Genomic DNA, 55,885 nt, shown 5'->3' on the forward strand with positions numbered 1-55,885 from the left:
TCACCCTGCCGGAAACATTGCCCGCAGCGCCGGCGGCGAGTACGAGGCTGAAGCCGCCGTCGCCGTCCGCACCTTCGCCTGCGACCAGCCGGCGAAGTCCTCGTCACTCCACGGCCCGTCCAGCCGGTCCCGTACCCATGTCGCCGTCGTGCCACCGGGATTGCCCGCCCGCGCCACCCGCGCGGTCCGGGGCGGAATCCGCGCACCAGAGTGGGGATGGAGGGGCACCGGCTCACCTCAGGGGCGACGGTCGTCCCTCGAAACCGGCATGAGTATGCCCAGCGATCATGCAGTTCCGTCCGGGAATCTCAAGGTCCCCGACAGGATCCGTCTCTGACGGCTCATCAGTTTCTTCTATTGCCTGCAACCCTCTTTCACTGCCATGTGAACTGTGAAATTGTACGGTCACACTTTTCGCGAGCATGACAGCTCCGGGAGTGCTCAACTTCCGTTGCCATCACGGTCCGCACCCCCCACCGCCGTGCCCCACGCACGGCTGCCGACCGGCCTGGAGGCCATCGCTATGCGCAGACCCCCCACCCTCACGAAACTCGCCCAACTGCTGATACCTACCGTGGCCGCCGCCGGCCTGGGGCTCACCATGCTCGCCCCCAATGGCGCGGCGGCCCCGGCCGGCTCCGGGGCACCCAAGCCCGCACCGAGGTCGGCCCCCGCCCCACAGCCCGCCTCCGCCACCGTGCTTGCCGCCGATCTCGCACCCGGACACGCCGCCGACCCCGCGCGATCGGCCACGAAGACCTCGAACCCCGCGCAACGCCCTCCGCTCCCCGCGGCCCAGAACGCCGCAGAGCGCAAGCAGGCCCGCTCTGCGGCGAAGGCCGCGGCGGACTGCAACGTCAGCGACTTCACCTCGAAGACCGGCGCTGCCCTGGTCGAGCAGATCAAGCAGTCCGAAACCACCTGCATCAACACGCTGTTCAGCGTGACCGGTGAGGACTCCAAGGCCCTCTTCCGCGAGGAACAGATGGTCACGGTGGCGAACGCACTCAAGGATGTCGCGACCAACTACCCGGGGGACAACAGCACTTTCGCCACCCAGGTGGTGCTGTACCTGCGCGCCGGCTACTACATCCAGTACAACCAGCCGGAGAACGTCGGCGAATACGGCCCGACGCTGAAGAGCGCCATTCAGGGCGCCCTGGATGCCTTCTTCGGCTCGTCCCACGCCTTCGACGTCACCGAGGCCAACGGAGAAACCCTGGCCGAGACGGTCACCCTGATCGACAGCTCCGGAGAGAACGCCCGCCACCTCGACGTGGTCAAGCGTCTGCAGAAGGACTACAACTCGTCGTACGACCAGTTCTACGGGATGCTCGCGGCGGTCAACAACACCTACACCGTGCTCTTCCGCGGCCACCAGCTGCCGGAGTTCGTGGAAGCCGTGAAGGCGGACCCGAGCGTCCTCACCGGACTGCGTGACTTCGCCGTCGCCCACGACGATCTGCTCGGCACCGACAAGTCCTACCTGGCCAGCAACGCCGGACGCGAACTCGGCCGCTTCCTGCGGCACGCCGACCTCAAGGACACCGTCAAGCCGTTGGTCAAGGAGCTGCTCGGCCGCAGCGAGATCACTGGACGCACCGCCCCGCTCTGGGTCGGCCTTGCCGAGATGACGGACGAGTACGACAAGGAGAACTGCGCCGAGTACGACACCTGTGACCTGCAGAACCGGGTGCGCGACGCCGTGCTGACGGTCAAGCACGCATGCGGTCCGAGCGTGAAGATCCTCGCACAGGAGCTGACGGCGTCCGAACTGTCGGCCACGTGCGACAGCGTCCTCAAGCAGGACCCGGTCTTCCACAACATCGTCAAGGACAACGGTCCGGTCAAGGACGACAACAACACCAGCATCGAGATCGTCGCCTTCAACTCCAGTACCGACTACAAGACCTACGCCGGTGTCGTCTTCGGCATCGACACCAACAACGGCGGCATGTACCTGGAGGGCGACCCGGCCGCTGAGGGCAACCAGCCGCGCTTCATCGCCTACGAGCAGCCGGCCCAGGACGACGCCTTCCAGATCTGGAACCTCAACCACGAGTACACCCACTACCTCGACGGCCGCTACGACATGTACGGCGACTTCGCAGCCGGGCAGACCACCCCGACCGTGATGTGGATCGAGGGTTTCGCCGAGTACGTCTCCTACTCGTACCGCGGCATCACCTACGACAGGGCGATCGAGGAGGCGGGCAAGAACACCTACAAGCTCAGCCGGCTCTTCGGGACCACCTACGACAACGCCGACACCACCCGTATCTACCAGTGGGGCTATCTGGGCGTCCGTTACATGCTCCAGTCGCACCCCGAGGACGTGGCCACCCTGCTCGGCCACTACCGCGCAGGCGAGTACGACGCGGCCCACAGCCTGCTCCGCGACACCATCGGCACCAAGTACGACGCCGACTTCGCCGACTGGCTGAGCAAGTGCGCCGGCGGCGACTGCGGCCAACTGCCGGCCCGGAGCGGCCGGTGACCGGGGCCTCGGTCACCGGCAAGAACTGAGCCGGGAGAGCCTGGTGTCCCGCGCATCGTTCGTGCGCGGGACACCAGGCTTCTCAACTGTCCCGGTTCATCTGTCAATCCCCTGAAAACGTGGAGGCTCCTCCGGGACCTGGGCCAGGGCCACCTCCTTCTGGGAAGCCGGCGGCTGGGCCGTGGGGAGCAGGGCGCAGACCGGCTCGGTGACGAGCGGGGCGAGGACCACGCCGCCCTGCGGCTGGAGCTCCTGATCGGGGTTGTCGCCGAGGACGGCGGCTTCCAAGCGGCCCGCCGCCCGGTCGTCCGGCGGCGGCTCCCTGTGTCCGGTTCTGCGCGTCAGGGGGTCGATGCCGGGCCGACGGGTCGCGACTGGAGGCGGGCGGCTCGATCGCGGATCTGGGGGAGGAGCGTGTAGAGCGCGGCGCCGGGGCACCGCGTCCAATACCCGTCGCGGTGCCCGGAGATCGTATGGAACACGACCCGGCTTCCCTTCGGATACTTGCTGGCGTCGTTGGTGGAGACCAGGACCGTGCTGCCGCGTGGATCGACCCCGTACAGGCCGAGCTTCCACGCGGAGAGTCGGGCGATAGCCTCCAGCATGGGCGTCGGCACGGTCGAGCCTTCGCCGAAACTGCCTATCGCCGCAATGCCTACGGTGCCGACGTTGAAGCCCATGGTGTGCGCGCCGACGACAGGGTTGGCGATGCCCCCGGCACGTCCCTCGTAGATGGTGCCGGTCTGGTCGACGAAGAAGTTGTAGCCCACATCGTCCCAGTCCCGGTTCTCGGTGTGATCGCCGGAGAGATAGCGGATCAGATCGGGGACCTCTCGTTGGGTGTAGTCGTTACCGCTATTGGTGTGATGGATGAAGACCGCCTTGACCGCGCTCGCGGTGAGATCCGGCTTCCTGCGACGCATCGGGGCGGCCTGCCAGACCGTGCGCGGTACGACGGCCGGCCGAGCCGCGGCCCACGGGGCGGCGGGCTCGGCCCGCAGGTGGGTGGGGCGGGCCTGGCGGGCCGTGGTGGCCCGCCTGCCCGCGTCACCCGCGGCCAGCGCGGCACCGATCAGGCCTGCCGTGGCCGCCCTGCCCATGCCGCTCAGCAGCATGCGCCGGTCGATGGTCATGACCATGAGCGTAAGGCGGCACCCCTGGGTGCGCCTGCGCTGCTCGCGGACGGTCGCGCGTTCTACCAGCGGGACTTTCCGGGTGCGCCGCTCCTGAGCGGCGGCACCGAGCGCTCGATATGGCCGAGTTCCGCGGTGAGGCCGCTCAGCCACTGTTCGAGGTCGATCAGCATGGGCAGCGGTGGGCTGCCCGGTACCTCGGCGGGCGTGTGGGGCGCCGGTGGGGGAGCAGGTTTTGGCGGCGGTCTGTTGCCCGCGCAGAGGGCGGCGAGCCGAGCCGTGGTCAGAGCGAGCCGGTCCGCGGTCGTACGGGCCCAGGCGGCGGCGTCAGGGGTGACGGCGGCCGGGGGCAGATCGAACCGGGGGAGCCAGCGGGAGCCGACCAGGATGTGGTTCGCGGTGATGAGCACGGCATGCCAGTCGGCATGCGCGGCCGAGTGCTCGCCCGGTTCGCTCCGGTACTGCGCGTACGCGGTCTCCGCGAGGCGCAGTCTGTGCAGGGTGGGGTACGTGGACGGCAGGGGCGCGGCTCCCGGCGGGTTGGCCAGCAGCGCGCCGACGGTGCCGGTGATCAGAGGCCCGTAGGAGTCCAGCAGGCCGGCCACAGTTCTTCGCACCTCCCGCCGGGCACCGGCCGGCCAGGCGAGCAGCCCGCACAGCAGACCGATCGCGCTGCCCGTGACCACATCCACGATTCTGGCCTCGGCGAGCTGCCAGGAGGTGGGGGCGAGTTGGGCGAACGCGGCGGACACCACCAGGGTGAACAGCCCCTGCGCCCAGGCGATCCCGAGAAGCGGCCCGAGCGCGAAAGCCGCCAGCATGCCGGGGGCGAGCAAGGCCGCGTAGGCGTCGGTGTGCTGCCCCAGCACGAGCAGCAGCGTGCCCGCCGCCACCGCGCCCGCGAGCGTGCCGACCAGCGCCGAACGCACTGCCGCCCAGGTTTCCCCCGCGGTGGTGCGGCCCAGCGTCAGTACGGCGAGGAGAACCCAGAAGCCGTGGGACAGGTCCAGGGAACCGGCCACCAGCCGGGCAGCGCCCAGGCCCAGCGCGGTCCGGGCGGCGTTTTGGAACTGGACCGAGTGCAGCGTCATATTGCCGACGAGGCGCCGCCACCACAGGCGGGCGGTGCCGGTGTCGGCGTACCAGAAGAGCTCCCGCGGAGGGAGCGGCCGGGTGCGCCGGCCGTCGAGCCCGACGCCTACGGCGGTCTCCAGCATCCTGGCCGACTCGGCCATGCCCAGGACCGAGGCCTGGCGGCGTAGCTCCGCAACAGGCGGCACGGCTTCCGGTGGGCCGGTCGCCTGCCGGATGCGCAGTGCCTGGAAGTCCCGTATCGCCTGTTCCATGGACCCAGGCAGAGCGTTTGGCCGTCCCGTGCGCAGGGCTGCCGCAGTGGCGGCGCAGAGCGCCGCGATACGGCTGAGGAGATCGGCCGAAGCGGCGGCCGCGTCCGCGCGTCGGCGGGGCGTGGCGGTCGGCGGGTTGTCACTCAGCCGTGCCAACTGGTCCAGAAGTGTGCGGGCCGCGACTCCGGCCTGCGCCATGGCACGGTCCATGCGCCCGGCCCCGGCGGGCCGCTCGGCGGGCGGCAGACGGGAGAAGCGCAGCTGGTGCCCGATGGCGCGCAGCCGGTCGGCCGAGCTGTCGACCGGGCTGCCCGGCGAGCTGTCTCGAGGGCCGGCGTCCGGCGCCGCGGTGCCCGCTGAAGACGCCGCGGCCCAGGTGGCGGCCCGGCCCGCGGCCTCGATGGCATCCGCCAGGCTCTCCCTGTAGGAGACGGTCGGTGGGGCAGGCAGCAGGAACACTTCGCAGGCCGCGAGCAGCAGCACGCCCAGGGTGAGGCCTGCCAGCCGCGCCCCCAGGGTGTCCGGGGCGTAGGGCGGGAAGCAGGCCAGGATGTAGAAGAGTTGCAGGCCGGGTGCCGCCCCGGCCGGGCGGGGACCTGCCACCGCCGCAAAGGCGAGCGCGAATCCGACGACCAGCATCCCGAGAACCGCCGCCCAGGTCCGTACGGCCAGCGCCGTCCCCAGAGCGACCAGCACCAGGCCGACCGGCAGCGCCCGCAGCATGACGGCGGCCCGCTGCCGCCCGGACCCGGGAATCGGCGACAGCATTCCGAGCGCCACCGGTCCGAACAGGGCGTAGAGCGCCATATGGGGCTGGTGCAGTCCGTACACGAGCGGATAGAACCCGGCGGACGCGGCGACGGTGACCCGGACCGCCCGGTGCACGATCTCCGTACGCCCCGGCTTTCGCGTGTCGGGCAAGGGCACATTCCTCTCAGCCGTTGCCCGCCGTGGCGGAGCTGTCGGGCGTGCGTCCTCGTCCATTGTCGGCGCGCGACCGACGGCCCGCAGCCCGGACCGTGGCCCTCCGCGCCGGGCGGTCCGGATCGCGGGGTACGGCGGGCCGGGGCCACCAAGGCAGGGGAGTGCAACGGCCCGGCCCCGGCGGCACAGGGTGCCGGACCTGTGCGGACGTGGGAGGTCGCATGTCTTCCGAGCGCGCTGCCCCGGTCATCTGGGACACGATGGAGCGGTACTTCGCTCTGCTGCAGGCTCATGTGTCCGCGGAGCGGATGCGGGACGAAATCCTCACCGACGACTTCCGCACGGGCTTCGTGGACGGTCTGATCTGGCAGGGCGAGCAGGGGCTACGGGACTTCCTCGGCGCCCGCGCCGATTTCTTCGACGAAACCCACACCGTGGAGCAGATGTCCACGCCGGTACGGCTGCCCGACGGCCGCTGGCTCGCCCACACCCGGCTGGAGTTCTTCCTGCGCCATCGCCTCGACAGATCGCCGATGAGTGACACCTTCACCGGCAAGGCGTTCCATGTCTGGGAGTTCGCTCCGGCACCCCGGCCGGGCGACGCGTCGGGTGACGGGCGACCAGGTGATGGGCGATCAGGTGATGAGCCGGAGGGCCACTGGAGGGTGGCGGCCCAACTGGTCGAGGGATTCGCCGCCCTCGACGAGAACGCCCGGCGGTTGTTCTCCCGGCCCGCGTCCGGCCTGAATCCCGGCGACCGCTGAGCTCTGGAGGCCGTCCACGGTGCGTACCCTGCTGCCGGTCCTCTTCGCGCTCTGCGCGGCGCTCAGCAACAGCATCGCCACCGTGCTGCAACGCAAGGCCGCCATGAGCGTGCCGCGTTCCGACGGCCTGCGCGCGGGCCTGATGCTCGATCTGCTGCGGCGCCCCGTCTGGCTTGCCGGAATCCTCGCCGTCATCGCCGCGGCCGTCTGCCAGGCGCTGGCTCTGGCGACCGGACCACTGACGGTCGTACAGCCCCTGTTCGTCCTCGAACTGCCCCTCACGCTGATCGTCGCTTCACTCCTGCTGCGCCGACGGCTCCCGCGCGTCGGCTGGGCGGCGGTGGCCTTCGTCGTGGTGGGACTTGGTGTCGCTCTCGCCGCCGCGTCACCCACGGGTAACCGCACGCATGTGCCGCTGGACCGCTGGGGCCCTGCTCTCGCGGTCTGCGTGTGCGCGGTCGTCGTGCTCGCCGTCACGGCGCTGCGGCGCACCGAGGGCCGGGCCCGCGCGGCCTGTCTGGGCACGGCCACCGCCATCAGCTACGCGCTGACCGCGGCACTGATGAAGGCGTCGATGCACATCCTGGACGATCAGGGGATCGCCGGCTTCTTCGCCGCCTGGCAGACCTACGCCTTCGCGCTGGCCGGCGTGGCCGCACTCTTCCTGCTGGAGAACGCGATGCAGGCCGGCCCGCTGGTCGCCTCCCAGCCCGCCATCACTCTGGGCGACGCGCTGGTGAGTCTGGCCCTCGGCGTCACCCTCTACGAGGAGCACGTCCGCTCCGGCTGGTGGCTCTTGCCGCAACTGCTCGGCCTCGCATTGATCGCCTTGGGCGCCGTCGCACTCTCCCGGATCCCGCTGACACAGTCCGTGGTTGCGCCCGACGAGACACGGAAGAGTACGGAAGCGCCCTAGGCGAGCAGGTGTGAACCCGGACCGCGCATCAAGCCGCCCGGCTGTCCTGCCCTCTGTCCTCGGGCAGTACGGTCCGAAGCCGGGCGACCAGACCGAAGAAGGAGGCCTCGTTCCCGGCCAGACCGATGGCGCGCAATGCCTCGTCGGCCTCGGCGATCGGGACAGTCAGCAGCGGAAGGGCGAGCGGGGCCCGTCGCGGGTCGCCGAGGACAGCACGGGTGGTCTCCAGCAGCCGTACGTACGCCTGTGCCGCGGCGAGCTCAGGATCGGTCATCTCGGTTGCCTCCTTTGGAAGGTGTCGGACCGTCAAGCATCTCGCGCGGCACTGACAACGGCGGTCGCCCGCCCGCCGGCGGCCGCTGTCGCGTCCGCAGGGGAGCCACGACCCTCAGGCCGAACAGGGCTTAGTAGTAGCCCTTTTCACCGTCCAGAAGCTCCCGGATGGTATCCACGTGGCCCGCGTGGCGGGCGGTCTCCTCGACCATGTGGATCAACATCCACCGCAGGGTCGCGGCAGCAGAATCGAAGTCGGGGTGCCGGCCCACCTCATCCAGGGAATGGGCCGCAATGATCTCGTTCGACATCGCGCATTGCCGGTTGTACTCATCGAGGAGCTGCGCGAGGGGGATGCCTTCGACCATCATGTCGGCGTCCTCGGGCCCGTCCTCGAATTGGGGCCCCTTGGCGGGCCGGCCCAGGAAGAGGACCTCGAACCAGGTGTTCTCCACCCATCGCATGTGGGAGATGACACCGGCCATCGTCATCCGGGGCGAGGTCGGGAGGACGGATCGGTGGGCATCCGCGTCGGACAGCCCTTCGCACTTCCATTGGATGATCGCGCGCTGCATGTCGAGCCAGCCGACCAGCTGGGTGCGTTCGTCGGCGACGTAAGGAGGGCGAATGCGGGGAGGCGTCATGGGCGCCGACGCTACTTCAGCGGTCGTCATGTCGCACGAGGATTTCTCACGCCAGTGATCGCGGCTGTCGTGCCGTCAGATGCCGTACGTGTCGGCGGGTTGGAAGCACGGCCCTGCTCAGGGCCCGCCTGTTCCAGGGTGTGTCCTACTCGGTGTCAGGCCCCTGTGCTCGCACCTCCTGGACATGCTGGAGGGAGTCACGCAGGTCGCTCAGCCAGGTGTCCGCATTGCGCTGCACCAAGCGGACGCACCACGCCAGTGCTTCGCTGCGGCTTCGGGCGACGCCGCCGGCGATCAGGGTGTCGAGCACCTGGCGCTCGGGCTGGCGCAGGCGCGTCATCACCGGTGCGGAGACGGTGGTGTACATGGCCCGCCTGTCACCGCATTCCACACCCCACGAGACCTTGCGCCTGAACCGCCGCTCGGCCTCACGCGCCACCTCGATGCGCTCTTCGCGCGTACGTTCCCGGAACTCCGATATACGTCCCTCCAGGGACGCGTCGCGTTCCGCCTCGGTCGCCTCGGTGCCGAGGTCGGGCTCCGGGATCCGGCCGACGACGGTGATCTCCTCACGGTCCACGGTCACGTCCAGGAGCTCACTGAAGAGTCCTTCAGGCATCCGCCCGGCGAACCAGCCGCGCAGTACCTGTTCCTGCTCGGTTGTAATCATGTAATTCAGATTAGGCAGCTGCGGCGACGGACGGAAGAGTGTCCGCCCACGGCGTAGCGAGGCACGGAATCTCTGACTAGAGTCAGAGATATGAGCGAAGCAGCGACCCAGCAGGTTCGGTCCTTCAACCGCACCGTGACCCAGCGGATCGGTGCGCTCTACGACAAGTACCTCGCCCGGGACCGACCGCTCGGTGCGTCCCGCGTGCTGTGGGAGATCGGCAACGACGGCGCCGAGCTCAGGTCTCTGCGTTTCCGTCTGGGGCTGGACTCCGGTTACCTGAGCCGTCTGCTCCGGTCCCTGGAAAGGGACGGCCTGGTGGCGACGGAGTCGGACCCGTCGGACAGGAGGGTCAGGATGATCCGCCTCACCGAGCGCGGCAGGGCCGAGCACGCGGTGCTGAACGAGCGCAGCGACGATCTGGCCCGATCGCTGCTGGCCCCGCTGAGCACCACGCAGCGTGCCCGGCTGGTGCAGGCGATGGGGGTCGTGGAGCGGCTGCTGACCGCGAGCCTGGTCGAGATCGTCGTCGAAGACCCGGCCACTGAGGCAGCCCAGATCTGCCTCCGGTCGTACTTCGCAGAACTCGACACCCGCTTTGCCGCCGGTTTCGATCCGAGCCTGAGCACTCCGGTTCAGACCGCAGAACTCACCGAACCCGCGGGACTGCTTCTGGTCGCCCGCCTGCGGGACGAGCCCATCGGCTGTGGGGCCCTCAAGCTCCATGGCGCAAGGCCCGCCGAGATCAAACGTATGTGGGTCTCGGCGTCGGCCCGAGGTCTCGGCGTCGGTCGACGGCTCCTCGAAGAGCTGGAACAGCACGCCCGCCGACGGGGCGCGCACCTTGTGCGGCTCGAGACGAACAAGACGCTGGGCGAGGCCATCCACCTCTACCGTTCCGCCGGCTACGTGGAGGTCGCCCCCTTCAACGACGAGCCGTATGCCCACCACTGGTTCGAGAAACGACTCGACGACGTCAACTCGGGGTTGTGAGCAGCCGCTCCCCGGAGTCAGCCCGCGCCGGGGCCGGTCCAGTCGGCCGCCACGTGGGCGATGCGTACGCGCTGCGGATGGTCGCCCACCGCCACGGACGCGACCTTCTTGCCGGTGGCGAAGTCGATCGCGGTGACGCGGTCCGCGCCGCTCTCCGAGATGACGCAGGATGTGCCGTCGCCGCTCACGGTCGCCCAGTACGGCTTCGACGCCGTCACCAGCGGCCCCGCCTGGAGCGTTGCCCGGTCGACGATCGTCGCGTAGTCGTCCATCGTCCCGGCGATGCACAGCTTGTCGCCCGCCGGGTTCATCGACATGCCATGGTGACGGGAGTCGTTGACCCAGGTGGTGCGGTCCTCGCTGGTCGCGGGGTTCTTCGGCAGCGTCTTCACCCGGGTGATCCGGTCGGACGCGACGTCGTACTCGACGAAGCCGTTGAAGAAGGAGACCTGGAAGTACAGCTTCGACTCGTCCGGTGTGAAGGCGACGGGCCGGATCGCGTCGGACAGGTCCTTGCGGCCGAAGGCGTCGAGGCGCCCGCGCATGTCGATGACCTTGACCTCTTTGAAGGTCGTGGCGTCGACGACTGTGATGCGGCGGTCGCCCTTCGTCCAGTCCATCGCGGGGTCGTCCAGCGCGGTGTTGACCTCGCCGATCGACATGTTCCAGAGGTACTTGCCGCCGCTGGTGAAAACGTTCTCGTGCGGTTTGTCCCCGGTCTTGAAGGACCCAGCCTGCCTGCCGGTCCGGATGTCGAGCACATGCACGGTGTTGGACGTCGAGGCCGAGACGGCCACGCGTGTGCCGTCGGGGGAGACCGCCATATGGTCGGAGCGGTAACCCGACACGGGGAAGCGCCAGTTGATCCGGCCCGTGGCGAGGTCGATCGACACGACGTCGGCGAAGCTCGGGCGGGAGACGACCATGGCCGAGCCGTCGGGCGTGGAGTACATGTCGTCGACGAACTGGTCGTGTCCCTCGCCGGGGCCGTTGCGGATACCGAGGAAGTAAATGAGCTTGACCGGGTTCAGGTAGATCTCCGCGAGCCGTTGGTCCTTGTCCGGAATGACGTTGATGCGGCCGATCTTGGAGAAGTCGCCTTGGGACGCGATGACGTCGGCGGTGCCGTCCCAGTTGTTGCCCACGAACATCACCTCCTTGAGGCCCAGGGCGCCGTCACGTGGGGCTGCCGCCGTCGCGGAACCCGCGCCCGCCATGGTGAACGCTGCGGCGAGAGCGCTGAGTACGCGCAGGGACGCGCGGCGCTGGGGAACACGCACGGACACGATCCGCCGTGAACGCCGGCTTGTGGGCAAGGACATCGTCGTCCCTTCCGTGGGGGAGTCGGGTGCGGCTTGTGCGAAGAGCGGTGCCAGCGGCCCAATCTGAAAACGCGTGCGTTCAGATTGGGGCTACTGGAAAGTAGCCAGAGGCGGGACACTCCACAAGACTCACGACACGAGAAAATGCCAGGACCGACGAGGGAGGGAGGGCCAGTGGCGGGCAGGATCAGACAACCCACCGGCCGCTACGCGGGCAGATCCGCCGAGGAGCGGCAGGCCGACCGGCGTCAGCGGTTCCTCGACGCCGGGCTCCAGCTCTTCGGCGACAGCCCCGGTTACCGTGCCACGACCGTGGCGGCGTTGAGCGAGGCCGCGGGACTGTCGACCCGTCAGTTCTACGAGGAGTTCCGCACCCTCGAAGACGTACTGGCCGCGCTGCACCTGCAGGTCAACGACTGGGCAGAGGAAGCCGCCCTGACCGCGCTCGCAGGCGCCGACGGTCTGCCGATCGCGGAACGCGCCACGGCGACCTTCCGTGCCTACGCCGCCAATGTCACCGGCGACCCGCGTCGTATCCGCATCACGTTCGTCGAGATCATCGGTGTCAGTCCGCGCCTGGAGGAGCAGCGCCTGGCCCGGCGCTCCCGCTGGGTGGACCTCATCCGCGCCGAGGCGGCAGCGGCGGTCGAGCGAGGTGAGGCGGCGCCTCGTGACTATCGCGTCGCCGCGGCGGCGTTCATCGGAAGCGTGAACGGTCTCCTGCACGACTGGAAGGCCGGCTGGGTGGACGCGACGCTCGATCAGGTCGTCGACGAACTCGTGCAGTTGCTGCTGGGCATCCTGCGCCCGGTCGACCGGCGGCCGCCGAGCCCGTAGCCCGCCCGGCCCGTAGCCGCCCCTGCGCGCAGATCGCCCTCAGCGCAACGGGGAGGCCTGCCCGGCGACTCGCCGGCCCGCGCGATGGCGGAAGACATGGCGGTACGTCTGCGGGGACACCGTCGTGATCCGCCGGAAGTGGTGCCGCAGATTGGCGGCCGTGCCGAAGCCCGTACGCCCTGCGACGAGCTCCACCGGCTCGTCGGTGGTCTCCAGCAATTCCTGTGCCAGCCGCACTCGTTGCTCGAGGAGCCATTGCAGCGGAGTGGTCCCCAGGGTGTCGCGGAACCGGCGGGCGAAGGTGCGCTCGCTCAACCGCGCCACGCGGGCCAGTTGCGGGACGGTGAGCGCCTCGTGGAGGTGCTCACGGGCCCACCGCAGCACCGGCTCGAGACCGGCGTCGTCCTCCGGCCGCACCAGGGGCGTGACGTACTGGGTCTGGCCGCCCTCACGGTGCGGCGGCACGACCATACGGCGGGCCACCTCGTTGGCGACCGCGGAGCCGTGGTCCCGGCGTACGAGGTGCAGGCACAGGTCGATGGCGGCCCCGCTGCCGGCCGACGTCAGGATGTTGCCGTCCTCGGTGTAGAGCGCGGACGGGGTGAAGCCGACGTCCGGGAACCGGTGCGCGAAATCGCCGATGTTCATCCAGTGCGTCGTCGCCGGCCGGCCCGTCAGCAGCCCGGCGTGGGCGAGGACGTACGCGCCGCTGCACAGTGAAACGATCCGGCGGCCCATCTCGTGCGCCTTGCGCACCGCGTCGACAAGGGGCTGCGGCGGGGCGAGCTGCACGGGGCGGGCGCACGCGGCCACGATGACCGTGTCCGCCTCGATCAGGTCGTCCATGCCGTACGGGGCGTCGACCGTCATCCCGGTCGCGCTGCGCACAGGGCCGGGCTCCGTGGCGCACATCCGCAGCTCGTACCAGGGCGCCACGATGTCGCTGCGGTCGAGGCCGAAGACCTCGCACGGGATGGCCAATTCGAAGGCGGGGCTCCCGTCCGTGACGGCGACAGCCACGATGTGTCGGCTCATGGCAGAAATTTATCGCATCATGGCAATTCTGCCGATGGTCCACAGCAGGCCAGGTCAGCCAGGGTGCACCTATGAGCCATACGAACATCCGGCCCGCACGCGGCCGGCTCAGCGCACCCCAGGGCGCGGCACTCTATATCGGCGCCGTGCTGGGGACCGGCGTGATCACCTTCCCCGCGCTGGCGGCCGAGGCAGCAGGTCCCGCATCGCTGCTGGCATGGCTCGGACTGGTCATCCTGTCCGTGCCGCTCGCCGCGACCTTTGCCGCGCTCGGCGCCCGCTATCCGGACGCCGGCGGGGTGTCGACCTATGCGCGGCTGGCGTTCGGTGAGCGGACCGCGGCGGTGGTCGGCTGGTGCTTCTACTGTGCGGTGCCGCCGGGCGCGAGCGCCGCGGCACTGTTCGGCGGCGCGTATGTCTCTTCGGCCCTCGGCGGCGGCAGGACGACCACCGCCGTGACTGCCATGGCACTGATGGCGGTCGTCACCGCCTCCAACGCCGTGGGCCTGCGGATGACCGGGCGGGTGCAGCTCGCGCTCGCGGCGCTGCTCGTCCTGTTGCTGCTCGTAGCGGTCGGGCTTTCCCTGCCGCACGCACGGATGGACAACCTCCAGCCGTTCGCGCCGCACGGCTGGACTGCGATCGGATCGGCGTCGGTGCTGCTGGTGTGGAGCTTCGCCGGGTGGGAGGCCATCACGCACCTGGCGGCGGAGTTCCGGCGCCCGACCCGGGACCTGCCGCGGGCCGCGGGAGCGGCGGTCGTCGTCGTGGGCGTCCTGTACCTCGCGGTGGCGTTCGCCGTGGTCACCGTGCTCGGCTCCGCCGCCGCGGACACGGACGCACCGCTGGCCGACCTCATGGCCAAGGGGCTCGGCGGCAATGCCCGGCTGCTGGCCGCCGCGGCCGCGGTGCTGCTGACACTGGGCACCATGAACGCGTACTACGCCGGCGCGGCGAAGCTCGGTGCCGCCCTCGGCCGTGACGGTGCGCTGCCGGGCTGGCTGACCCACGGCAGCATGGTCGGCGAGGCGCCCCGGCACAGCCTGGGCGTCGTCTCCGGACTGGCGTTCGTGGTGCTGCTGACCGTGGTCACGACGGATGCCGGAGTGGAGCCGCTGGTGCTGCTGGCCAATGGCTCGTTCGTGGCGGTGTACGCGATCGGGGTCGCCGCGGCCGTCCGCCTGCTGCCGCGCCGCAGCAAGGGGCGCGCCGCGGCCCTGGCGGCACTTGTCGCGGTCGTGGCCCTGCTCGTGATGAGCGGCAGATACCTGGTCTGGCCCTTGGTGGTGACAGGAGCGGCGCTGGTCTACCTGCGGATCAGCAGACGCCGCGGGACGGCGGAGCCGACGCGTCCCGCGGGCACGGCCGCCGACGCGGGCGAACGGACCCTCTCACCATGACGGCCGCTTGCGCGGGGCGCGCGCCTCGGCAGCGGTGGCGATGACGCGAGCCACGTCCGCCCCGGCCTTGAGAGCACGCGGGTCGGTCGTGGCCCGGCAGCGGCCGAGCGCCGGGTCGTACTCGGTCGCGATGACTCCGGCGTGATCCGTGTCCAGCTCCGCCAACTGCACCGGCCAGTGCCGTGCTTGCAGCGCGGTGTGGAGCGCGCGGGAGCGGTGGCTGCTGACCATCGAATCGGCCGACCCGTGAACGAGCCGGACAGGCACCGGCGAAGCGGAGGTCCCGGCAAGATCGTGCAGGGGTACGGATGCGGTGCTGCGGGCGGGCCGGTCGTAGTCACCGGCGATCCCGACCACCGCGGCAGGGCGCCAGCCGTCGGTCAGGTCGGGGCGCAGTGCGACGGCAATCGCGGAGCCCGCTCCGGCCGACCAGCCCGCAAGGACGATGTGCTCCGGATCCGCCCCGTGGACCGAGGCGTTGTCCCGTACGTAGCGAAGCGACGCGATGAGGTGGGACCGGCCCCCGTCGGCAGCGTCCGAGCGCCAGTCCGGAACGAAGACCGTCCTGCCGTACGAGGCCGTCTCCTGGGCCAAGGTGGCCAGGATGTCTCGCTCGTCGGGCCCGACACCGTGCCAGAGCAGTACGCAGGGCGCGGCCGCCTGGTGCCGAGCAGGTCGGTACACATCGAGGAGCCGGCTCGCCGCCCCGTCGGCGAGGACATACGGCACGGTGTGCGCTTCGGTCGTCTGCATCGCTACCCCCAGGGACTCCCCAGGGAGCGTAACGAAGGGCAGCACGCGGGTGGGTGGGCAGACCACCGCTTCACGTCAAGACCTCACGCTGCGCCGCAGAGGCGGTCCGTTTGGCCGGCGAATTGCTGGCAACTCGCTTTGAGAAATGCCCCATCGTGAACCGGGAAGGCAGTCATGTCCACAGTCCTGATCATCGTCGCTCTGGTCGCGGTGCTCGTGATCGTCGCCGCCACGTTGCTCTACCTCGGACCGGGTAGGGGAGGTGGCCGACGGGGGCTCAAGCGGCGGTTCGGGCCCGAGTACGACCGGGTCATCACCGGCCACGACGGCGACACCAAGGCCGCGGAACGCGAACTGAACGAGCGAGTCAAGCGTCACGGCGCTCTGAAGGAGCGCCCGCTGACGAACGAGACGCGTGAGCTGTACGTCGCCCAATGGACCGTTCTCCAGGAGCGCTTCGTCGACTCCCCGGACGGGGCGGTCGCCGCGGCGGACCAACTGCTGGCCCGGCTCGCGGGGGAGCGGGGCTTCCCCGAGGCCGCGCGGTACGAGGAGCAGCTTGCCGCCCTGTCCGTGCACCACGCGGAACTGGTCGGCGGCTACCGCCGGGTCCACCGCGCGGCGCACGGGCAGGCCAGCACGGAGGAGCTGCGCGAGGCGATGGTCGACGGTCGCGCGCTGTTCGAGGCCCTGGTCACACCCCGTCCCGAGGACACCCGTGGGCACCGTGCCGGTGCGGCGGGGCTCGGTCGGCGCGGGCATCTGCTGAAGCCGAAGGGGAGTGGCGCCTGATGGCGTACGAAACGGAGCGGACGGAGTCGCCCGGGCGCCCCGAGCCCTCGCGGCCGCAGGACCCGCACCCGGCGGTGCGGCTCATCCCGCCGGACGAGCGCGACAAGCTGGCCCTGCGCCTGCAGCAGTCCCTCACCGGCTTTGTCGACGGACCGCGGCACGCGGTCGAGGAGGCGGCGGCGTTACTGGACGAAACCGCCAAGCGCATCACGGCCGCCCTCACCGAACGGCGTCACTCCCTCCGCGCCGGCTGGCAGAGCGCGAGCGAGGGCCGCTCGGCGGAGGCGGACACGGAGGAGCTGCGGGTCGCCCTGCGCGCGTACCGCGAGGTGACGGAACGGCTGCTGCGGTTGTAGACCGTGGACTGCCGGCGGTTCAGTGAGAGCAGGATTCCCCCGCCACCTTGCCGGGATTGCTGTGGGCGCTGCCCCAAGCGGCCGCGTTCGCCTCGAACTTCTGGTGCAGTGGACCGTCCTTCACGACCTCCACGAGCCCGCCGCCCTGGTCGGCCCGGACCGGGTAGTCGGCATGGCGGTACTCGTCGGTGTACGCGTTTGGGGGGCGCGGCCCGCTTCCCCACGCCTCGGGAGGGTGCCGTGGCGGTCGTCGCAGAGCCTTGGCGCCTGTACGCCGGCTCGGCAGCACTGGTCGAGCCGGCGTCACTCGGATGGTCGGCCGTTTTCACTCGCATGCCACCCGGGTCGCGCCATCTCGGCCGCGCTCGGAAACGCTGAGGTCCAGCCGCCTCTCCTCCAGAAATGGGAACAGCATGGCCATGTCGTCCGTCCCTGGCCCGTGGATACGTTCGTCTCACGGGTATGCGATCGCAGTGGTGCTCACCGCGACGGCGTTCGCCGCCGCAGGGCCCGCCACGGCCGACGCAACACCCACCAGCCATGGTGGCGGTGACGGCAGTGCCGGATCCAGGCCCACCGTGGTGCTGGTGCACGGCGGTGCGGTGATCAGCAGCGCCGCCGCCGGCAAGCCACAGTTGAAGTCGCTGGTCTACATATCCGCGTTCACACCGGACAAGGGCGAAGTCCTCGGGATCGCCGCCGGTGCCCAGTCGCACGCGAAGCCGACCCTGGCCGAGACGGGCTCCAGGGCCCGGGACCTCACAGCTGTCGGCGGTGTCGCAGTGGCCACGGTGCTCGCGGGCGCGGGCCTCGTCGGGGTTAACCGCAAGCGGCGGAATTCGAAGCGCTGATGACTGAGTCCTGACGCCCCCGTCAGCCGATTGATCACCAGCAGTTGCCGCAGACGGCACCGGCTTCCCGAAAGATGGCTTGTCCTATAGCCGCCGCACATGGGGCCTCTCGATAGCATGGGCCTTGTGACGACGCCGTTACCCAGGCCCGGAACGGTCCGGACAGCCGCTGAGTTCGTTGCCCTGCTGCGCAGCGTGAAAACCCAGTCCGGTCTCTCCTACCGGGCTTTGGAGCGCAAGGCCCGCAGGGTCGGCGACTATCTGCCGGTGAGCACTGTTGCGAGCGCGCTCAACCGGGTCTCGCTGCCGAGTGAGGAAATGGTGGCGGCACTGGTCCGGGCGTGCGGCGGTGACCTGGCGACGGTGGCGGAATGGGCCGAGGCGCGCCGCGCACTGGCACTGCGAGAACGTTCCGCACCAGTGGCAGACCCGCCCGGGGCAGCTCCGGACCGGCCGAACGACACCACCAGGGGCGATCACGAGGACCGGAACGGGGCGAAGGGACGGCAGCTCGTCCCTTGTCTGCTCCCGCCGGACCTGCCCCTGTTCGTCGGCCGGGAAGGTGAGGTGACCGAAGCCTGTCGGCTGCTCGACCAGGAAATACCCGGGCCGGTGACCTTATTGGTCACCGGCCCTGCCGGTGTCGGCAAGACAGCCTTTGCCGTGCGCACGGGACATCTGCTCGCTTCCCGGTTCCCAGACGGTCAGCTCTACGTGGACCTGCGGGGCTTCGGTGACGAGCCGGCCGAGCCGTTCATGGTCCTGGGCGCCTTCCTGCGCGTGCTCGGCGTACGCGGCGGTGCGGTGCCCCCGGAACTGACCAGCCGGATCCATCTCTACCGCACCCTGCTGGCCCAGCGTCAGATGCTCATCGTCCTGGACAACGCGGCCGATGCACTGCAGGTGAGCGACCTCCTGCCCAACGGCCCACGCTGCGCCGCCATCGTCACCAGCCGAACCACGTTGGCGGACCTGGGCGGTCGCCGAATCCCCCTGAGGGTCCTGGACTCCGCAGCAGGGCTTGCCCTGCTGCGCACGATGCTGGGCCCGGACCGGACTGCCGCAGAGTCCGACTCGGCCCGGTCCATCGTGGAAACTTGCGGTGGCCTTCCCCTCGCAGTATGGGTCGCCGGGGCACGACTGGCCGCACGACCGCATTGGCCATTGGCCAAAGTGGCCCGCGCGCTCACCGACGAGCAGCGCAAGCTCGACGAGTTGGCGGTCGGCCACATTGCCGTACGAGCCAGCCTCGAACTGACCTACCAGGGGATGGCCTCGACAACCAAGCACGCCCTGCAGATGCTCGCCCTGCTACCTGGACCGAACTTCGCCGCCTGGGCCCTGGCCGCGCTACTGGACGTAGGCCTGTCCCACGCGGAGACCGTACTGGACGACCTGGTCGAGGTACACCTTGTGGAGATCGGGTCGGTCGGCGCCACCGGGTTCCGCCACCAACTGCACGACCTGGTGCGGCTGCTCGGCCGGGAGCGGGCGGAGCAGGAGGTCTCGCGACAGGATCGCACGGCCGCGCTCACCCGGCTGCTTGGCGCGAGCCTGCACCTCGCCGACCTCGCCGCAGACACCCTCAGCGTTGACTTCCAAGGCATCTCACAGACCGACCTGGCATCCTGGCGGCTCTCCCCTACGGACACCGACCAGTTGCTCGCCGACCCGCTGGCCTGGTTCAACGACGAGCGTCAGTTCCTCATCGACGTGGTGGAGCAGGCGCTTGACAGAGCAGAAGTCGCGCCGGCCGTCGGGTTGGCCACCGCGCTGACGACACTCTTCCAGGTCGGCAGCCACTTCGACGACTGGGAGCGGCTCCAGGGCCGGGCACTCAAGGCAGCGCTGCACATCGGTGACAGGCGAAGCGCCACCAAACTCCACCGGTGCCTCGGCGAACTCACCACCATCCTCGACCGGTATCCGGAAGCGCTGGAGCACTTCGAGCAGGCCCTGCTGCTCGCCGAGGGGCAGGGCCCGGCTTACCGGGCCAGTGCCACGGCCGGGCTGGCGTACGTGCACCGACTGCTCGGCCAGTACTCCTCAGCCGTGTGTCATTTCGGGCAGGCCGCCGAGCTGGCCCGATCGGCGGGGAACGTCAACTGTCTCGTCTACGCAACCAACGGCATTGGCGTCATCGATCTCGAGCAGGGCCGTGTCGAGGCGGCCATGGAGCGGTTCACGGAGTGTCTGCAGGTGAGCCGACTCGCGGGCTACCGGCCAGGCGAGGCTCAGGCCTTGCGATGCCTGGGACAGAGCCACCGTGCACTCGGCGCCTACCCGGCCGCCGCCGACCGCTTCCGGCGGGCCGCCTCGATCAGTGAGGACCTCGGCGACCGGCTCGGCGCCACACACGCGACCTGCTGGCTCGGGGACGTCCTGGTGCGACAGGGCGAGCATTGGGAGGGGCGCCGATTGCTGGCCCGGAGCCTTTGGAGCTACAGGGAATTCGGCAACCTCTGGGGCGAGGCGGCGACGCTGTACGCGCTCGCGGAGGCGCAACTCGTAGCCGGCCGTCCGGAGCCGGCCCGCCGACGAGCTGAAGCCGCCGTCAGGCTGTGGCGGCAGATCGGCTCCCGAACCTGGCTGGCCGTCGGCCTCGACACCCTGGCCAAGGCACACACTCTGGCCGGCGACCTCGAGGCCGCGACCCGGGCTCGGGACGCGGCCGCAGCGGCGCGGACAGCGTTGGACAGCGCCGGTCGATGACCGGTCGTCCGTGTTCGGACGATCCCCATCGGTCCATGAGGAACACGTCACAGCCGAGTGGAAAAGTAAGCACGTTGAAGTGCGCGTTACGCGCGGTCGTCGCCGGAGCTGCAACGGCCGGGCTGGTTCTCATGACCGCGTCGCCGGCCGCGGCCTGATCGGCCGGCCCCGCTGCCCAGAGGGCGTATGGGCATCGGGACTGACGGCCCGTCAGCGGCAGCCCGCGTCCTGACGAGCCAGGGGCTCAGGAGCGGTGGCCGGGCCGGTCTGGCTTCCCAGGAGTTCCAGGCCCAAGGGAGTGAGGGTGTGGTGGATGGTGTTGCGTACGCGCAGGCTGTGGATCAGGCCCGCGTCGCGCAGCACAGTGGCATGTTCGCTGGCCGACGCGGGCGCGATGTCCAGGCGGCGGGCTATCTCGCTGCCGGTGGCGTTCTCCGATCCCGCGATCATGTGGAGGGTCGCGGCCCGGGTACGGCCCAGAAGCCGGGCCAGTGCGTGGGCTCCCGTCGCGGCCGTGCTCTGTCCCGGTGAGCCGATGCGGCGGCTCACCGGGTAGACCAGGACCGGCGACAGGGAGGTGTCCCGCAGCGTGATGGGCGTGCCGCTGCAGAAGTAGGACGGCACGAGCCGCAGTCCGCGCCCCTGGAGGTACAGGTCCTGGTCCTGGGGGTACGCGATCTGCAGCACGGGTGGATCCCAGCGCACTGTCGGGTGCAGGCCGCTCAGCAGGTGGTTCGTCCCTCCGGCCAGGAACGCTCGGGCGCGGGCCGCGCGATCGGCGTCCACCGCGGCCTGGATCTCCGCCCAGTACGGGCACAGAGCCTGCTGGTTGTAGCGGCGCAGGGCGGTGCCGAGCCCCCGCAGGGCGGCGGGCCGGCCCGCGGCGAGCGCGTTGGCCCACGACGGGAGCTTCCGTTCCTGCCCGAGAGTCGCCACGTCGGTCCGCAGCCGCGAGCGGGAGGTGGACAGGATCGTGTCGATGCCCGCTTCGGGATTGGTGACCCCGCCGGCCGGCGTCAGAAAGTCGGGCGAGTACCCGCGTGGCGGGGCGAGATGGAGCAGCGGCCGGGCGGCCGGGTCCAATGACGCCCGGACCCGGGCGCGCCATCTCTGCACCCCGATATCGCTGTCGTGGCCACCGAGTACATGCAGGCTGAGCAGAGTTTCCCAGGCGGGATCCGGTCCTGGTGCCAGGTGGATCCGGCCGAGGTCCTCTGCGCTGAAGTGGATGCGCAGCACGAACGTGCCCCCCGTAAAAAGCTGCTACCCCATTTGTCTCACTCTTCCCGCTGAACGCCCGGCGCGATAGCCCTGATTCCGCCATCCGCCGTCGTTCGGCGACGACCGAAAGTCGTTTCTTGCCGTCCGGCTCTCTGCCTACTTTCTAGGACATCCGCATCCAACTGGCCAACGCCGACCGGTGCTGACGGGCGGCTGACATGTGCTGACGGGGCGCTGCCGAAGGCAGGCGTGGCCACGGACAAGGCACACCGTCAGGGCGTTGGGATGCCGCCCGGGCGGGCCGGGCGTCCGAAGCGTACGGGGACGCCGGGCGAGTAGAGCACGCTCACCGGGTCGCCGACCGGCTTGGGGAGTCCCGCGGTCGTGATGAGGTCCTCTTCGCACTCGACCGGCTCCGCTCGGTGCAGGGGCCAGCGTGGGTGGGTGTTCGGCAGATACATCTGCCGTCCGAGGAAGGTGTTGTGCATGCCCCAGCGGGCGGTCAGGAAGTGCTCGAGGTCGGTGGGATCCTGGACGCTTTCCCTGATGCGTATGGTGATCCGGCTGTGCGCGCCGCGCGGCCCCGGCCAGCGCCTGGTGCTGGTGTAGGTGATGGTGTCGTCGTTGTGGCGGATCGTCATCCGGGACCACAGGTACGGCAGCCGGAACGCCGTTCGTGCAACCGCTACGGGTATGAGGCGGGAGGCGTCGAGCGAGCGGAAGACGACGCCGCGCCTTCCGTGGGCGTCCACCGAGTAGAGGCGGACGTTGGTCTCGGGGAAGGTTCCCAGATAGGGGACGCCGGGGAGGCGGAACCAGCCGACGCGGTGCATACGGAAGGCTACGAGGCCGACATAGGTGACCCCGTCCAGTGTGTCGGGGACGGTTTCAGCCGGCAGGAGGGGAGCCACGTCCGCGGGGTCGGCGGCCCAGTGCAGGAAGGCCAAGTCGAGCCACGACTGGGTGAGCAGCGGGTTCTCGGTGGTGCTGGGCGGGTCGGCAGTTATCGGTTCCGGGGCGAGCGGTGTGAGCGACACGGCGCCCAGCATCGCAGACGCCTTTGACACAGTTGGCCCCACCCCGCCCTCCTCGCTCAGTGGCAGGCGAGAAGTGCGTAGAGCAGGGGGATCCGCGGGGCGGTGTCGGGCAGCCGCCACCATCCGCCGGGGGTGGGGGTCATCCCTGGCCACCGGGGCCAGGGGAGCTCGTCGCTTTCGCGCAGTTTCGCGATCCGCAGGCCGGCCGAGATCAGGGCGTTGATCACCTCGTCCAGGCCGTGCATCCATTCGAAGCTTTCGGTTGCGCCCTGCACGGCCTCCCCGTCGGTGTAGGTGTACGTCGAGTCCCGGCGGACGGCGCCGCGGTTGCCGAGGTAGTCATGGCGAAGGAGAAGTTCCGGGCCGTCGCCGGGGGCGGGCTTGGGGCCGAGGGCGTTGAGGAGGGGGTGGAACTCGACGATGTACAGCCGTCCGCCCGGACGCAGCAGCCGTGAGATCGTTTCGGCCCAGCTGTCGAGGTCCGGCAGATAGCACAGGGCGCCCTTACCCGTATAGATCAGGTCGAACTTCCGCCCGCCCAAGGCGGCTGACGCGTCATAGACGTTGGCCTGGACGTAGTCGATGTCCAGGCCCGCGGCCGTGGCGAGGTCTTTGGCCGCGGCCACCGACGCGCCCGAGATATCGAGACCGGCGGTCCGTGCCCCGCGTTGAGCGAACGCGATCGTCTCGGTGCCCAGGTGGCACTGCAGGTGAAGGACGTCGCCACCGGTGAGGTCCCCGAGGTCTTCCCACTCGAAGGCGGCGAACCAACGGGCCGGGTCGGCTGCTTGGCCCACGTCGTAGAACTGGCTGGCGAGATGGACGGGCGTGCGCGCGTCCCAGTTGGCCTCATTGGCCTCCATCATCTGCCGCAGGGACGGATCGAACTGCTTTGCCGCTTCGGTCATGAGGCCATCCAATCCTCCGGGCCGCGCCACGTCTGTACCCACAGCGCCATGCAAGATCGCGAGTGTGCGTGCCAGGCGTCGCGGGGCAGGCGGGACTTCTGAAACAGCCCTAGGCGCCAATCGCCCTGAGGACCGTATCGGCAAGTCTGTCCAGGTAATCCGGTCCCGCCTCCTCGGCGCGGACGATGAGCCGCCAATAGACCGGCGCGGCAACCAGATCGAGCGCGAGCTCCAGATCGGTGTCCGCCGGAAGTTCGCCGCGCTCGATCGCCCGCTGGAACATCACCGTCGCAAGCTCGCGCCTCGGTACGCCGATCATGGCCTTGCTGAACTCGCCCAGCTCCGGGTTGCGGGCCGTCTCGGCCACCAGGTCGGGCAGGATCCGCGCGAACCGGGGGTGGGTCAGCCACTCCATCAGCGCGTCAAGGCTCGCGCGCAGGTCGCCCCGCAGCGAGCCGGTGTCCGGGACCACGGCCAGCGCCACGCTGAACTCGGAGATGACCGAGAGCGCCATCTCCTGCTTGGACGGCCAGCGGCGATAGAGCGCGCTCCTGCTGACTCCCGCCCGTTTGGCGACGGCTTCCATCGACAGCCGCGCATAGCCCTGCTCGGCCAGCTCGTCGAGCACGGCTTCGGTGATGGCCTTGGTGATCCCTGGTTGCAGGACGGCTGCGCCGGTGGGCGTGCGAGGTGCCATGCGGGCAAGTCTAACAAGTGGACGGTACAGTCCCGTCCCGCGTAGTTTGGACGGGACGGAACTGTACTGTCCAAACGTTGGGAGAATCCGATGAACCCCCGTGAGCTCGTAGAACACGCCTTGAAGCTCCTGATCGCCAAGGACATATCCGCCTTCGCCGGTCTGTGGGCGAAGACCGGCGTGCTGGAATTCCCCTTCGCGCCACCCGGCTACCCGCAACGGCTGGAAGGCCGCGCCGCGGTCCAGGAGTATCTGTGCGGCTATCCCGAGATCGTCGACGTGCGCGAGATCACCGAGCAGGCTGTGCACCAGAGCGTCGACCCCGAAGTGGTGATCGCCGAGTTCGAGGCCGCCGGGGTCGTGGTCGCCACGGGAGCGCCCTATCGTCTGCGCTACATCGCTGTGATCACTGTGCGGGACGGTGAGATCCAGCACTACCGCGACTACTGGAGTCCGCTTGCCGTGGCCGAGGCGATGGGCGGCGTGGACGAGCTGATGGCCGGGTTCGCGGGTGGTCCGCGTGGCTGACATCCTCGTCCTCGGCGCGACCGGCACGACGGGTTCCCGGATCGCCGCCCTTCTGGGGGAGCGCGGCATCGTGGCCCGGTCGGCCACACGGAAGCCGGATTCCGCCGCGCAGGTGCGGTTCGACTGGGCGGACCGGGAAACCCACGCGCCCGCACTGCATCGGGTCTCCGCTGTCTATCTCGTCGCTCCTGTCGGAGTGACCGATCCCGTCCCGTTGGTGGAGCCGTTCCTCGAGGAGGCCGTCCGCCAGGGCGTGCGACGCGTCGTGCAGCTCAGCTCGTCCGCGGTGCCGGAGGGCGCGCCGGGCCTCGGCGCGCTGCACAGTCTCGTACGCGCGACCATGCCCGAGTGGGCGGTGCTGCGGCCGTCGTGGTTCATGCAGAACTTCACCCGTGAGCACTTCGTCGCGCAAGGCGTGCGGGGCGGCGAGATCGTCACCGCGACCGGGGACGGCAAGGTGGCTTTCATCGACGCGACGGACATCGCCGCCGTCGCCGTGCACGCGCTGATCGACGAGATCCCGCACAACACCGCGCACATCCTGACCGGCCCCGAGGCGCTGAGCTACGCCGATGCCGCCGCGATCGTCGCTCAGCGGACAGGCACCCCCGTGCGCCACCGGTCGGTCACCGCCGACGAACTCGCCCGGCACTTCACCGGACATGGCGTCCCGGCGGATTTCGCCGCGCTGCTCGCCGCGCTCGACAACGACATTCGCGCCGGGGCGGAAGACCGCGTCACCGACACCGTCGAACGCATCACCGGCCGCCCGGCCCGCGGCTTCCGCGACTTCGCCGAGAGCGAGATCCGATGACGCGGTCGCTGTTCGCCGCCTCATCGGCCCGTGGCAGCCACCGGTCGAGGTATCCGAGCAGACCGGTCAGGTCCGTGCCTCCGGCGCGGTATCCGATGTAGCCGTCCGGCCGTACCAGGCAGTGGGTGATGCCCCGCCAGGGCCCGCTCGTACCAAGCGTGTGGACGTGGAGCAGGTGGTCGCGACCGCCGGTGGCGGCCGCGATCCCGTCGGTGTCCCACACCCCGTGGCGCCCGCACAGGAGCAGGTGGTACCCGGGAGCGGCCGTCATCGTCTGCAGGTCGCCGGGGGAGTCGGGGAGCCGGTCACCTGCCCGCGGGCCGTGCCTGGGCGAATGCGGGCCCTCGGTCGTGGCGAGGCTGCGCCGGTAGTGGATGGCCAGCTGCGAGACCGTACGGAAGGCCGCGGCGCGCAGGAAGGGAACACGTAGGGCCAGCGGTGCGAGGCGGGGTGCGACGCGGGCGCGGGCCAGCTTGAGCAGTGGATTGCGGCCGGTGGCGATGGTGAACGCGCGGTCGGTGAAGCGCAGCACGTACCGGCCGACGGGGGCGCGTTCACTCTCGTACGTGTCCAACAGGGCGTCCGGTGCGGCGCCACGGCAGACAAGGGCGAGCTTCCAGCCGAGATTGAGCGAATCCTGGATACCTGTGTTCATGCCCTGGGCCCCGGCGGGGCTGTGGATGTGGGCGGCGTCACCGGCGAGGAAGACGCGGCCGGCGCGGTAGTTCTTGGCGCCGCGGTTGTAGAGCCTGAAATCGGTCATCCATACGGGGTCCCGCACGTGCAGCCGGTCGCTGACGTAGCCGTCGACGATCGCCTCCAACTGCCCGAGCTCCACCGGGCTTTCGTCCTCAGTACCTCCCGGCGGCCGCATCGCGATCATCCGCCAGCTCGCCGGCGAGACCAGTGGGAAGAAGAGCACAATCCCGGCCTCGGTGATGTACCCGTGCGCAGCGCCCTTCTCCAGACCGTCCACCTCCAGGTCCGCGAGCACGAACGCCTGCGGGTAGGCGTAGCCCTCGAAGCCGATACCGGCCTGCTCGCGGACCGTGCTGTGCGCACCGTCGCAGCCGACGACGTAGCGGGCGGTCACCTCCTCCTCGCTCCCGCCCTGATGCCTCAACCGGCAGGCTGCATAGGCGTTTTCGGCCGTCGGATCCATATCAAGCAGCTCGGTGCCCCGCTCGACCGTCGTACCGGCCGCGGCGAGATGAGCGCCGAGCACGCTCTCCGTCTCGGCCTGGGACAGGAAGAGCAGGAAGGGGTACGGGGTGTCGGCGACGCCGATGTCGAACAGCGGCAGCCGCACGGTACGACCCGGAAGATGCATCCGCAGCTGCACGCCCGGGTTCCCGCGCGCGACCAGCTCGTCCGTCACGCCGAACGGGGAGAGAGCCTCCAGGGTCCGGGGCTGGATGGCCAGCGCTCGTGACTCCCGGGCCCGGTCGAGGTGCCGGTCGATGATCCGGAAGCGCGCCCCGTACGCACGCAACTGCGCCGCAAGAGCCAACCCGGTCGGCCCGGCACCCACCACCAGTACATCAAGAGATTGACTCGCAGCCATGGCAGCAGTGTGCCGCCGAAGTGCTCACCGCGCTTGCCGTGGCATCAGCCTGCGGCAGTGAACTTGTTGCGCCAGGCCAGTGATACGTAGACGAGCGCGATCAGCACCGGCACTTCGATCAGCGGGCCGACGACGCCCGACAGGGCCTGCCCGCTGGTGACGCCGAAGGTGGCGATGGCGACCGCGATGGCGAGTTCGAAGTTGTTGCCGGCCGCGGTGAAGGCGAGCGTCGCGGTGCGGTCGTAGGCCAGGCCGATCACCTTGCCGAGAAGGAAGGTGCCGAACCACATCAGTCCGAAGTACACCAGTAGTGGCAGCGCGATCCGGGCGACGTCCAGTGGCTGGGAGGTGATCGTCTTCCCCTGGAGGGCGAAGAGGATGACGATCGTGAAAAGCAGCCCGTACAGCGCCCACGGGCCGATCTTCGGCAGGAAGGTGGTCTCGTAGCTCTCCCGTCCCAGCTTCTTCTCGCCGATGCGGCGGGTGAGGAAGCCGGCCAGCAGCGGGACGCCGAGGAAGATGACGACGTTCAGTGCGATCTTCCACATGGAGATGTCGAGGTGCTCGCCGTCGCCCAGGCCGAGCCACCCAGGCAGCAGGTCGAGGTAGAACCAGCCCAGCACGCCGAATGCCAGCACCTGGAAGACGGAGTTCAGCGCGACGAGGACGGCTGCCGCCTCGCGGTCGCCGCAGGCCAGGTCGTTCCAGATGATGACCATCGCGATGCAGCGGGCGAGGCCGACGATGATCAGGCCGGTGCGGTACTCGGGGAGGTCGGGGAGGAAGATCCAGGCCAGCGCGAACATCACGGCCGGGCCGGCGATCCAGTTGATGACCAGCGACGAGATCATGAGCTTGCGGTCGCCGGTGACGGCGTCGAGCTTGTCGTAGCGGACCTTGGCCAGTACCGGGTACATCATGATCAGCAGTCCGACCGCGATGGGCAGCGAGATGCCGCCGATCTCGACCTTGGCGAGCGCGTCGTTCAGGCCCGGGATCAGCCGGCCGAGGCCCAGGCCGAGTCCCATCGCGATCAGGATCCACACCGCAAGGAACCGGTCGAGCGTGGAGAGCCTGGCGACGATCGAGGCATCCTCACCGCTCTGCGACGGTGACGCGGTGCCGGATTCGGTCGCGGTCATCAACAGGCTCGCTTTCGGTCGGTCTCGACGGTCGTACGAGCGGTGGTGGCGAGATCCCCGAACGAACCGGCGAGCGTCTCGATGACCTCGGGTCGCAGTTTGTAGTAGGTGAAGCGCCCGCACGGCTCGGTCTCCACCACTCCGGCCTCGCGCAGTACGCGCAGATGGTTGGAGAGGTTGGTCTGCCGGGCGCCGGTCTCCTCGACCAGGTGGGTGGTGCACAGGGTCTCGTGGGCGAGCAGGGTCACGATCCGGAGCCTGAGCGGGTCGGCCAGCACCCGGATCAGGTCAGTGTCGACTGACGTCATCATGGGCTGATACTGTCACATCATCTGGAGCTGATACCAGTCCGGACTGAGTGAAGGGCCCGTGCCGCTGCTCGACTCCCTGCCCAGCTGAACCACTCTGTCCGTACACCCGCGACACCCGCGCTGAACAACTCCGCATACTCCGCAAAGGAAGAACCGATGTCCTCCAGCCCGCTCGCCTCCGTGCTCTTCGTCTGCGTCCACAACGCCGGGCGCTCGCAGATGGCCGCCGGATTCCTCACCCACCTCGCGGGCGACCGGATCGAGGTCCGCTCCGCCGGTTCGCTGCCCGCCGACCAGGTCAACCCGGCCGCGGTCGAGGCGATGAAGGAGGTCGGCATCGACATCTCCGGCCAGCGGCCGAAGGTGCTGACGACCGAGGCGGTTCAGGCGTCGGACTACGTCATCACCATGGGCTGCGGGGACGCCTGCCCGATCTTCCCCGGCAAGAAGTACCTCGACTGGGCTCTGGAAGACCCGGCGGGCCAGGGCGTCGAGGCCGTGCGGCCCATCCGGGACGAGATCAGGACCCTGGTCGAGGGCCTGATCGCCGAGGCAGCGCCGGAGACCGCGAAGTGACCACCGAGAACGAGATCCGCAACGTCATCGTCGTCGGCTCCGGCCCGGCCGGCTACACCGCCGCCCTGTATGCCGCGCGCGCCTCCCTGGGGCCGCTGGTGTTCGAGGGTTCGGTGACCGCGGGCGGTGCGCTGGCCCAGACGACCGAGGTGGAGAACTTCCCCGGCTTCCGCGACGGCATCATGGGCCCGGACCTCATGGACAACATGCGCGCCCAGGCCGAGCGGTTCGGCGCCGAACTGATCCCCGACGACATCGTCACCCTCGACCTCACCGGCGAGATCAAGACCGCCACGGACACGGCAGGCACAGTCCACCGCGCCAAGGCGGTGATCGTCGCGACCGGCTCGCAGCACCGCAAGCTGAACCTGGAGGGCGAGGACGCGCTCTCGGGCCGCGGTGTCTCGTACTGCGCGACCTGCGACGGATTCTTCTTCCGCGAGCACGACATCGTGGTCGTCGGCGGCGGCGACACAGCGATGGAGGAGGCGACCTTCCTCTCCCGGTTCGCCAGCTCCGTCACCGTCGTCCACCGCCGCGACACGCTGCGTGCCTCCAAGGCCATGCAGGAGCGTGCCTTCGCCGACCCGAAGATCTCGTTCGTCTGGGACAGCGAAGTCGCCGAGATCCACGAGGAGGACGGCAGACTGGCCGGCCTCACCCTGCGCAGCACCGTGACCGGCGAGACGTCCGAACTCGCGGCCACCGGCCTGTTCGTGGCCATCGGCCACGACCCGCGCACCGAACTGGTCAAGGGCCAGCTGGAGTTGGAAGGGGACGGCTACCTCAAAGTCGCCGCGCCCTCCACCCGTACGAACATCCCTGGCGTCTTCGGCGCGGGTGACGTCGTGGACCACACCTACCGTCAGGCGATCACCGCCGCAGGCTCGGGCTGTGCCGCGGCTCTGGACGCCGAGCGCTACCTCGCCGCCCTCGCGGACAACGACAAGTAGAGCGGCGCCCATGGCCGCCCTGCAGAGGTGCCGGCCCGCAGCAGTCGGCATCTCCCGTGCTGCCGCGGGCCATCACCTCCGGTCCGGTGCGTCACATGTCGGCGGCGTCGACCACCGCGCCGAGATCGACGAACTTGAAGCCCGTCGCCTCCCTCTGGCCGCCCTCGCCGTTCGGCACCGCGGGCGTCTCATGACCGTCCTGGACAACCAGAAGGCCGCGCGGATAGCGGGCGCCCAGCGGCTGGTTGAGCACAGCCGCGCCGTCGCACTCCTCGCTGCCGTCGAGCGTTGCCGAGGCGGCGCCGATCCGGAAGCCGCCCTCGTACTCGTTGTGCTCGGAGATCTCCCGGTCGTACAGCGCGAACGTGTCATCGCCCTGGCTGGAGGCCATCAGATAGCCGTCGCCGTCACGCTCCTGAAACAGCGTCAGGCCCTCGACATCGGCCGCCAGCCGCTTGCCGCCGTACCCGGGATCGGCGCCCAGGGTGCACTCCTCGGTCTGTTCGTCGTAGACGCCGGGGACGCCGTACTCCCTGACCTTGTCGACCAGTACGGGCTTGCCGCTGAGGTCGGCACGCATCCGCCAGATGCCGATGTCCTCCTGCCCGGCGTAGAGCATCCCGTTGGCCGGGTCCACGACCATGCCCTCGACCTGCGGCAGTTCGCCGGGCTCGGCGCACGGGCTCCAACTCGCGCCATTGGGAAGGCGGAAGGACGACGGCAGTTCGAGCGTGCGGATCTTGCGGTAGCCGACTGTGCCTGCCGCCGTCGCCTTCAGTTCCAGGAGCGCGACTGCCGTGCTATTGCGCCGGCTGACGAGGGCGTACGTTCGCCCGGTGCTCTTGTCCGTCCAGGTCGCCAGGCCGTAGGCGGTGCGCTGCTCGTTGATCTCGGACTGGCTCGCGGAGAACACCGGCGCGGCCGCCGGGTCCGTGACGTCGGCCAGCGGGCGTCCCGGCCGCGACGGGTCGATGCGGTAGATGCGCAGCCGGTCATTGCCGCGGTCGCTCACCACCGCGACGTCTGCGCGGCCGGCCGGCGTCCGCAGTCCGGAGACGAGGTCGACGTTGTTGAACCGGCCCGGCGCGTCCCCCTCACCGGGCGGCGCGGGCGCGGCAATCGACTGCACCTGCCTGGCATCGAGGTCGTAGACCCGCAGGCCGCCCTCCTTCGCCGTGGCGACGACCAGACTGCGGGCCGGATCGGCGGCGTTACGCCAGATCGCGGGGTCGTCGGCGTTGGCGTTGCCGCCCGCCTCGTCGTCGTAGAGGGCGGGGGTCTCCGCGGTGGGGGTCACCGTGGGCAGAGCGGAGGGCCCGGCCTGCGCGGGGGCCGGGGCGAGGAGGGCGACAAACGCGGCGCCGAGAGCGGCGGCTGCCGCCGGTCGTGGGGAGCGGTGCAGTCTCACTGGCGCTTCCTTAATGTCGGGGACATGCCGATGGTCCGTCAGGGAGCATCCGGCCAAAGGGCGGCGCCAAGCCGTCATCCAGGTGATGGGGCCGTGTTCGGATCGTGAATTCGCCCGGGCGGCGATGCGCCGCGGAATCTGGGCGACTGCCGGTTCGGGGGGCCACACCCCCATTCTGGGCGAGGGAGCTGAATCTCGCGCCCGCAGCAGCTCACACCCGCCACGATGAAGGCCCGGACCGCACAACGGTCCGGGCGATCACGTGCTTGTGGTCGGCGATGGTGCGGATCGCGGCTGTGGTCTCGGCCGCGACGATGCGCCGGCTATTTGACGGAGCCCGCCATCACCCCCTGGACGAAGTGCCGTTGGAAGGCGAAGAAGACGATCAGCGGCACCACCAGGGAGAGGAAGGCACCCGGTGCCAGTACTCCGATGTTGCTGCCGAACTGCCGCATCTCGGACTGGAGGGCGACGGTGAGCGGCTGGGACTCGCTGTCGGCGAAGAGCAGCGCGACCAGCATGTCGTTCCAGACCCAGAGGAACTGGAAGATGGCCAGGCTGGCCAGGGCCGGCCGGCCCAGTGGCAGGATCAGCCGGGAGAAGATCCGCCACTCCCCGCCGCCGTCCATCCGGGCGGCCTCCAGCATTTCGCGCGGGATCTCGGCGAAGTAGTTGCGGAGCAGGAAAATCGCGAAGGGCAGCCCATAGGCGACATGGAAGAGGATCACGCCCGGGATCGTGCCGAACAGCCCGACGGCGCCGAACAGTTTGGCCACGGGCAGCAGCCCGATCTGGACGGGCACCACGAGCAGACCCACGACCACCAGGAAGATCGCATTGCGGCCGGGGAACTCCAGCCAGGCGAAGGCGTATCCGGCCAGCGCCGCGATGCCGACGACCAGCGCCGTGGTGGGCACAGAGATCAGGACGGTGTTCCAGAATGCCTGCGTGATGCCGGAGTCCTGGAACAGGGCGGTGTAGTTGTCCAGGGACAGCTGCCCCGGATCGGTCAGCGCCGTCCACCAGCCCTCGGCCGCGTTGTCCTGTTCGGAGCGCATCGAGGACAGGAACAGCCCGGCCAGCGGGGTGATCCACACGAGTGCGACGACGAGCAGGACGGCCTGGACCAGACCGTTGCTGAGCCACTTGGTCAGCACGCCCAAGGGCCGCGGGCGCGGCCGGTGCGGCGGGAGGGGGACGTGGACGGAGGTCTTGGCGACCGGCTGGGACGGATTGCGCTCGATGGTGGTGCGACCGCTCATGCTCCGCTCCTTCGGAAGCGCCGGACGTTGAAGATCATGGCGGGTACGACCAGGAGCAGGAGCAGCACGCTGAGGGCGCTGCCGAGTCCCTGGTTGTTGCCGCCGCCGAAGGACACCAGCCACATCCGGGTCGCAAGCACATTGGCCTCTTCCTGGACCGGCCCGGGCGCGATGATCCAGACGAGGTCGAAGACCTTCATCACATTGATCACCAGGGTCACGAAGACCACCGTCAGCACGGGAGCGAGCAGCGGCACCGTGATCTTCCGGAAGATCTGCCACTCATTGGCGCCGTCCATCCGGGCCGCCTCCAGAGCGTCCCGGGGGATGGCAGCCAGTCCTGCCCCGATCAGCACCATCGAGAAGCCGGTCCAGATCCACAGATAGGCACCGATGATCGCCGGGGTGACCAGAGCGGGGCCGAGCCAGGAAATGCCCTGGTAGGGGGCTGCGAAGTTCTCCGCCGGGAGCCGGACGGTGTACGAACCGGCGTCCAGGCCGGGGAAGTTGAACGAGCCGTCCGCGGCGGTGGTGGCCTTCGCGGCCACCTTTCCGTCCCGTACCGCCTCGACCGACATCCCCGGCAGACCCTTCTCGGCCGGGTCGACCTTGCCCGGCCTGCCGCCTCCGCCGGGAGTGAAGTCCAGGTAGACCACGCCCTTTACCTCGTCCGCGGCGGGCGCGGCAGAGGACGCGGCCTGTGCGGGCCGGGCGCCGGACGGCATCTTGTCCGGTGCCACTCCGACAAAGCCCAGGCTGACGGACTTTCCGGGGCTGACCGCGTCGGTCGTACGGTACGAGCCGCCCGGATCCCCGGTCAGTCCCTGGCCCTGACGGGCCCTGGCGGTGGGGTACGCGGAACGGTCGTCGAAAGCGTCGTGGACGCCCACGGCCACGGCGTTGAGTACACCCCGGTTCGGGTCCTCCTCGTACGCGAGCCGGAAGATGATGCCGGCGGCCAGGAACGACACCGCCATGGGCAGGAAGAGCACCAGCTTGAAGGCGGTCGCCCAGCGCACCTTCTCGGTGAGCACCGCGAGCACCAGGCCGAGACCGGTCAGCAGAACCGGCGCCACGACAACCCAGATGGTGCTGTTGCGGATCGCCTTGAGCGTCGCGGGATCACTGAATATCTCGGCGTAGTTCTCGCCGCCGACGAAGCGGTCGCCGCTCGCGTCGAAGAGGCTTCGTCCGGCGGAGAACAGCACGGGGTAGACGACCAGCGCGCCGAGCAGCAGCAGGGCGGGCAGGACGAACACCACCGCGATGTTCCGCCTCCTGCGGTGCGCCCGCCGCCGCGGATTCGCGGCGGGGGCGGATGTGGTGAGTGCAGCCATGGTGCGCGGCCTCAGCTCTTGTACGCCTTGGCGGCCGCGGCCTCGAGCTTGGCCGCGGTGGCCTTCGGGTCCGAGGGGTCGCGCAGGAAGTCCTGGAGGAGCTTCCACTCGCCCGCGCCCTTGGTTCCGCCGAACGCGGCCGGGGCCTGGTCGGACATGTCGAAGCGCACCGAGTCTCCGGCCTCTACCAGTGACTTGGCCGTGGAGCGGGTGGTGTCATCGGCATACGAGGCGAGGTCCACGTCCTTGTTGGGGGAGAGGAAGCCTCCCGCGCCGGCCCACACCGAAGCCGCTTCGGGGGTGGCCAGGAACTCCAGCAGCCGCTGCGCCGCCTTCTTGTTCTTGCCGTCCTTGAGCACCACGGCCGCGTCACCGCCGCTCACCACCGGTGCCTTGCCGCTGTCGACGCCGGGGAACGGGAAGAACTTGGCGTCCTCGCCCAGCTTCTTGCCGAAGTCGTCCTTGGCCATACCGCCCACGAAGTCGCCCTCGTAGACCATGCCGGCCTTCGGCTCGGGGCCGAAGACCTGCTCGATCGAGCCCGGGAAGTCGGTGCGGAGCGCGCCGGCCGAGCCGCCCGCCACGAGCTGCTTGTCCTTGAACACCTCGCCCAGGGTGGTGAGCGCCTTGACCACGCTGGCGTCGGTCCAGGGCAGGGTGTGGGCTGCCAGCTGGTCGTACTTCTCCGGTCCCGCCTGGGAGAGGTAGATGTTCTCGAACCAGTCGGTGAGGGTCCAGCCGTCCTCACCGGCGACGGCGAAGGCGGGCAGTCCGGAGTCGGCGAGCGTGCGGCCCGCCTTGAGCATGTCCGTGTAGCTCTTGGGCTCCGCCACTCCGGCCTGCTCGAACGCGCTCGGGCTGTACCAGACGGTCGACTTGTGGGCCGCCTTGAAGTAGAGGCCGTAGTAGGTCTTGTCGACGGTGCCGTAGTTCTTCCACACCGTGGCGAGGTTCGCGCCGGCGGTCGTCGCGGTCTTCTGCGACAGCGGTTCGAGCCAGCCCTCCTTGGCGAACTGCTGGAGTACGCCGACCTGAGGCACCATCGCCACGTCCGGGGCGTTGCCGCCCTCGATCTTGCTGCCGACGAAGGTGGAGACGTTGTCACCGGTCGGCACGAAGACCGTCTTGGCGCCGGTCTCCTTGGTGAAGGCGTCCAGCACCTTCCGGAAGTTCTTCTGCTCGCTGCCGGTCCAGACTCCGGCCACGGTCACGGTCTGGCCGTTGAGTTCCTTGCCGCCGCTCGCCGGGCCCGGCGAGCCGCCGCAGGCCGTCGCGCCGAGGGCGAGGGTGAGTACCGCCGATGCGGCCGCCGTGGTCCGCCGGGTCGTCGTGGGTCGTCGCATGGTGACAGTCCTTCCGAGGGGTGGGAATGGTGGGTGGTTCAGGGGGTGGGGCAGTCGCCCGTCCACCACGCGGCGGTCGCTCCGGGGAGCACACCGTCCGGGCAGGGACCGCTGGAGAGGAGTGGAGTGCCCGCGACCGGCGCGGGCACGGGCTCGGTTCCGAAGTTGATCGCGCAGATCAGCCCGTCGCCGCGGGTCATGGCCAGGACCTGCGGGGGCGCCTCCAGCCAGCGCAGGCTGCCCTCGCCCAACTGCGGCAGGCTGCGCCGCAGTTGAAGTCCTTCGCGGTAGAGGTGCCAGAAGGAGCGGGTGTCGGCCAGCGCCCGGTCGGTGGCGTGCTCGGCGAACCACTCGGGCTGTGGCAGCCAGGGCCGCGCGCCGGCCGCACCCTGGCTGAAGCCGAACGGTGATGCGTGGCCCGACCAGGGCAGCGGCACCCGGCAGCCGTCCCGGATGCGCGCGCGGCTGCCGGTGCGGTGGAAGATCGGGTCGGTGAGCACCTCGTCCGGCAGGTCGAGGACTTCCGGGAGGCCGAGCTCCTCGCCCTGGTAGACGTACGCGGCGCCGGGCAGCGCCAGCATCAGCAGGGCGGCGGCGCGGGCACGTGCCGCACCGAGCCCGCTGGCCTCCACGCCGGGCTCGCCCGCGTAGCGGGTGACCGTGCGTACCTGGTCGTGGTTGTTGAGCACCCAGGTGACGGTGGAGCCGGTCCCGGCGATGTCGCGTATCGCCTCCGTGATGGTTGTCCGGAAGGCTTCGGCGTCCCACGGGGCGCTGAGCAGGTCGAAGAAGAACGCCTGGTGCAGCTCGTCGGGCCGTACGTACTCGGCGTGTTCGCGCGCCGTCGGTACGGAGACCTCGCCGACGAGCAGCCGCTCGTTGCCGTCGCGGTCCGCGTACTCTTCGCACACGGACCGCCAGCGGCGCCACACCTGGTGGACCTCGGGCTGGTTCCAGGCCAGCGGGTTCACCGAGTCCCTGGACCGCTCGTCGGCGGCGGGGTCGTCCGAGTCGGGCAGTTCGGGGTGCTTGAAGAGGCCGGCGGCGACATCGATGCGGAAGCCGTCGACGCCCCGGTCCAGCCAGAAGCGCAGTACGCGCTCGAAGGAGTCGCCGATCTCGGGGTTGCGCCAGTTCAGGTCGGGCTGCTCCGGGGTGAACAGGTGCAGATACCACTGTCCCGGCGTGCCGTCGGATTCCGTGATCCGGCTCCAGGCGGGCCCGCCGAACATCGCGCGCCAGTTGTTGGGGGGCTCCGCGCCGTCCGGGCCCCGGCCGTCGGCGAAGTGGAAGCGGGCGCGGGCGGCGCTGCCGGGGTCGGCGGCGAGCGCTTCGCGGAACCACGGGTGCTCGCTGGAGCAGTGGTTGGGGACGATGTCGAGCAGCAGCTTGAGTCCGAGCCGGCGGGCGTCGGCCATCAGCAGGTCGAACTCGGCCAGGTCGCCGTAGACCGGGTCGACGTCGCAGTAGTCGGCGACGTCGTAACCGTGGTCGTGCTGCGGCGACGGATAGAACGGGCTGAGCCAGATGCCGTCGACACCGAGCTTCCTGAGATACGGCAGCCCGGCCCGTACGCCGGCCAGGTCGCCTATGCCGTCCCCCGTGCTGTCGAGGAAGCTGCGTACGTACACCTGGTAGATCACCGCGTCGCGCCACCAGGAGGTGGCCGTGCGGGGGGAGTGGCCGAGGACGGCCGGAAGAGCTGTGAGCATCTCGCGTTGACCCGTTCCTGAAGGATGCGAGAGCGCCCCAGAGCGGGTGCGCTGTTATGCATGCATGTTAAGTAGGGGTGACGGCAGCGTGTCAACGATGCTGCGAGAAACGGCCCAGGTATGCCCGGATATTTGGGGGTATGCCAGAGTGAGCTGCTACTTAACAAGTAAATAATGAGCCGAGAGGGACGGCGGGCAGATTCAGCCCTTGCGGGAGATCGATCCCAGCTCGCGGGACAGCCGTGCGACGGCCTGCTGCGGCGTCTGCCGCAGCGCCATGACGTCCTGGACGACGGCCTGCACGGCGAGGCTCACCTGGTCGTACCGAGGGCTCTTGGGGCGCGGCTCGGCCGCCAGCACGCTCTGTCGCAGCGTCGGCAGATACGGGTAGGCCCGGATCAGAGCGGGATCCTCGTACAGCGCGGCGCGTACTGGTGGCAGCGAGCCCTCGGTGAGCACCTGCCGCTGGACGCGCTCGCTGGTGAGATAGGCGATCAGATCGGCGGCCGACTCCGGGTGCCGGGAGTGGCTGCTGACCGCGAGATTGGAGCCGCCGAGCACACTCGTGCCCGGTCCGGACGGTCCGGGCAGCGGCACCGCGCCGAATGCGCCGGCCACCTTCGAACCCGGCGCGTTGGCCACCGAGTACACGTAGGGCCAGTTCCGCAGAAAGAGCAGCCGGCCGTCCTGGAAGGCCTGCCGGGACTCCTCCTCCTTGTAGCCGCGGGCCTTGGGGGAGATCCAGCCGTCTCGTACTCCGCCGGCCAGGAACTCCAGTCCGGCCCGGGCCGCGGCCGAGTCCACCGTGACCCGGGCGCCGTCGTCCCGCAGGATCGAGCCGCCCGCCGAATGAACCGCCTCGGTGGCGTTGACCGTCAGTCCCTCGTAGGGCAGGAACTGGCCGGCATAGCCGTCCATGCCGTACCTGGGGGCCAGATCCCGGGCCTGCCGGGCCAGCTCCGCCCAAGTGCGCGGCGGCCGTTCGCCCGCCCGCTCGAGAATGTCCTTGCGGTAGTACAGCAGCCCGGCGTTGGTGACATAGGGGACGGCGTACAGGCGGCCGTCGAAGGTGGCTGTGTCCACCACGGGCGCCAGGAAGGTGTTCAGCGGGAACTGCTCTCGCTGCAGGGGGGAGATCCATCCTGCAGCCGCGAACTCGGAGGTCCAGGCCACATCGATGTTCAGTACGTCGAACCGCTCACTGCCGGACCGCAGCTCGCTGATCATCTGGGCGCGGGTCTCGTCCGCGGAGTCCGGCAGCTCGACGAGCGTGACCTGTTCCTTCGCGTGGCTGCGGTTCCAGTCGTCCAGCAGCGGACCGAGATACTCGGTGAGATCGCCCGCCGTCACCAGCGTCATGGGCCCGCGGCCCCTGGGAGCCGCGGTTTCCGACTGGGCGCCGAAGCCCGCGTAACCCGCGAGGATTACGGCGACAACGAGGAGCCCCCTACCCGCGGCATGCATCCACCGCATAGGTTCCTCCCAGTGCACCGATCCGGCCGCGCCGCCGTCCCATGTGGCCTATGTATACCTGTTAGGCATGGGCGATACTAGACGTCCAGGCGGAGAAGGCGGGTGGCGCGAACCACACCCCGTATCCGAGCCAACAGGAAACTACGGAGCGGGAGGGAGGGAGCGCGTGCGGCTGCCGCTCCTGGCACTTCTCACCCGTGGTCCGGCGCACGGTTACGAGCTCAAGCAGGACCTTGAGAAGCTCCTGGGTGCCGCGTACCCTCAGCCGAATGTCGGCCAGATATACGTCACTCTTGGGCGGCTGGAAAAGGCCGGTCTGATCGCAGGCGAGGACGTCGAGCAGTCTGGCAGGCCCAACAAGCGTACGTATCGGCTCACCGACGCCGGGCGGGAGGCCGTACTCGCCTGGTTCGAGGAGACCACGGACGAGCCGCGGGTCAGGGACGAGTTCTTCATGAAGGTCGCCCTCGCGCCCCAATCCGGTCTTGCCGACCCGATCACGCTGATCAACAAACAGCGGCGGCAGTACCTGAACACGATGCGTGACCTGTCGAAGCTGGCAGCGGCCGAGGACCGGGACAACAGGGTCTCCCAGCTGCTGATCGAGGGCGCGATGCTGCATCTGCAAGCCGACCTCGACTGGCTGGAACGCTGTCAGGAGGAGCTGGAATGAGCGAGGACACCGCTCCTGCCGCGCTGGGCGCATCCGCTGCCGCGCCTGGTCAGGGGGACAATGTGCCGATCGTGCGCGCCGAGGGTCTGACCAAGACCCATCACGGCGAAGGCGCACCGGTGCACGCCGTACGCGGAGTGGATCTGACCGTTCAGCCCGGGGAATTCGTTGCTGTCACCGGCCCCTCCGGCGCCGGCAAGTCCACGCTGCTCCACCTCATCGGCGGGCTCCAGCGACCCGACAGCGGCCGTCTCTGGCTCGACGGCCGCCGGGTGGACGAGTATCGCGAGGCCCGCTGGGCGGTGCTGCGCCGCCGGAGCATCGGCATAGTCTTCCAGTTCTTCAACCTGGTCTCCGACCTGACCGTCGCCGACAACGTCGAACTGCCCGCGCTGCTCGCGGGCGCCTCGCCCAAGGCAGCCCGGGACAGCCGGGCCGAACTGCTCGCCGAACTCGGCCTCGAAGGCAGGGAACGGTCCATGCCGGGCGAACTCTCCGGCGGCGAGCAGCAGCGCGTCGCCCTGGCCAGGGCACTGGTGAACCATCCCGCGCTGCTGCTCGCCGACGAACCGGCCGGCAGCCTGGACAGCAAGGGCACCCGTGAAGTGCTCCGGCTGCTCTCCCGATTCCATCAGCGCGGCCAGACGATCCTGCTGGTCACCCATGACGCACGGATGGCCAGCGCGGCCGACCGTGTCATCAGCTTCTTCGACGGGCGAATAGCCGACGACGCGGCACTCGGCGCCGGGCACCACACCACCGGCCGCGGCGTCTCCGGCGTACTCGAACTGAAGGAGTGACCGTGCGGGCCACTCTGCGCTGGGCGCACGCCGATCTCCGGGCACACCGCGGACAATCGGTGTTCGTCGTCCTGGCCAGTGCCGGCATCATCGCTTCGCTGCTGCTGGCCGTGGCCCTGTTCAGCTATGCCGCCAACCCGTGGCAGCGGATCTTCACCCAGTCCCAGGGCGCCCATGTCTGGCTCCACACCCGGGTCGCCGCGAACATGGGCGCGCTGTCCGAACTGGACGGTGTCGCCGGTGTCTCGGGGCCGTACCGCACCGGTCAAGCCACCCTTGAATCCCGTGGGGTGAGGGCGAGCGTGGCCCTGCGCGCGGCGGACACCCGGCCGCCGGAGATCGCCCGGCCACTGGTCACCGAGGGGAACTGGCTCGATACGCAGGCAGAGGGCGTCGTACTGGAGAGCTCCCTCGCGCGGGTGCTCTGGGCGGAGCCGGGCGACACCCTGACCGTCGCGGGATCGGACGGCACCGCGCGCACCCTCCGGGTGGCCGGTGTCGCCGAAGCCGCGGAACCCCGCTACCGGCCGGGCGGCGAGCCCGGTATCGGATGGGTGCTGCCCGGCACGCTCGACCGCATCGCACCGCGGAGCACCAGCCACAGCGTGGGACTGCGGCTGGAGGATCCGGACGACACCGACTTCACCGTCCAGCAGGCCGTCACTCTGCTCGGCGCCGACCGTGTCGCCCAGGTGACCAAATGGCAGCAGGCGCGCGCCGAGGCCGGGGGCGACGAGCGGCTGCTCGGGCAGCTTTTCGCGGTGTTCGGGCTGGGCGCCCTGCTGGCGGCCGCGCTTGCCGCATCGGGGGCGATCAGCGCCCGTATCCGCGGACAGCTGAGGGACATCTCGATCCTCAAGGCGATCGGGTTCACGCCTGGCCAGGTGGTACGCGGCTTCCTCGCCCAGCACCTCGCCTTCGCGCTGCTCGGGGTCACCCTGGGCACTGCGGCGATCGCCCTCCTGGGTGCCCGGATACCCGGCCCGATCGGGGAGGCGGCCGGGGTATGGCAGGACCTGCCCGGGCACACCGCCCTGATGATCGGCGTCCCCAGCGGCGCGGTGCTGCTGATCGCGACCGCCACCTCACTCGCCGCCTGGCGAGCCGGCCGGGTCCCGCCGGTGCCGGTCGCCCGGGCGGCACTTCCCTCAGCCGCACCGATGACCGGGCTGGGCCGCCGGGCGCTCGGCATGCGGGTGCCGCCCGCGCTGGTACTCGGGTGGCGGGCGGCGTTCCCCCGGCGGCCGCGCACCCTGATCACCGTGGCCCGGCTTGCGCTGCCGCTCCTCATGATCACGGTTGCGCTCGTCGCCTGGTCCACTCTGGACGCGTTCCGCAGCCGCCCCGCGGACATGGGAGTACCCGCAGCGCTGACCGTACGGGCCGAGCAGCCCGGCAGCCTCACCGGCCAGGATCTCCAACGCGCGCTGACCGCGCCCCCGGACGTCGCCGCTGTCCATCCCGGCGTGGAGGTCGCGGCGCTGGTGCCGGGGCAGACCGGCACCATCACACTGCGAGGGCTCGGCACCGCCCGCGCCCCCTACCCCTTCACCGTTGTCGAGGGGCGCCCCGCCGACGGCCCTGACGAGGCGGTCGCCGGACAAGGCCTGCTCGATCTGCTGGACGTACGGGTCGGAGACTGGGTCCGGATGACGGTTGAGGGACGGCCGCAGATCCTGCACATCGTCGGACGCAGCATCGAACCGGAAGCCGGCGGCCGGGTCATCTCGACGACGATCGACACGCTTGAAGAACGCGACCCGGCACTGCGGCCGGACTTCTACCATCTCGTCCTGCGTCCTGGCGCGGAACCCCGTGCGGTGAGCAGCGCTCTCGCCGAGGCGGCCGGAGGCGCCCTGGAGATCCGGGAGACACCCAACCCGGCGGACCGGCTGGAACCGGCGCGGGGCGTGATCGCGGCCCTAATCGGAGTGCTGGCCCTGATCGGGCTCACCGAGCTGCTGACCGTCATCGGCACCGGCGTCCGCGACCGCGGCCGTGATCTGCTCGCGCTCAAGGCGATCGGGCTGACACCTCGTCAGATCAGCTCGGCGATCGTGGCGGCCGCCGGCTTCACGGCACTGCTGGCCGCCGGGATCGGCACAGGGCTGGGGGTGCTGTCCGGCAGCTGGCTGGTGGACACACAGGGCCGCTCCAGCGGTATGGGCGCCGGTATTGCCCATGTCCCGCCCGCGCTGTTGCTGGCTTCGGTCGTGGCCGGCGCGGTGTTGGGTGCTGTCGCAGCCGCGGCGGTACCGGCGACCCGGACCGCGCGCCGCCGACTGGCGGATTCGTTGACCGAGACCCTGTGATGTAAAGGGCGAGCCCGGCGGCTCGGCACTCTGCGTGCCCCCGGCGTGGACGCCTTGCGGACGCTGCCGCAGGATCTGCCACCCTGCCCGGTGGGCACCGCTCGCTGAGTGGACTGCTCACACCCGGTGGACCTGGGGGCCCAGCAGCGCATAGCGCTGGGCCTCCGCAGCGGTGAGCGAGGTATCGGTGATGATGGCCTCGAACTCCGCCACCTCGGCGAACCGGCAGAAACTCACCGCGCCGAATTTGGTGTGGATCCCCGAGAAAATCCGGCGCCTGGCCGACTTCATTGCCTGTGCCTTGACATGGCCGACTGCCGGATCGGGGGTGGTCAGCCCGTACTCGCAGGAGATGCCGTTGGCCCCGACATACGCCAGATCGATGACCAGGCCGGCCAGCATGTCTGTCACCCAGTGATCCACAGTGGCCATCGTGTTGCGCCGCACCCGACCGCCCAGCAGGAGTATCTGCGTGTTGTCCCGCCCGGCCAGCACGCCCGCGGTGGTGATCGATGCGGTGACGACGGTCAGCCGCCGGTCCTGGGGCAGTGCCTCGGCGATCAGCTGTGGGGTGTAACCCTCGTCGATGAAGACGGTCTCCGCCTCCCCGAGCAACTCGACGGCTGCCGCGGCGATTCGGGCCTTCTGTGGTACGTACCGGGTGGTGCGGGCGGCGAGTGTCGTCTCGAATCCGGCGCTCTCGACGGGATAGGCCCCTCCGTGCTTACGCCGGACAAGGCCGCTCTCTTCCAGCATCCGCAGATCGCGGCGCACGGTTTCCAGGGACACCGCCAACTCCACCGCGAGGGCAGCGACGTCCACCGATCCGTTGTGTCGCGCGACCGTGAGAATGGCACGCCGACGTTCGTCGCCGTCCAGGGTCTTCTCCTCTTCGGTGTGCGGAAGGGCCCTGGCCTTCCCTGTGAGCCTGCCAGGATTCTCCACAAGATCCATCGGCCTTGACCAGTATGTCTGCATTGGGCATAAGTGTCATTGCCTCTCGTATGTTATACGCCATAACTCTCAGGATTTATTATTGCAATCGAAATATGGGGTACGGTCTGTGACGACGATTCGATGTGCTGGAGGACGCCATGGCCGCTGAGACACGGAGCCCGCGGGCCCGCTACCGCGAGCAGACCCGCGCCGAGATCAAGGAGATCGCGCTGCGTCAGCTGGCCGAGGGCGGCGCGCAGGGGGTGGCGCTCACCCGCATCGCCAAGGAGGTGGGGCTGTCCGGCCCGGCCCTGTACAGGTATTTCGCCAGCCGCGACGACTTGCTCAACGACCTGATCCGTGATGCCTACGACGATGTCGCCGCGGAGGTCGGCCGGGTCGGCGCTGATGCACAGGCCGGCCCGAGGCTCGCTCTGCGCGCGCTCGGTGGCGCCTATTTCGACTGGGCGGTGGCGCAGCCGCACCGCTACCTGCTGATCCAGGGCAGTCCGGTGCCCGGTTACGCGGCTCCGCCGGACACCGCGCAGCGGGCGAGGGCGGCCATGGGGCCGTTCGTGAAGGTCTTCGCCCAAGGCGAGGCCGCCGAGGTGGTGCGGCCGGTGGTCGCCGAGATGGAGGGGTGGGTACGCAAGGACCCGGCGGTCGCCGACTGGCTGCACGCATACACGGGCCTGGCCGCGGACGACTCACGCGCCGGGACCGCGCTCGCCGGGACGGTGCTGGCCTGGTCGCATCTGCACGGAACCACCAGCCTGGAGGTGTCCGGTCAGTACGCCGGCATGGGACACCAGGCCCGGACCCTGCTGAATGCCCAACTCGACATGCTCGCGGACGCCTTCGGGCTGAGGTGAGGAGCGAGCGGTCGCGGGTCCGGTTGGGGTGTCCGGCCCGCGGCAGCCGCTTCCGTTGCCTGGCCAGTTCCGACCTCGGCTCGACACCAGGTTTCGACTACCGTTGACAGCGTCTCGCCCGACGCCCGCATCGCCTTCGAGTTCTCAGAAAAGTCCGAATTCTGAGGGGGGAAGGAAGAAGGTGGGGACAATGGAGCTGCCCCTCGTCGTGGGCGTGGACGGATCCGAGTCCAGCCTGCGGGCCGTGGACTGGGCGGCCGACGAGGCAGCCCTGCACGGGGTGCCCCTGCGGCTGGTGAACGCGTCGTTGTGGGAGCGCTACGAAGGGGCCGCAGTCGACGAGGGACCGGACCGCCCCTCGGAGCGGGTGATGGCCGAGAACATCGTCGGCTCCGCCGCGGAGCGCGCTCGCCGCCGCGACCCGGACCTGAAGATCCTGACGGACATCCTGCCCGATGACACGGTGACCGCCCTGCTGAGTGAGGGCCGCAACGCCTCCGCCCTGGTCACCGGCTCGCGCGGCCGAAGCGGACTCGCCGAGATGCTGCTCGGCTCGGTCAGCCTGGCGGTCGCCGCCCGCGCCGACTGCCCGGTGTTCGTCATCCGCGGCAGCCACGCCACCCAGAGCATTACGCACCGGCGGATCGTCCTTGGCGTCGACAAACCCCCACAGGGCTTGGCCGCCGTTCGCTTCGCGTTCCAGGAGGCGCAGGCACGCCGGGCTGCCCTGCACGCCGTCCGGGCCTGGCGCTGTCCCGCGCACGAGACGGCCGATCAGCCTCTGCTCGCGTCAGACGCGGCCCACTACCACGAGAGCCAGGCCGCGGAGACCCTCGAAGAGGCGCTGCGCGAAGCCGCGGCGGACCACCCTGCCGTCGAGCTGCACCGGGAGACGGCCGAAGGCCCCGCCCGCAAGGTGCTCATGAGCGCCTCGTCAGCGGCCGATCTGCTGATCGTCGGCGCCCAGCGGCGGCACGGGCACTTCGGGCTCCAGCTCGGCCGGGTCGCCCACGCGATGTTGCACCACTCCGTCTGCCCCGTGGCCGTCGTACCGCAGCGGGCGTGACTGCCCGTGAGCGCCAAGGCCGGCTCAGCCGGTCAGACCGGCCGCGTGGTCGGGGACGTACGTCTGCAGGTCACGCGGCGGGCGCACATAGCCCGTGGACGGTGGCCGGGGCGGCAGCTCGAGCGCCCGCGGGGGCACTTCGTGGTAGGGGAGGGACGCGAGCAGATGGGCGATCGTATTGATGCGTGCTCTGCGCTTGTTGTCGCTCTCCACGACGAACCACGGCGCCTCCGCGATGTCCGTGTGCACCAGCATCTCGTCCTTGGCCCGGGAGTACGCCTCCCAGCGGGTGATGGACTCCAGGTCCATCGACGAGAGCTTCCACCGACGCGTGGGGTCATCGAGGCGACGCCTGAACCGCTGCTCCTGTACGGCGTCGCTCACCGAGAACCAGTACTTGCGCAGCAGGACCCCGTCCTCGACGAGCATCCGCTCGAAGATAGGGCACTGGTGGAGGAACCGCTGGTGCTCCTCCTTCGTGCAGAAGCCCATCACGTGCTCGACGCCCGCCCGATTGTACCAACTTCGGTCAAACAGTGCGATTTCGCCTGCAGCGGGCAGGTGCGCGATGTAACGCTGGAAGTACCACTGCGTGCGCTCGCGCTCGGTGGGCGTGGGCAGAGCCACGATCCGTGCGACCCGGGGGTTGAGATGCTCCGCGACCCGCTTGATGGTGCCGCCCTTGCCCGCCGCGTCCCGCCCCTCGAACACCACCACGAGTCGCGCGCCTTCCGCGCGCACCCATTCCTGGACCTTCACCAGCTCCGTCTGCAGCCGCAGGAGCTCCCGCTCGTACAGCGCACGCGGCAGCGCTTCGGGCCGCGCCTTCTTGCCGGCCATACCGCCTCCCACGCTCGATGACGTAACGGAGTCACTCATGCCGAAGGTCAAGCACCAGGACAGCACCGTACTGACCGAGGAGGAGCTGCGCACCCTGGACGCCCACTGGCGTGCCGCGAACTATCTGGCCGCCGGGCAGATCTATCTGATGGCCAACCCGCTGCTGAGGGAACCCCTGGAACCCGTGCACATCAAACCGCGGCTGCTCGGCCACTGGGGCACGTCCCCGGGGCTCAACCTCGTCCACACCCATCTCAACCGCGTCATCAAGGCCCGCGGGCTCGACGCCCTGTGTATCTGGGGCCCCGGACACGGCGGCCCGTCGGTCCTGGCCAACTCCTGGCTCGAGGGCAGCTACAGCGAGATCTACCCGAACGTCAGCCGGGACGCCGCCGGCATGGAGACGCTGTTCCGGCAGTTCTCCTTTCCCGGCGGGGTGCCCAGCCATGTCGCCCCGGAGACCCCCGGCTCGATCCACGAGGGCGGTGAACTCGGCTACGCACTGGCGCACGCGTACGGCGCCGCACTCGACAACCCGGATCTGCTCGTCGCCTGCGTGATCGGCGACGGCGAGGCTGAGACAGGCCCGCTCGCCGCCTCCTGGCACTCCAACAAGTTCCTCGACCCCGTCCACGACGGGACGGTGCTGCCCATCCTCCACCTCAACGGCTACAAGATCGCCAACCCGACGGTCCTGTCCCGCATCCCCGAGCCCGAACTCGACGACCTGCTGCGGGGATACGGACACGATCCGATCCACGTCACCGGCGACGACCCCCTCCAGGTCCACCGTGCCATGGCCGCCGCCCTCGACCGCGCCCTGGAGCACATCGCCATCCTGCAGCGCACCGCGCGTGAGGACGGCGTCACGGAGCGGCCGCACTGGCCCGTCATCGTCCTGCGTACGCCCAAGGGCTGGACCGGACCGGCCGAGGTCGACGGGGTGCCGGTCGAAGGCACCTGGCGCTCGCACCAGGTCCCGCTGTCCGGCGTACGGGAAAACCCGGAGCACCTGCGGCAGTTGGAGGCATGGCTGCGCTCCTACCGGCCGGAGGAGCTCTTCGACACGCTGGGCCGGCCCACCGCCGATGTCCTCGCCTGCGTCCCCGAGGGCGCCCGGCGGCTCGGCGCCACCCGGCACGCCAACGGCGGCCTTCTCCTACGCGACCTGCCGATGCCCGATCTTGACCGCTTCGCCGTGCCCGTCGACAAGCCGGGATCGACCCTGCACGAGCCCACCCGGGTCCTCGGCAGTCTCCTTGAACAGCTCATGGAGGCCACGTCCGGGCGCCGGGACTTCCGGCTCGTCGGGCCCGACGAGACAGACTCCAACCGGCTGGGCGCCGTCTTCGGCGCCACCGGCAAGGCCTGGCAGGCACAGACCACCGCGACCGACGAACACCTCTCCCGGCACGGCCGGGTCATGGAGGTCCTCTCCGAACACCTCTGCCAGGGCTGGCTGGAGGGCTATCTCCTCACCGGCCGGCACGGACTGTTCTCCTGCTACGAGGCCTTCGTCCACATCGTCGACTCGATGGTCAACCAGCACATCAAGTGGCTGAAGACGTCCCGGGCACTGACCTGGCGGGCCCCCGTCGCCTCCCTCAACTACCTGCTGACCTCTCATGTCTGGCGGCAGGACCACAACGGCTTCTCGCACCAGGATCCCGGCTTCGTCGATCACGTACTCAACAAGAGCCCCGAGGTCGTACGCGTCTACCTGCCGCCGGACGCCAACACCCTGCTGTCCGTGGCCGACCACGCCCTGCGCAGCCGCGACTACGTCAATGTGATTGTCGCCGGCAAACAGCCCTGCTTCGACTGGCTGTCGATGGACCAGGCCCGCGTCCACTGCGCCCGCGGCGCCGGCGTCTGGGAGTGGGCCGGAACGGCGCACGGCGAGCGCGAGCCGGACGTCGTGCTCGCCTGCGCGGGCGACGTCCCCACCCAGGAGGTGCTGGCCGCCGCGCAGCTGCTGCGCCGGCACCTGCCCCACCTCGCCGTGCGGGTCGTCAACGTCGTCGACATGACCCGGCTGATGCCGCGTGAGGAACACCCGCACGGGATGGCCGACTTCGAGTACGACGGACTGTTCACCCGCGACAAGCCGGTGATCTTCGCGTACCACGGCTACCCCTGGCTCATCCACCGGCTCGCCTACCGCCGCGCGGGCCACGTCAACGTCCATGTCCGCGGCTACAAGGAAATGGGCACCACCACGACGCCGTTCGACATGGTCGTACGCAACGACCTGGACCGCTTCCGGCTGGTCATGGACGTCATCGACCGCGTCCCCGGCCTCGGCGTGCGCGCCGCCGCCGTACGCCAGCACATGGCCGACGCCCGCACCCGCCACCACGCCTGGATCCGCGTACACGGCACCGATCTGCCCGAGATCGCCGACTGGACCTGGACCGGCTGAAACCCGTCCCCCTATCGACGAAAGGAGGTGAACCCGACGCAGAACAGCACGGCAGGCCTGCCCCGGGCACTACGGGGCACGGCGGCCATGGTCCTCGACACCGACGGAGTGATCACCGACTCCGCGCGGGTGCACGCCGCCGCCTGGAAGACGGCCTTCGACGCCTTCCTGCGCGACCACCCTCCCGCCGATCCCTGGCTGACCGACGTGGACGTGCAGGCCGTCGCCGCGAACAAGGAGCGGCTGTTCACCGCGCGACTGCGCGAGCACGGCGTGGATGCCTTCCCCGGCACGGTCCACCTGCTGCACACCCTCCGCTCCGCAGGCGTACCCCTGGCCGCCGCCTCCGCCTCCCGGCACGCCCGTGAACTCCTTGAACACGCGGGAGTGCTGAACCTCTTCGACGCCCTGGTGGACGGAGGCGAGGCGGCACGCCTGCAGCTGCCCGGCAAACCCGACCCCGCGCTGTTCCTGGAGGCGGCCCGTCTGACCGGCATGCCCGCCTCCCGCACCGCCGTCGTCGAGGACGCCCTGGCGGGAGCGGAGGCCGGGCTGCGCGGCGGCTTCGGCCTGGTCGTCGGCGTGGACCGGGCCCGTACCGACGAGACCCGTGCTGAACTGCTGAAGCACGGTGCGGACATCGTGGTCCGTGACCTCGCGGAACTTCTTGCCCCGGAGGACTGACGATGCGCGACTGGACCTGGGAGTACGAAGGCTACGACCCGGAACAGGAGCGGCTGCGCGAGTCCCTGTGCACCCTCGGCAACGGCTACTTCGCGACTCGCGGCGCGGCCCCCGAGTGCACGGCCGACCGGGTCCACTATCCGGGTACGTACGCGGCGGGCTGCTACAACCGGCTGATCTCGGACGTGGCGGGACGACAGGTCGAGAACGAGGACATGGTCAACCTGCCCAACTGGCTGCCGCTGCGATTCCGTACCGACTCCGGGAACTGGCTGTCCCCGGACACCCACAAGATCCTGGGCCACCAGCAGACGCTGGACCTGCGCGCCGGCACGCTTGAGCGCACCCTGGGCTACGAGGACGAGAGCGGCCGGCGCCTCGCGGTGAGGCAGCTTCGCCTGGTGCACATGGCCTCCCCCCATCTGGCCTTGCTGCGCACCGAGTTCACCGCCGATGACTGGTCCGGGGAGATCGAGGTCGAGTCGGCGCTCGACGGAACGGTTACCAACAGCGGAGTTGAGCGCTACCGGCAGCTGGCCGGCCGTCACCTCACCCACGTTCACACCGGGACGTCGGCCCCGGACACCATGTGGCTGCGCTGCCGCACCAGTACCTCCGACATCAGGATCGGCCTGGCGGCCCGCACCGTGGCCCACGTGGCCGATATGGCCTACGTCCCGGCCTCGGCCGAGGCGACCGCTCGCCATGAGAACCTGCGGGTCTCCCAGCTCCTGCGCCTGCCCCTCGCCCCGGGCCGGACCGTCACCGTCGACAAGACGATCGCCCTGCACACCTCCCGGGATCCGGCGATCAGCGATCCGCTGCACGCCGCCGTCGACCGGGTGAACCGCGCCCCGGACTTCGACGCCCTGCTGGCCTCGCACCGCACGGCCTGGCGCCAGCTGTGGCGCGCCGCCGAACTCGACGTGCCGAACAGCGAGGGCCCGATCCTGCGGCTCCACCTCTTCCACGTACTGCAGACGCTCTCCCCGCACACCGCCGAACTCGACGCCGGCGTCCCGGCCCGCGGCCTGCACGGCGAGGCCTACCGCGGCCATGTCTTCTGGGACGAACTGTTCGTCCTGCCCTGTCTGAACCTGCACTTCCCCGAGGTCTCCCGCGCCCTGCTCAGCTACCGCCACCGGCGCCTGGAGCGGGCCTGCTTCGCCGCTCGCGACGCCGGACGAGCCGGGGCCATGTACCCCTGGCAGAGCGGCAGCACCGGCCGCGAGGAGACCCAGCAGCTGCACCTCAACCCGCTCTCGGGGCGCTGGCTGCCCGACCACTCCCGGCTTCAGCACCACGTCGGCTCGGCGATCGCGTACAACGTGTGGCAGTACTGCGAGGCGAGCGGCGACATGGAGTTCCTGCACACCAAGGGCGCCGAAATGCTGCTGCAGATCGCCCGGTTCTGGGCGGACGCGGCGGCGTACGACAAGACGCTCGGCCGCTACCGGATCCGCGGAGTCGTGGGCCCCGACGAGTACCACGACGCCTACCCCGGCGCGAAGGAGGCGGGCCTCGACGACAACGCGTACACCAACGTCACCGCTGCCTGGGTGCTCGCCCGCGCCCTCGACGTACTGCACTGTCTCCCGGAGCCACGCCGCAGGGACCTCGTCGAACGCACCGGACTCGTCGACGGCGAACTCGACACGTGGGAGGAGGTCTCCCGCAAACTGCATGTGCCCTTCCACGCCGGTGTGGTCAGCCAGTTCGAGGGCTACGGCGAACTTACGGAACTCGACTGGGACGCCTACCGGGCCCGCTACGGCGACATCCGGCGCCTCGACCGGATCCTGGAGGCCGAAGGGGACACGGCCAACAACTATCAGGCGTCCAAGCAGGCCGACGTGCTGATGCTCGGCTACCTCTTCTCACCGGCCGAACTCCAGGGCCTCTTCCACCGGCTCGGGTACGAGCTGGACGACACCGCCTGGCAGCGCACCGTGGACCACTATCTGCGCCGCACCAGCCACGGCTCGACGCTCAGCAGTCTCGTGCACGGCTGGGTGCTGGCGAGGGTGCGGCGCGCGGAGGCCTGGGCGTTCTGCCAGGAGGCGCTGGCCGGGGACATCGCCGATCTGCAGGGCGGCACGACGGGGGAGGGCATTCACCTCGGTGCGATGGCCGGCACCCTCGATCTCGTACAGCGGGGACTGACCGGCCTGGAGACGCGGGGCGGCGCGCTGCGGCTCGACCCCGTGCCGCTGCCGGAGCTGTCGGAGTACGGCTTCGCGATCCGCTACCAGGGGCACTGGGGTGTACGGCTCCGGATGAGCGCGGGACAGCTGCAGATCACCGTGCCCGACTCCGACCGGTCACCGATCGACATCGCCCTGCCGGACCGCACGGTGTCCGTGGCACCCGGGGAATCGTGCACCCTCACCCTGCCCCAGGAGCAGTCCACGGGCCAGGACGGCACAACAACCGCCGGGCATCAGGTGTGAGGCCGGCCTACGCCCCCACTGTCCAGCTGTACGGCGGACCGAGGGGCGCTTCCGCCCCGGCCCCCACCCTCTCCATGTCGCGGTCCGCGACCCGCATCAAATGACCCGCGAGGTCTTTGAGCGCGCGGCTCGCCGCGAGCTCGTCACCGATCTCGGGGATGTCCGCGTCCTCTGCGCTGCACCGTGCGGTCCCCTGCCCCGTGAGCGTCGAGGAGCCGGTGTCCAGCACCGCACGCGCATTCGTCGTTCCGTCCTCCTCGGACAGGTACAGTCCGACCTTCCATTCCAGAGTCCGTTTCATGGCCTACCTCCTCGCGCACATGTGCCCGCAGTCGGGGCACCGCCGCGTGGTCCTGTCTCCAGGGTCCTCCCACTCGGGTCCGGCCGCGATGTACACCATCGAAGATCCTTACCGGTGCGTGCTGACGTCGTCGCTCTTGCGTGTCGTGGTGGGTTCTCCGCGGCGGACGGAGCCGGGGGCGCGGGCGGCCGGGTGGTCGGCGTGGGCGGACGAGCTGAGCTGCCAGGGGACGCTGGTGACCATGACGCCGGGGGTGAAGAGCAGGCGGCTCTTGAGCCACAGCGCGGACTGGTTGTGCAGCAGGTTTTCCCACCAGTGGCCGACGACGTACTCGGGGATGAACACCGCGACCACGTCCCGCGGGCTGTCGCGCCTGATGGAGCGGACGTACTCCAGGACGGAGCCGGTGATCTCGCGGTAGGGGGAGTCGAGGACCTTGAGCGGTACCTGAATCCCGTAGTCCTCCCACTGGCGCTGGAGCGCAGTGGCCGCGTCGCGGTCGACCGCGACGGTGAGGGCTTCCAGGCGGTCCGGCCGGAAGGCGCGGGCATAGGCCAGCGCCCGCAGGGTCGGTTTGTGGATGGTGGAGACCAGCACGATGGCCAGCACCCGGGAGGGCGGCACCATTTCGCTGCGCGGGTCGGTGACCGCCAGTTCGGCCGCGGTGGCGTCGTAATGACGGCGGATGCCGCGCATCATCACCCACAGCACGATCGCGGCGAGCACGGCCAGCCAGGCGCCCTGGGTGAACTTGGTGGCCAGCACGATGACCAGGACAAGTCCCGTGATCATCGCGCCCACACCGTTCACGACACGCGCCATCTGGTGGCGGCGGCGCAGGCTCGGGTTGGTCTCGGTGCGTAGCTCGTGGTTCCAGTGCCGGACCATGCCCGTCTGAGAGAGCGTGAAGGAGGTGAACACGCCCAGGATGTAGAGGTGGATGAGGTTGGTGACGTTGGCCTTGAACGCCCACAGCAGCAGTCCGGCCACGACAGCGAGGGCCAGGATGCCGTTGGAGAAGGCGAGCCGGTCGCCGCGGTTGTGGAGTTGGCGCGGCAGGTAGCGGTGTTGCGCGAGGATCGAGGCGAGCAGTGGGAAGCCGTTGAAGGCGGTGTTTGCGGCGAGGATCAGCACCAGGGCGGTGGCGGCCTGGATGAAGTAGAAGCCGACGCTGTTCTCGCCGCCGAAGACGGAGGCGGCGAGCTGGGCGATGACGGTGCGCTGGGTGTAGCTGCCACAGTCGGTCAGGCCGGTCAGCCGGCAGGGGTCTTCGACAATGTGCACCTTGGCGACGATCGCGAGCGTGGTGACGCCGACGAACATCGTGATGGCGATGATGCCCATCGCGGCCATGGTCGCGGCCGCGTTCTGGGACTTGGGCTTGCGGAACGCCGGCACGCCGTTGGAGATCGCTTCCACGCCGGTCAGCGCCGTACAGCCGCTGGAGAACGCGCGCAGGACCAGCATCACCAGGGCCAGGCCCGCCAGGTTCGCGTCTGCGGGGTCCGGTTCGATGCCGTACGCGGCGGTCTCGGCGACCGGTGCGTCCCCGACCAGGTAGCGGAACAGGCCTGTGCCGACCATGATCAGTACGCCGCCGATGAAGAGATACGTCGGGGCGGCGAACGTCTTGCCGGACTCGCGTACGCCGCGCAGGTTCATCGCGGTCAGAAGGGCGACGAAGATGAGCGCCATCAGCACCCGGTAGTCCACCAGCGCCGGCACCGCCGAGATGATGTTGTCCACGCCGGAGGCGACCGAGACGGCCACGGTCATGACGTAGTCGACCAGCAGTGAGGCGGCGACCACCAGACCGGCGGAAGGCCCCAGGTTCGTCGAGGCGACCTCGTACGAGCCGCCACCGCTCGGGTAGGCGTGCACCACTTGCCGGTAGGAGAGCACCACCACGGTCATCAGCGACACGACCGCGGCCGCGATCCACGGCGTGAAGTGCAGATAGGCCAGGCCACCCAACGTGAGCACCAGCAGGATCTCCTGGGTGGCGTAGGCCACCGAGGACAGCGGGTCGGACGCGAAGATCGGCAGGGCGAGGCGCTTGGGCAGCAGCGTTTCGCCCAGCTGCTCGCTGCGCATGGCCCGGCCGATCACCAGCCGCTTGAGTATCCCGGTCACGTTCAGCACCGCGCGAGCGTATGTCGGCCCACCCGCCCATCAGCACGACTCAGACGGGGGGAGAGGCATCAAGAACTCGTTAGGATTCCCTGCCGCTGCGTACATATGGCCCAACTACGCCCGCAGTAGCCGATCGGAACCCGTGGCCTCACCGGCATTCGGGCGGGCCGGCTGTCCTACGGGCATGATGATCCGCGAACCACGGCCAAGGCGCCGAGGACAAGGGTGGTGACGATGAACCCGGACAGCGACACTCCGCAACGGGCAGCGCTCGGCACATGGCCGACCCCGCTCGAGCCCGTGCCACGGCTGGCCCGGGCGCTCGGACTCGGCACGGACGACCTGTGGGTCAAGCGTGACGACCTCACCGGCCTGGGCGGCGGTGGGAACAAGGTACGCAAGCTGGAGTGGACCTGCGGCGCGGCGCTCGCCGAGGGCGCCACCGTCCTGGTGACCACGGGTGCGCCCCAGAGCAATCACGCGCGTCTGACCGCCGCCGCCGGCGCCCGGCTGGGGCTCGACGTCGTACTTGTGCTCGCCGGCGGCCCCGGATCGTCGGCCTCCGGGAACCTGGCACTCGACGGTCTCTTCGGCGCCACGGTCGTATGGGCCGGTGATGCCGACCACGGGGGGCTCGCCTCCACCGCCGAGCAGGTGGCCGAACAGCTCCGGGGACGGGGCGCTCTCCCGGCGCTGATCCCCTTCGGCGGTACCAGCGTCATCGGCGCGCGCGGTTACGCCGAGTGTGGGCGCGAACTCCTCACCCAGGCCCCGGACTTGGCGACTGTGGTCGTCGCCCTCGGCTCTGGTGGCACCATGGCGGGCCTCGTCGGCGAGCTCGGCGCCGCGCGAGTGCTCGGCGTCCATTGCGGCGCCGTCACCGATCCGGCCGGGACCGTGTCCGAGCTGGTCTCCGGCCTGTCCGGCACGCACTGCGAGCCAAAGACGCTGAGACTGCGACTCGACCAGGTCGGCGACGGGTATGGCGTACTGACCGAGCAGGTGATGGCAGCCCTGACCCTGACCGCCCGCACCGAGGGCATCGTGCTCGACCCGATCTACACCGGCCGCGCGATGGCCGGTCTGATCGCAGCGATCCAGGAGGGCGACGTCGTCCCCGGGCAGCGCACGGTCTTCCTGCACTCGGGCGGCCTGCCCGGCCTCTTCGGCCACCCGGCGACGCTCGCGAAAGTAGAGGCCGCACTGACCGTCGAAGGTCATCGCACTCTGCGTTGAGGGCGGGTTGCCGTGACCGGCTTCTTCTCCGCGCGGGTATCGCCGTCTGCTGGCCGCAGACGGCGACCGGAGATCAAGTCAGTGGGGCCAGGATGCGCCGGGCCTGCCGTCCCGAGCCGAGCAGTCGGCCGTCCGCCGTCCATACCGTGCTGTCGTCGACCGCCCAGCCGCTTCCCGCGTGTTCGGTGCGGATACGGACCAGCGCCCAGCCGTCGACGGGCCCATGGTCCAGGGCGTCGCCGTAGTGGACGGTCAGTTCGGCCGAGGGAACGGGCCTCGGTGCGGTCCAGCGCGCGAAGAGCGCAGGGGGCAGGGCATCCGCCAGGATGACGACCGCCTCGGCATCCAGCCCGCGCCCGTCGGCGAAGCGTACCCAGGCCGTCAATTCGGCGCGGTCGCCTCCGCCGAGTGGCCTCGCCGGGGTCGCGGGACGTATGTCGAGGTGCCGCGCGAACGCGGCCAGACGCTCCGGCAGCTCCAGCGCCTCGCAGTCGTCAGCTCCGGGCACGGCGGGGGCCTGGCTGCCGTCGTAGCCAGGGCCGGGGTGCGCAGTGCCGAACACCGCTGAGCCCCGTAGCACTACGGCGCCACCCTGCTCGGCGACGAACGACGCGAACGAGGTGCCCCGCCCGGCACGCTCGACCGCGGCCTCGATC

General features: G+C 69.9%; 51 protein-coding genes (1 of these 51 only partly in view). 23 read left to right on the forward strand and 28 right to left on the reverse strand.

What is annotated here, in order from left to right; translation table 11 throughout:
* Positions 1-228 carry a hypothetical protein gene (locus ACZ3H8_RS28080; RefSeq protein ID WP_467406535.1) on the reverse strand — a complete coding sequence of 76 codons (228 nt, stop codon included), beginning with the start codon at positions 226-228 and terminating at the stop codon, positions 1-3.
* 295 nt (positions 229-523) lie between these two features.
* Here ACZ3H8_RS28080 and ACZ3H8_RS28085 point away from each other — a divergent pair, with 295 nt between their 5' ends.
* Complete coding sequence (locus ACZ3H8_RS28085; RefSeq protein WP_467406536.1) at positions 524-2,497, forward strand: collagenase; 1,974 nt, start codon at positions 524-526, stop codon at positions 2,495-2,497.
* Between the two features lie 96 nt (positions 2,498-2,593).
* On the opposite strand, the gene ACZ3H8_RS28090 is transcribed toward ACZ3H8_RS28085, so the two are convergent.
* The 3 genes from ACZ3H8_RS28090 to ACZ3H8_RS28100 all read right to left on the reverse strand — a co-directional run bounded on the left by ACZ3H8_RS28090 (position 2,594) and on the right by ACZ3H8_RS28100 (position 5,783).
* Positions 2,594-2,785 carry a hypothetical protein gene (locus tag ACZ3H8_RS28090; RefSeq protein ID WP_467406537.1) on the reverse strand — a complete coding sequence of 64 codons (192 nt, stop codon included), beginning with the start codon at positions 2,783-2,785 and terminating at the stop codon, positions 2,594-2,596.
* A 53-nt stretch (positions 2,786-2,838) separates the two neighbouring features.
* Complete coding sequence (locus ACZ3H8_RS28095; protein WP_398985136.1) at positions 2,839-3,630, reverse strand: peptidoglycan recognition protein; 792 nt, start codon at positions 3,628-3,630, stop codon at positions 2,839-2,841.
* A 62-nt stretch (positions 3,631-3,692) separates the two neighbouring features.
* Positions 3,693-5,783, reverse strand: coding sequence for an FUSC family protein (locus ACZ3H8_RS28100; RefSeq protein ID WP_467406749.1), 2,091 nt, complete (start codon positions 5,781-5,783; stop codon positions 3,693-3,695).
* A 338-nt stretch (positions 5,784-6,121) separates the two neighbouring features.
* Here ACZ3H8_RS28100 and ACZ3H8_RS28105 point away from each other — a divergent pair, with 338 nt between their 5' ends.
* A complete protein-coding gene (locus tag ACZ3H8_RS28105) occupies positions 6,122-6,664 on the forward strand; it encodes an RING finger protein (protein WP_467406540.1) in 543 nt (180 codons plus the stop codon).
* A 19-nt stretch (positions 6,665-6,683) separates the two neighbouring features.
* Entirely contained in the window at positions 6,684-7,580 is an 897-nt protein-coding gene (locus ACZ3H8_RS28110) for a DMT family transporter (protein WP_467406542.1), read from the forward strand.
* A 28-nt stretch (positions 7,581-7,608) separates the two neighbouring features.
* Here ACZ3H8_RS28110 and ACZ3H8_RS28115 read toward each other — a convergent pair whose 3' ends face one another.
* The 3 genes from ACZ3H8_RS28115 to ACZ3H8_RS28125 form a co-directional block, all read right to left on the reverse strand.
* Positions 7,609-7,854 carry a hypothetical protein gene (locus tag ACZ3H8_RS28115; protein WP_467406544.1) on the reverse strand — a complete coding sequence of 82 codons (246 nt, stop codon included), beginning with the start codon at positions 7,852-7,854 and terminating at the stop codon, positions 7,609-7,611.
* A 130-nt stretch (positions 7,855-7,984) separates the two neighbouring features.
* The gene (locus ACZ3H8_RS28120; RefSeq protein ID WP_467406751.1) at positions 7,985-8,497 is read right to left on the reverse strand and encodes a DinB family protein; all 513 of its coding nucleotides are present in this window, start codon (positions 8,495-8,497) and stop codon (positions 7,985-7,987) included.
* A 145-nt stretch (positions 8,498-8,642) separates the two neighbouring features.
* Positions 8,643-9,167: a hypothetical protein gene (locus ACZ3H8_RS28125; protein WP_467406546.1), complete on the reverse strand. Its 525-nt coding sequence runs from the start codon at positions 9,165-9,167 to the stop codon at positions 8,643-8,645.
* A 90-nt stretch (positions 9,168-9,257) separates the two neighbouring features.
* On the opposite strand from ACZ3H8_RS28125, the gene ACZ3H8_RS28130 reads away from it, so the two are divergent.
* On the forward strand, positions 9,258-10,160 hold the full coding sequence (locus tag ACZ3H8_RS28130) for a bifunctional helix-turn-helix transcriptional regulator/GNAT family N-acetyltransferase (protein WP_467406549.1): 903 nt from the start codon (positions 9,258-9,260) through the stop codon (positions 10,158-10,160).
* Between the two features lie 17 nt (positions 10,161-10,177).
* Here ACZ3H8_RS28130 and ACZ3H8_RS28135 read toward each other — a convergent pair whose 3' ends face one another.
* The gene (locus tag ACZ3H8_RS28135) at positions 10,178-11,377 is read right to left on the reverse strand and encodes a YncE family protein (protein ID WP_467406752.1); all 1,200 of its coding nucleotides are present in this window, start codon (positions 11,375-11,377) and stop codon (positions 10,178-10,180) included.
* A gap of 279 nt (positions 11,378-11,656) precedes the next feature.
* On the opposite strand from ACZ3H8_RS28135, the gene ACZ3H8_RS28140 reads away from it, so the two are divergent.
* Positions 11,657-12,319, forward strand: coding sequence for a TetR/AcrR family transcriptional regulator (locus tag ACZ3H8_RS28140; protein ID WP_398985121.1), 663 nt, complete (start codon positions 11,657-11,659; stop codon positions 12,317-12,319).
* 39 nt (positions 12,320-12,358) lie between these two features.
* On the opposite strand, the gene ACZ3H8_RS28145 is transcribed toward ACZ3H8_RS28140, so the two are convergent.
* A complete protein-coding gene (locus ACZ3H8_RS28145) occupies positions 12,359-13,354 on the reverse strand; it encodes a GlxA family transcriptional regulator (protein WP_467406550.1) in 996 nt (331 codons plus the stop codon).
* Between the two features lie 71 nt (positions 13,355-13,425).
* Between ACZ3H8_RS28145 and ACZ3H8_RS28150 the strand changes: the two genes are divergently transcribed.
* Positions 13,426-14,754, forward strand: a complete 1,329-nt coding sequence (locus tag ACZ3H8_RS28150) for an APC family permease (RefSeq protein ID WP_467406553.1) — start codon at positions 13,426-13,428, stop codon at positions 14,752-14,754.
* Here ACZ3H8_RS28150 and ACZ3H8_RS28155 read toward each other — a convergent pair.
* On the reverse strand, positions 14,746-15,507 hold the full coding sequence (locus ACZ3H8_RS28155) for an alpha/beta hydrolase (protein WP_467406556.1): 762 nt from the start codon (positions 15,505-15,507) through the stop codon (positions 14,746-14,748). The genes ACZ3H8_RS28150 and ACZ3H8_RS28155 overlap by 9 nt on opposite strands.
* Positions 15,508-15,681: 174 nt before the next feature.
* Between ACZ3H8_RS28155 and ACZ3H8_RS28160 the strand changes: the two genes are divergently transcribed.
* The 4 genes from ACZ3H8_RS28160 (at position 15,682) to ACZ3H8_RS28175 (ending at position 20,218) form a co-directional block, all read left to right on the forward strand.
* A complete protein-coding gene (locus tag ACZ3H8_RS28160; protein WP_467406557.1) occupies positions 15,682-16,299 on the forward strand; it encodes a hypothetical protein in 618 nt (205 codons plus the stop codon).
* On the forward strand, positions 16,299-16,655 hold the full coding sequence (locus ACZ3H8_RS28165) for a hypothetical protein (RefSeq protein WP_467406560.1): 357 nt from the start codon (positions 16,299-16,301) through the stop codon (positions 16,653-16,655). Before ACZ3H8_RS28160 ends, ACZ3H8_RS28165 begins: the two co-directional genes overlap by 1 nt.
* Positions 16,656-17,131: 476 nt before the next feature.
* Entirely contained in the window at positions 17,132-17,506 is a 375-nt protein-coding gene (locus ACZ3H8_RS28170) for an LPXTG cell wall anchor domain-containing protein (protein ID WP_467406562.1), read from the forward strand.
* A 126-nt stretch (positions 17,507-17,632) separates the two neighbouring features.
* Positions 17,633-20,218: an ATP-binding protein gene (locus ACZ3H8_RS28175; protein WP_467406565.1), complete on the forward strand. Its 2,586-nt coding sequence runs from the start codon at positions 17,633-17,635 to the stop codon at positions 20,216-20,218.
* Between the two features lie 210 nt (positions 20,219-20,428).
* On the opposite strand, the gene ACZ3H8_RS28180 is transcribed toward ACZ3H8_RS28175, so the two are convergent.
* The 4 genes from ACZ3H8_RS28180 to ACZ3H8_RS28195 all read right to left on the reverse strand — a co-directional run bounded on the left by ACZ3H8_RS28180 (position 20,429) and on the right by ACZ3H8_RS28195 (position 24,081).
* A complete protein-coding gene (locus ACZ3H8_RS28180) occupies positions 20,429-21,457 on the reverse strand; it encodes an ArsR/SmtB family transcription factor (protein ID WP_467406567.1) in 1,029 nt (342 codons plus the stop codon).
* A gap of 254 nt (positions 21,458-21,711) precedes the next feature.
* Positions 21,712-22,476 carry a YqjF family protein gene (locus tag ACZ3H8_RS28185; protein ID WP_467406569.1) on the reverse strand — a complete coding sequence of 255 codons (765 nt, stop codon included), beginning with the start codon at positions 22,474-22,476 and terminating at the stop codon, positions 21,712-21,714.
* Between the two features lie 56 nt (positions 22,477-22,532).
* The gene (locus ACZ3H8_RS28190; RefSeq protein WP_467406571.1) at positions 22,533-23,384 is read right to left on the reverse strand and encodes a class I SAM-dependent methyltransferase; all 852 of its coding nucleotides are present in this window, start codon (positions 23,382-23,384) and stop codon (positions 22,533-22,535) included.
* 109 nt (positions 23,385-23,493) lie between these two features.
* A complete protein-coding gene (locus ACZ3H8_RS28195; protein ID WP_467406573.1) occupies positions 23,494-24,081 on the reverse strand; it encodes a TetR/AcrR family transcriptional regulator in 588 nt (195 codons plus the stop codon).
* Positions 24,082-24,171: 90 nt separating this feature from the next.
* Between ACZ3H8_RS28195 and ACZ3H8_RS28200 the strand changes: the two genes are divergently transcribed.
* Positions 24,172-24,609 carry a nuclear transport factor 2 family protein gene (locus ACZ3H8_RS28200; RefSeq protein WP_467406575.1) on the forward strand — a complete coding sequence of 146 codons (438 nt, stop codon included), beginning with the start codon at positions 24,172-24,174 and terminating at the stop codon, positions 24,607-24,609.
* Positions 24,602-25,423, forward strand: coding sequence for an NAD(P)H-binding protein (locus tag ACZ3H8_RS28205; protein ID WP_467406577.1), 822 nt, complete (start codon positions 24,602-24,604; stop codon positions 25,421-25,423). Before ACZ3H8_RS28200 ends, ACZ3H8_RS28205 begins: the two co-directional genes overlap by 8 nt.
* On the opposite strand, the gene ACZ3H8_RS28210 is transcribed toward ACZ3H8_RS28205, so the two are convergent.
* The 3 genes from ACZ3H8_RS28210 to ACZ3H8_RS28220 are packed head-to-tail and all read right to left on the reverse strand — an operon-like array spanning position 25,368 to position 28,440.
* Positions 25,368-26,987 (reverse strand): FAD-dependent monooxygenase, encoded by a 1,620-nt coding sequence (locus ACZ3H8_RS28210; RefSeq protein ID WP_467406579.1) that lies wholly within the window; start codon positions 26,985-26,987, stop codon positions 25,368-25,370. The two genes, ACZ3H8_RS28205 and ACZ3H8_RS28210, sit on opposite strands and share 56 nt — an antisense overlap.
* Before the next feature lie 44 nt (positions 26,988-27,031).
* Positions 27,032-28,129, reverse strand: coding sequence for an ACR3 family arsenite efflux transporter (arsB, locus tag ACZ3H8_RS28215; RefSeq protein ID WP_467406582.1), 1,098 nt, complete (start codon positions 28,127-28,129; stop codon positions 27,032-27,034).
* Positions 28,129-28,440, reverse strand: coding sequence for an ArsR/SmtB family transcription factor (locus ACZ3H8_RS28220; protein ID WP_307665357.1), 312 nt, complete (start codon positions 28,438-28,440; stop codon positions 28,129-28,131). The genes arsB and ACZ3H8_RS28220 overlap by 1 nt, the downstream gene beginning before the upstream one ends.
* 156 nt (positions 28,441-28,596) lie before the next feature.
* On the opposite strand from ACZ3H8_RS28220, the gene ACZ3H8_RS28225 reads away from it, so the two are divergent.
* Together ACZ3H8_RS28225 and trxB are read left to right on the forward strand one after the other, a co-directional pair.
* The gene (locus ACZ3H8_RS28225) at positions 28,597-29,016 is read left to right on the forward strand and encodes an arsenate reductase ArsC (RefSeq protein ID WP_307665358.1); all 420 of its coding nucleotides are present in this window, start codon (positions 28,597-28,599) and stop codon (positions 29,014-29,016) included.
* Entirely contained in the window at positions 29,013-29,969 is a 957-nt protein-coding gene (gene trxB, locus ACZ3H8_RS28230) for a thioredoxin-disulfide reductase (protein WP_467406585.1), read from the forward strand. Before ACZ3H8_RS28225 ends, trxB begins: the two co-directional genes overlap by 4 nt.
* A 91-nt stretch (positions 29,970-30,060) precedes the next feature.
* On the opposite strand, the gene ACZ3H8_RS28235 is transcribed toward trxB, so the two are convergent.
* The 6 genes from ACZ3H8_RS28235 to ACZ3H8_RS28260 all read right to left on the reverse strand — a co-directional run bounded on the left by ACZ3H8_RS28235 (position 30,061) and on the right by ACZ3H8_RS28260 (position 38,504).
* Positions 30,061-31,377: a phytase gene (locus ACZ3H8_RS28235; RefSeq protein WP_467406587.1), complete on the reverse strand. Its 1,317-nt coding sequence runs from the start codon at positions 31,375-31,377 to the stop codon at positions 30,061-30,063.
* A 323-nt stretch (positions 31,378-31,700) separates the two neighbouring features.
* Positions 31,701-32,639: a carbohydrate ABC transporter permease gene (locus tag ACZ3H8_RS28240; protein WP_467406589.1), complete on the reverse strand. Its 939-nt coding sequence runs from the start codon at positions 32,637-32,639 to the stop codon at positions 31,701-31,703.
* Complete coding sequence (locus ACZ3H8_RS28245; RefSeq protein WP_467406591.1) at positions 32,636-33,976, reverse strand: carbohydrate ABC transporter permease; 1,341 nt, start codon at positions 33,974-33,976, stop codon at positions 32,636-32,638. Before ACZ3H8_RS28245 ends, ACZ3H8_RS28240 begins: the two co-directional genes overlap by 4 nt.
* A gap of 11 nt (positions 33,977-33,987) precedes the next feature.
* A complete protein-coding gene (locus ACZ3H8_RS28250) occupies positions 33,988-35,319 on the reverse strand; it encodes an ABC transporter substrate-binding protein (RefSeq protein ID WP_467406593.1) in 1,332 nt (443 codons plus the stop codon).
* A 38-nt stretch (positions 35,320-35,357) separates the two neighbouring features.
* Complete coding sequence (locus ACZ3H8_RS28255) at positions 35,358-37,031, reverse strand: glycoside hydrolase family 13 protein (RefSeq protein ID WP_467406595.1); 1,674 nt, start codon at positions 37,029-37,031, stop codon at positions 35,358-35,360.
* A 201-nt stretch (positions 37,032-37,232) separates the two neighbouring features.
* Positions 37,233-38,504 (reverse strand): ABC transporter substrate-binding protein, encoded by a 1,272-nt coding sequence (locus ACZ3H8_RS28260; RefSeq protein WP_467406597.1) that lies wholly within the window; start codon positions 38,502-38,504, stop codon positions 37,233-37,235.
* Between the two features lie 166 nt (positions 38,505-38,670).
* Here ACZ3H8_RS28260 and ACZ3H8_RS28265 point away from each other — a divergent pair, with 166 nt between their 5' ends.
* Genes ACZ3H8_RS28265 through ACZ3H8_RS28275 form a run of 3 tightly spaced genes read left to right on the forward strand, consistent with a single transcriptional unit; the run spans position 38,671 to position 42,289 of the window.
* Positions 38,671-39,177: a PadR family transcriptional regulator gene (locus ACZ3H8_RS28265; protein ID WP_307665365.1), complete on the forward strand. Its 507-nt coding sequence runs from the start codon at positions 38,671-38,673 to the stop codon at positions 39,175-39,177.
* The gene (locus ACZ3H8_RS28270) at positions 39,174-39,977 is read left to right on the forward strand and encodes an ABC transporter ATP-binding protein (RefSeq protein ID WP_467406600.1); all 804 of its coding nucleotides are present in this window, start codon (positions 39,174-39,176) and stop codon (positions 39,975-39,977) included. The genes ACZ3H8_RS28265 and ACZ3H8_RS28270 overlap by 4 nt, the downstream gene beginning before the upstream one ends.
* 2 nt (positions 39,978-39,979) lie before the next feature.
* On the forward strand, positions 39,980-42,289 hold the full coding sequence (locus tag ACZ3H8_RS28275) for an FtsX-like permease family protein (protein WP_467406601.1): 2,310 nt from the start codon (positions 39,980-39,982) through the stop codon (positions 42,287-42,289).
* A 117-nt stretch (positions 42,290-42,406) separates the two neighbouring features.
* Here ACZ3H8_RS28275 and ACZ3H8_RS28280 read toward each other — a convergent pair whose 3' ends face one another.
* On the reverse strand, positions 42,407-43,168 hold the full coding sequence (locus ACZ3H8_RS28280) for a DeoR/GlpR family DNA-binding transcription regulator (RefSeq protein ID WP_467406755.1): 762 nt from the start codon (positions 43,166-43,168) through the stop codon (positions 42,407-42,409).
* Positions 43,169-43,383: 215 nt separating this feature from the next.
* Here ACZ3H8_RS28280 and ACZ3H8_RS28285 point away from each other — a divergent pair, with 215 nt between their 5' ends.
* Positions 43,384-44,097 carry a TetR/AcrR family transcriptional regulator gene (locus ACZ3H8_RS28285; RefSeq protein ID WP_467406604.1) on the forward strand — a complete coding sequence of 238 codons (714 nt, stop codon included), beginning with the start codon at positions 43,384-43,386 and terminating at the stop codon, positions 44,095-44,097.
* A 190-nt stretch (positions 44,098-44,287) separates the two neighbouring features.
* Complete coding sequence (locus tag ACZ3H8_RS28290) at positions 44,288-45,163, forward strand: universal stress protein (RefSeq protein WP_467406606.1); 876 nt, start codon at positions 44,288-44,290, stop codon at positions 45,161-45,163.
* Between the two features lie 24 nt (positions 45,164-45,187).
* Here the strand turns inward: ACZ3H8_RS28290 and ppk2 are convergent, their stop codons facing one another.
* On the reverse strand, positions 45,188-46,003 hold the full coding sequence (ppk2, locus tag ACZ3H8_RS28295) for a polyphosphate kinase 2 (RefSeq protein WP_467406608.1): 816 nt from the start codon (positions 46,001-46,003) through the stop codon (positions 45,188-45,190).
* Between the two features lie 37 nt (positions 46,004-46,040).
* Between ppk2 and ACZ3H8_RS28300 the strand changes: the two genes are divergently transcribed.
* The 3 genes from ACZ3H8_RS28300 to ACZ3H8_RS28310 all read left to right on the forward strand — a co-directional run bounded on the left by ACZ3H8_RS28300 (position 46,041) and on the right by ACZ3H8_RS28310 (position 51,559).
* Positions 46,041-48,425 carry a phosphoketolase family protein gene (locus ACZ3H8_RS28300; RefSeq protein ID WP_467406611.1) on the forward strand — a complete coding sequence of 795 codons (2,385 nt, stop codon included), beginning with the start codon at positions 46,041-46,043 and terminating at the stop codon, positions 48,423-48,425.
* A gap of 87 nt (positions 48,426-48,512) precedes the next feature.
* A complete protein-coding gene (locus tag ACZ3H8_RS28305; protein ID WP_467406756.1) occupies positions 48,513-49,109 on the forward strand; it encodes an HAD family hydrolase in 597 nt (198 codons plus the stop codon).
* A gap of 2 nt (positions 49,110-49,111) precedes the next feature.
* Positions 49,112-51,559 carry a glycoside hydrolase family 65 protein gene (locus tag ACZ3H8_RS28310; RefSeq protein WP_467406613.1) on the forward strand — a complete coding sequence of 816 codons (2,448 nt, stop codon included), beginning with the start codon at positions 49,112-49,114 and terminating at the stop codon, positions 51,557-51,559.
* 7 nt (positions 51,560-51,566) lie between these two features.
* On the opposite strand, the gene ACZ3H8_RS28315 is transcribed toward ACZ3H8_RS28310, so the two are convergent.
* Positions 51,567-51,860, reverse strand: coding sequence for a DUF1876 domain-containing protein (locus ACZ3H8_RS28315; RefSeq protein WP_467406615.1), 294 nt, complete (start codon positions 51,858-51,860; stop codon positions 51,567-51,569).
* 108 nt (positions 51,861-51,968) lie between these two features.
* On the reverse strand, positions 51,969-53,954 hold the full coding sequence (locus tag ACZ3H8_RS28320; RefSeq protein WP_467406759.1) for an APC family permease: 1,986 nt from the start codon (positions 53,952-53,954) through the stop codon (positions 51,969-51,971).
* Positions 53,955-54,227: 273 nt separating this feature from the next.
* Between ACZ3H8_RS28320 and ACZ3H8_RS28325 the strand changes: the two genes are divergently transcribed.
* Positions 54,228-55,229, forward strand: coding sequence for a D-cysteine desulfhydrase family protein (locus ACZ3H8_RS28325; RefSeq protein ID WP_467406618.1), 1,002 nt, complete (start codon positions 54,228-54,230; stop codon positions 55,227-55,229).
* Between the two features lie 73 nt (positions 55,230-55,302).
* Here ACZ3H8_RS28325 and ACZ3H8_RS28330 read toward each other — a convergent pair whose 3' ends face one another.
* Positions 55,303-55,885 carry the 3' portion of an acyl-CoA thioesterase gene (locus ACZ3H8_RS28330; protein ID WP_467406620.1) on the reverse strand. 185 nt of this gene lie beyond the right edge of the window, so 583 of the gene's 768 nt are visible here — the last part of the coding sequence; the start codon falls outside the window, past its right edge — the gene reads right to left on this strand; it ends in the stop codon at positions 55,303-55,305.

It is taken from the genome of Streptomyces sp. NPDC002868, from assembly GCF_055563295.1.

Bases quoted from the DNA above. Each gene is read 5' to 3' on its own strand.
- ACZ3H8_RS28125 (WP_467406546.1), bottom strand. From the start codon at position 9,167: ATGATTACAACCGAGCAGGAACAGGTACTGCGCGGCTGGTTCGCCGGG.
- ACZ3H8_RS28210 (WP_467406579.1), bottom strand. From the start codon at position 26,987: ATGGCTGCGAGTCAATCTCTTGATGTACTGGTGGTGGGTGCCGGGCCG.
- ppk2 (WP_467406608.1), bottom strand. From the start codon at position 46,003: ATGGCCGGCAAGAAGGCGCGGCCCGAAGCGCTGCCGCGTGCGCTGTAC.
- ACZ3H8_RS28160 (WP_467406557.1), top strand. From the start codon at position 15,682: ATGTCCACAGTCCTGATCATCGTCGCTCTGGTCGCGGTGCTCGTGATC.
- ACZ3H8_RS28095 (WP_398985136.1), bottom strand. From the start codon at position 3,630: ATGACCATCGACCGGCGCATGCTGCTGAGCGGCATGGGCAGGGCGGCC.
- ACZ3H8_RS28260 (WP_467406597.1), bottom strand. From the start codon at position 38,504: ATGCGGTGGATGCATGCCGCGGGTAGGGGGCTCCTCGTTGTCGCCGTA.
- ACZ3H8_RS28245 (WP_467406591.1), bottom strand. From the start codon at position 33,976: ATGGCTGCACTCACCACATCCGCCCCCGCCGCGAATCCGCGGCGGCGG.
- ACZ3H8_RS28250 (WP_467406593.1), bottom strand. From the start codon at position 35,319: ATGCGACGACCCACGACGACCCGGCGGACCACGGCGGCCGCATCGGCG.
- ACZ3H8_RS28135 (WP_467406752.1), bottom strand. From the start codon at position 11,377: ATGGCGGGCGCGGGTTCCGCGACGGCGGCAGCCCCACGTGACGGCGCC.
- ACZ3H8_RS28150 (WP_467406553.1), top strand. From the start codon at position 13,426: ATGAGCCATACGAACATCCGGCCCGCACGCGGCCGGCTCAGCGCACCC.
- ACZ3H8_RS28225 (WP_307665358.1), top strand. From the start codon at position 28,597: ATGTCCTCCAGCCCGCTCGCCTCCGTGCTCTTCGTCTGCGTCCACAAC.
- ACZ3H8_RS28325 (WP_467406618.1), top strand. From the start codon at position 54,228: ATGAACCCGGACAGCGACACTCCGCAACGGGCAGCGCTCGGCACATGG.
- ACZ3H8_RS28220 (WP_307665357.1), bottom strand. From the start codon at position 28,440: ATGATGACGTCAGTCGACACTGACCTGATCCGGGTGCTGGCCGACCCG.
- ACZ3H8_RS28165 (WP_467406560.1), top strand. From the start codon at position 16,299: ATGGCGTACGAAACGGAGCGGACGGAGTCGCCCGGGCGCCCCGAGCCC.
- arsB (WP_467406582.1), bottom strand. From the start codon at position 28,129: ATGACCGCGACCGAATCCGGCACCGCGTCACCGTCGCAGAGCGGTGAG.
- ACZ3H8_RS28300 (WP_467406611.1), top strand. From the start codon at position 46,041: ATGCCGAAGGTCAAGCACCAGGACAGCACCGTACTGACCGAGGAGGAG.
- ACZ3H8_RS28155 (WP_467406556.1), bottom strand. From the start codon at position 15,507: ATGCAGACGACCGAAGCGCACACCGTGCCGTATGTCCTCGCCGACGGG.
- ACZ3H8_RS28255 (WP_467406595.1), bottom strand. From the start codon at position 37,031: ATGCTCACAGCTCTTCCGGCCGTCCTCGGCCACTCCCCCCGCACGGCC.
- ACZ3H8_RS28315 (WP_467406615.1), bottom strand. From the start codon at position 51,860: ATGAAACGGACTCTGGAATGGAAGGTCGGACTGTACCTGTCCGAGGAG.
- ACZ3H8_RS28190 (WP_467406571.1), bottom strand. From the start codon at position 23,384: ATGACCGAAGCGGCAAAGCAGTTCGATCCGTCCCTGCGGCAGATGATG.
- ACZ3H8_RS28115 (WP_467406544.1), bottom strand. From the start codon at position 7,854: ATGACCGATCCTGAGCTCGCCGCGGCACAGGCGTACGTACGGCTGCTG.
- ACZ3H8_RS28120 (WP_467406751.1), bottom strand. From the start codon at position 8,497: ATGACGCCTCCCCGCATTCGCCCTCCTTACGTCGCCGACGAACGCACC.
- ACZ3H8_RS28145 (WP_467406550.1), bottom strand. From the start codon at position 13,354: ATGAGCCGACACATCGTGGCTGTCGCCGTCACGGACGGGAGCCCCGCC.
- ACZ3H8_RS28270 (WP_467406600.1), top strand. From the start codon at position 39,174: ATGAGCGAGGACACCGCTCCTGCCGCGCTGGGCGCATCCGCTGCCGCG.
- ACZ3H8_RS28320 (WP_467406759.1), bottom strand. From the start codon at position 53,954: ATGCGCAGCGAGCAGCTGGGCGAAACGCTGCTGCCCAAGCGCCTCGCC.
- ACZ3H8_RS28305 (WP_467406756.1), top strand. From the start codon at position 48,513: ATGGTCCTCGACACCGACGGAGTGATCACCGACTCCGCGCGGGTGCAC.
- ACZ3H8_RS28085 (WP_467406536.1), top strand. From the start codon at position 524: ATGCGCAGACCCCCCACCCTCACGAAACTCGCCCAACTGCTGATACCT.
- ACZ3H8_RS28285 (WP_467406604.1), top strand. From the start codon at position 43,384: ATGGCCGCTGAGACACGGAGCCCGCGGGCCCGCTACCGCGAGCAGACC.
- ACZ3H8_RS28100 (WP_467406749.1), bottom strand. From the start codon at position 5,783: ATGGCGCTCTACGCCCTGTTCGGACCGGTGGCGCTCGGAATGCTGTCG.
- ACZ3H8_RS28200 (WP_467406575.1), top strand. From the start codon at position 24,172: ATGAACCCCCGTGAGCTCGTAGAACACGCCTTGAAGCTCCTGATCGCC.
- ACZ3H8_RS28130 (WP_467406549.1), top strand. From the start codon at position 9,258: ATGAGCGAAGCAGCGACCCAGCAGGTTCGGTCCTTCAACCGCACCGTG.
- ACZ3H8_RS28195 (WP_467406573.1), bottom strand. From the start codon at position 24,081: ATGGCACCTCGCACGCCCACCGGCGCAGCCGTCCTGCAACCAGGGATC.
- ACZ3H8_RS28105 (WP_467406540.1), top strand. From the start codon at position 6,122: ATGTCTTCCGAGCGCGCTGCCCCGGTCATCTGGGACACGATGGAGCGG.
- ACZ3H8_RS28310 (WP_467406613.1), top strand. From the start codon at position 49,112: ATGCGCGACTGGACCTGGGAGTACGAAGGCTACGACCCGGAACAGGAG.
- ACZ3H8_RS28240 (WP_467406589.1), bottom strand. From the start codon at position 32,639: ATGAGCGGTCGCACCACCATCGAGCGCAATCCGTCCCAGCCGGTCGCC.
- ACZ3H8_RS28290 (WP_467406606.1), top strand. From the start codon at position 44,288: ATGGAGCTGCCCCTCGTCGTGGGCGTGGACGGATCCGAGTCCAGCCTG.